We start from the raw sequence: 56,377 nt of genomic DNA on the forward strand, positions 1-56,377 counted from the left end.
TCGCCGGTCATCCCTACGAGTGGAGCTTCTACACCTCGCCCTACGAGGTTGATCTGACCTCAACATACTGGGGAACGAGCGAGGATCTGCACGAGGTTGTTGCCCTGTTCAAGCTGGGCAAGATCAAGTCGCAGTACACGCCGTACAACATGGATCAGGCCATCGACGCCTACACCGCGCTCGTCAACGGCGAGCTTTCCGGCCGAGCCGTCGTCGTACCCCACGCCTAGGGACTGCCCATCGATACCATCCCGCTATCCGCTGTCGCCCGCTCCCATTCGCGGGCGACAGCCCTGCGTCTCGCTTAATTCCGGGCACCGTAGCGCGTGCGATTCACCCGAGGATGCCGTGTTGGCAACCAGCTTCTCCACATCCTTGGCTTTCTCTATCTCACAGTGGTTGCGGGCCCACTAGTTCGAACCGATTACTAGACTGGTGGGGTGCTTATCGCCCTACCACCCTCCGAGGGGAAGACAGCTCCCACTATTGGGCCTGCTCTCGACCTCGATTCGCTCAGCATCCAGCCCTTCACCGACCTCCGTCACGAGCTCGTGAGAGAACTCGAAACGGTGAGCGCGGGCGATAATGCTCTCGACGTCCTCGGTGTTGGGGCAACGGTTCGCGGCGAGGTGGAAGATCAGCAGCACCTATCTTCGCTCCCCTGCGCACCCGCCCACGAGGTTTACACCGGCGTCCTCTACCAGGCCGCAGAATTCTCGAGCCTCAGCGAGGAAGAGTTGGCAAGGGCAGGCGATTCTGTCCTGATCTTCTCGGGACTGTTCGGAGCCACCTCCCCCACGGACCTCATCCCCAGGTATCGGTTGAAGATGGGAGTGAAGCTTCCGGCCGGCACCCCAAAGGCCCGCTGGCGAAAACTCTGGCATCACCTCGATGAGCGGGCCGACGGTCAGCTCGTCATCGACGCTCGATCCTCTGATTACGCGGGATGGTCGATCCCCGATTCCGCCACTCACGTCAAGATTGGTGCAGTTCGAGAGACGGATGGCATCCGTAAGGTCATCACCCATAACGCCAAGTACTACCGGGGTCTTTTTACCAGGCTTGCACTCACCGCACAGGCGGTGCCGACGACGGCCGACGATCTCGCACATCTCGGCAGCGAACAGCCAGAGATCGACGCTATCGAGCTCAGCGGAACCGGCCGCAATCTCACGCTCACGGTCGTTGACCGCGAGCAGGCCGCCTAGTCCGGGCAACAACAAGGCAACGTAGTTCCCGCAACGACAGATCCACCTAGCTTTCGGTAAGAAAGAGGCCTCGACAATCCCCGGTTCGGTTTCTGAATCGGCCACCCAGCGGGGTTGGCAATTGCTGCACGAAACGACAAACAGCTCGTGAAAACAAGTAGCCCGTGACGACATACCGGCAGTGCCATCATTCCGGCACGCCACCTCTACCCACTCCTGCAATAAAACTGCGGGTAGATCGAAGATTGCGGGGCAATCCGGTTAAAGCCGACGCACTCCGACCCGCATTACCCCTGGCGGACCACCACTGCACCGGTGTCTTCGGTCAGGTAGACCTCGTCGGCAGCCATGGCTTTGATTTGTTCAATCTCAATAAGGGATAGGTCGAGCCCACCGTCAACCGTTCCGTCGGTCCGCATGATCACCACGCCGGTTCCGGACAGCATGCGGGATTCTTCGTAGGCCTCAACGAGCGGGGGTGCTATGCGGGAGGTTAGGGCGCTACGGTTTTCCTGCACCCCTGCGATTTCCGACTCAACCCCGGCCACTTCGTCATCCTTGCGCTTTACGAGTGCGAGGCGCGCCCCGTCGAGTCGTTCGTCTTCTGCTTTGTCGGATGCGGTGTCGGCTTCGATTGCTTCCAGCTGTTCCATTGCTTCTAGCTGGCTCATTTCAACGTCGTCGCGGGATTCCTTGAAGCCGTCGATTTCGCCCTGGAGGACCATGAGCTGACGCGAATCCATTCCTTCACCAGAGTCGAGCTGGGATTGCTTCCGCGTGATCGCGGCTGTTAGTTGCTCCACCTTGGTTTCGGCCTCCGCAATGGTGGCCTCGATGGGTTCCTTTCGGGCAGCTCGCGCCGCCGCTGCGCTGCGGTGCTCCTTGAGCGCGTGTTCGGCGTCAGTGAGTTCGGCATAGACCGGGAGGTTGGCAAGCTTGTGACGGAGCCTTTGCAGGTCCCCATCGATTGAGGAGAGGTCGATGAGCAGGTTCTGGTCTTCGGCCGATGCCTTCATAAACGTCCCTCCGTCGCCTGGCCCGCCGTCGTTGGCGAAGCCCCTGGCACGCTTACGAAACTTGGAGCGTCGTGAGGCAGGTGGGGTCCTGCTCTCCCGTGGCAATCTCGGCCGTGCCGGTCTTCCCATCATACTCGACAGTCAGGGTTGCCTCGATGTCCGCGGGGAGCCAGACTCCGACGAAACCGTTGTCGTACATCGTCATCGTTTCATCGACGAGAACCTCACCGTCAGAGCTGACGATCTGGACGTCAACGTCCTCGTTCTGGATCTCACCGACGCAGGTCGTCAGCGAATGGTAGAAGCAGTCGTGCGTCTGTGAAACGTATGGCGCAAAGGACAGATAGAACTGATCATCCGGCAGGTCAACGAGCTTCTCGTCACCGGACTCAGCGTCGGCAAGGAGCACCTCGTTAGCGCGAACGGACGCGATGATGGTCTGCGGCCGATCCGCCTTCGGTAGCCGATCGAGGTAGTCGACCATGTCAACCCCGTCCATGGCCCCCAGCGATTCCATGGAAAGACCTCCGGCCTGTTCGAGAACCTGGGGATCCGACTCCAGCGCGTCATCCTCGGAGGAGCAGCCGACCAACGCAAACGGCACGAGGGCAAGAAGGGCAAGAAGGGCAAACGTTTTCTTCATGAACACATTGTAAATACCGAATTCATTACATCTGGCCCATAAGTCCCGGTTTGGGATATTTGTGGCGGAATTCCGAACGAGGGGCTTGCGGCTTTCTCCTGCCACGCTTATCAATGCAGAGAGCGCGAGAGATCTCGCTGACCGGCGGCCTACTCGACCGCACGTGGACGCACCAAGGCCGTTCGACACCACCCGTTCGAATACGAAACAGGCAGTCAAGGACGCGCAGTTAACCTGGAGTAACACGACCGGGTTGGAGCATGTTCATCCTTTCAACCCATGATTTTAGCCACGATACCCCGCTGAAGAGACCACAAGATGAGATGAGAAGTCCACTTGCTGGACCGATACTGGGAATAGTCGAAGACTGAAGTCATGGACAAGAATGCACAGACATCTGAGGATCGTTCATCGAAGCTCGCGGTGACGGTCTTCCCGATCATTATTATTGCGGGCTTCCTTTTCGCGTTCCTCGCGCCGGAAGCGGCAATGCCGTGGACGGGGCACACGAGCATTGCTCTTGGCATCATCATGTTTGGCATGGGACTCACGCTCACCGTCCCGGACTTTGCGATGGTGTTCCGTCACCCGCTCCCGGTCCTGCTCGGCCTTATTGCCCAGTACGTCATCATGCCGCTGATCGCCGTGACACTGACGTGGGTCTTCAACCTTGATCCCACGATTGCCGTAGGCGTCATTCTTGTCGGATGCGCGCCGGGTGGCACCAGTTCGAATGTCATCACCTACCTATCGAAGGGCGATGTGGCGCTGTCCGTCACAATGACCTCGATCTCGACCCTGCTTGCCCCACTCATCACCCCGGTTCTAACGCTGTGGCTGGCCGATAACTACCTGCCGGTCTCCGCTTCGGACATGGCGATGTCGATCGTCAAGATGGTTCTCGTCCCCGTTATCGGCGGTCTTGTTGTTCGCTGGCTCGCGGGCAGGTGGATCGCAAAGATCCTTCCGATCCTCCCTTGGGTTTCCGTCCTCGGCATCACCTATGTCGTTATCGCAGTCGTGTCACGCTCCGCTGATTCCATTGTTGAGGCGGGCCTGCTGGTTCTCCTTGTCGTTGTTCTCCACAACGGGCTTGGATACTTGCTGGGTTACGGTGCAGGCAAGCTCTTCAAGAGAAGCGAACGCGTCTCCCGCACCATGTCGGTTGAGGTCGGCATGCAGAACTCCGGTCTTGCAGCTACCCTCGCTGGCCAGTACTTCGATCCCGTGTCGGCCCTGCCGGCCGCGGTGTTCTCTGTCTGGCACAACATCTCCGGCGGCCTCCTTTCCCTCTTTTACCGGGCACGCCCCACAAAGGACACGGGAGCCACCGCATCGACCGATGCCGCAATCACGGAAGCGAACTCCCAGGTAGAGCGCTAGCCGCACATTAGCGTCACTGACGTCTTCATCGCTTGAGGCGGGACCGACCGGTCCCGCCTCAATCTTGCCTGCAGTCTTTGTTACCAACAGTCATTCGAATAGCGTCCAATTGCCCAACTCTAATGAGCCAGAACTTTCAGATGCGCCGTTGGTTTTCAGGTCCTTTAATGGGGTGTGGGTCGATCTGCTTGAGGTCAGGCTTTGGCTTCCTGCCTGCTGACGATCCCGTTAATCCAGATCGGGGCGTAGGGAGATGTGCAGTTCGGGGGTGTCGGATAGTCCTTGAGGACTTCAAGGCGTTCGCCTATCTCGACGGCTCTCCCCCTGAAATCAGGATGGTGGATGCCAATCTGGGCGAGGCACGTGTTCATCGTCCACTGGAGCCGCTCGGCCGCCTCTCCCATCTCGCTCTCAATGAGGTCGAGGAGCGTATCGAGATCGAGACCCTCGGGTTTCTTCACCACCCGTTCCGCGGTCAGGTCCCAGTAGGCGGCGGCAACCTCGACGTCGCTATCCTCGAACCAGCGGAGTCGGAGCTCTTCAGCATGCGGGGATTTCTTGATGAGGTAGTTGAGAAGCCAGTCTCGCACCTTCGGGGTTCGAGCATCCCGAAGCATCTCATCGTATTCAGTGGCCGAGTATTCCTTAGGTCGGGTCACGAGAATCGCAACGAGCCGTGCCGCGCTGTCACCCGTGGCCCACAGTTCTCGCGCCAAGTCGGGTTGCTTCTTCAGTCTCTTGGCTATGCCTCTTAGCTTCGTCAGGTTGACCGCATGATTATCACCGTGCCGAGCATTGACTGCGAGGATTTTTGGATCCTCGAGCGCCTTGAGTTCCGCAAGGACCTGACCGACCGTATCTTTACCCATTCGCTCCTCCACTAGCAACACCGATTCTTGTCTTCTCTGGCCAAGCGAGCATAGAGAGGGCGACGCATCTTCCTCGGCCACTCTACTGCCGGGAGATACGCTCGCGAAAGCACCTAAGCTCATATCTTGGGGCGGTGACAGCGACTGCTTCCCACGGATGGCCACTCCTGGGAGGTGCCTACGCCAAGGACGTTCGACTCGCGGCGACATGCTCATCATCAACCAGTTCCAGAGCAACATCGTCTGGTTCCAGCAGGGCGCTCGGATATTCGAAGAAGTGTTCGAGCCCGAACAGTCTCTGGTTAAGAAGGAGGCCGGTGCGCAGGATCACTGTCCTACGCACCGGCCTAACTCCCCCTCGTGACGCAACCACAATCGCCACCAGGAACTTCAGTTAATCATTCTTTCCTCTCAGTGCGCACCTCATTCGCTCCTTATTGACGTAGGAGATAGCCACAAGCGGAATATTGGCAGGACACACCAGCGCACATTCGCCGTGGAGAGAGCACGGACCAAAGTGCTCATCCGCTTCCTCCAGCATGACATCGGCTCTCATTCCTCGCTCGGAGGCGGGAATGGGAAGCATGGACAGATGGGCAAGCTTTGCACCGAGGTACAGGTTCGCAGAACCGTTGGGGCAGGCCGCCACGCAGGCACCGCAACCGATACAGGCGGCGAAATCGAGTGCCAGTTCTGCCGTGTCGTACGTGATTCGGTCCGTATCGGCATCGGGTGCCGTGCCAGCAGCGACCTGGACGTGGCCCCCAGCATACATAACGTCCACGAGCGCGCTACGTTCGACCATGAGGTCCTTGACGACGGGGTAAGCCCCGGAGCGGAACGGTTCAATGGTGACCGTCTCACCGTCGTTAAACGAGGACAGCCGCTGGTGGCAGGCGGGGGTACGCGGGGTCGGGCCATGCGGTCTTCTGTTAACCAGGATTCCGCAGGCACCGCAGATGCCTTCACGACAGTCCGACTCGAAGGTGACGGGATCGCCGCCCTCCTTGACGATGTCGTCGTTCATCTTGTCCAGCATTTCCAGGACGGAAAGAGACGGCTCAAGGTCATTCACCGTGCGCGTTTCGAACCTGCCATCATCGGCCGGGGTGCCTTGGCGCCATACTTTCACTGTCAGTTTCATCGGTAATCCCTCACCTCGAGCGGAACAGCTTCGTATTCGAGCGGCTCCGTATGTCTCGTAAACACCGGCTCATCGGACCATCCGTGGCTTTCCCACGCGGAGATCTTTGCCCAGTTCTCGTCGTCACGCTTCGCCTCGCCGCCACTCGTCTGGTGCTCCACCCTAAAGTGCGCTCCGCACGACTCATCGCGGTCGTAGGCGTCAACGCAGAGCATCTCGGCAAGCTGGAGATAGTCCTCCACCCGACCCGCGTATTCGAGCTCCTGGTTGACCCGGTCGACAGGGCCAGCAATAAGCAGGTCCTCATAAAACTCGGAACGGATCTGACGGATCTTTGCGATAGCCGCGATGAGACCCTCGGCGCTTCTCGTCACCCCGCATCCTTCATAGAGAACCTCACCAAGCCTGCGGTGGTAGTCGCGTGGCGGGGTCTGACCATCGATGGCAAGGAGCCGGTCAAACCGCGAATATGACGACTCCAGTGCCTCGGTGACCGCCGGGCCATCTTCGGAGATGACGGGTTTGCCGAGATGACCTGCCAGATAATCAGGAACCGTGTTCGGAATCGTGAACCAGCCATCGACACAGGCCGACAGGAGGGAGTTCGCTCCCAGCCGGTTAGCGCCGTGGTAACCAAAGCCTGCCTCACCGGCAGCAAACAGCCCGGGGATCGACGTCATGAGCTGGTAGTCGGTCCAGAGCCCTCCCATGGTGAAATGGGCGCCCGGAGCAATCCTCATGGGAACCGTGTACGGGTCCTCACCTGTCGCATCGTCATACATGTGGAAGAGATTCCCGTACCTGGCGGCAATCTCATCCCTACCGAGGCGCGCAATCGCATCCCTAAAGTCCAGGTACACCGAGTTCTTCAACGGACCAACGCCGTGACCGGCGTCAATCACGTCCTTCGCGGCACGTGAAGCAACATCGCGGGGCGTGAGGTTACCGAAGGCCGGATACTTCCGTTCCAAATAGTAGTCGCGCTCCCCTTCCGGAATGTCGTTGGCGGGGCGGGAATCACCCGGTTCCTTCGGAACCCAGATCCGACCATCGTTACGCAGCGACTCAGACATAAGAATTGTCTTTGACTGCCACTCCGTCGAAATCGGCAGAGCAGTCGGATGGAACTGAATAAACGACGGCATCGCCATGTGGGCACCGCGGCGGTGCGCCCGCCACGCGGCCGACGCATTCGAGTTCTTTGCAAGAGTCGACCGGTAATAGATGTTGCCGTAGCCGCCGGTCGCCAAAACAACCGCGTGACCAAGAAGCGTCTTCAGCTCACCCGTGAGCAGGTTCCGGACAATCACGCCCTGAGCCCGACCGTCTTCCACAACGAGGTCAACCATTTCGTGACGCACATACTGCTTCACCCGACCGGCATTCACCTGCCTGGCAAGATCCGACGCCGCAGCCACCTGCAACTGCTGGCCCGTTTGACCGCGAGTGTAATAGGTGCGGGACACCTGCACGCCACCAAACGAACGAGTATTCAGTGAACCGCCGTACTCGCGAGCGAACGGAACGCCAATCGCATTCAAGTGGTCAATCACGCCAGCGGATACTTCGGCAAGTCGGAAGGCCTCGCGCTCGCGGCCCCGGAAGTCACCACCCTTGACTGTGTCTTTAACGAATCTGCTGACGGAGTCGTTATCGACCTTCTTGGCGCGCGCGGCGTTGATACCTCCCTGGGCGGCCACGGAGTGCGCCCGCCGCGGAGCATCGTGGTAGGTCACGGAAATAACGTTGTAGCCCAGGTCGGCGAGCGTCGCCGCGGATCCCGCACCGGCCAGGCCCGTTCCAACAACAATAATCGTGAACTTCCGACGGTTTGAGGTACCGACTAGGCGGTAATCCTTCTTGGCGCGGGACCACGCTTCATCGGCCGGTCCGCCCGGTTCGCGCGAATCGAGGAGCATTCCCTGCCTAACCTTTGGTGCGCCCTTCCTGCGGGATGCAAGGCTTAACCGTTCCTTCCCCACGCCATTTGCTGGAGTTCCTGCGGAGTGTCGTGCCTGACCTGTCGGAGATGCTGCTGGCGTCTTTTTCTTCCATCCGAACTTCATGACACGACTCCCATCAAAACGGCGGCGGGAATGGACAGGTTGACGAGGGCGACCACGAGGGCAAGCAGGTGAGCTACTGCCTTCCATACGGTGCGCGTTCGCAGGGCTGTCACACCCAGGTCGGTTGCAAGAACCCACAGGCCGTGGACGAGATGGAAAGCGAGGGCCACCATCGAAACCATGTAGATGCTGGCAAACAGCGGGTTGCTGAACGAATTGATGAGGTTCTCGTACGCGAAGGACTCGGTGGCAGTTGGCGCCTGGAAATCGCTATTCGCTTGACCGGTTGTCAGGTCAAGGATGTGGAAGACCACAAAAACCATGAGGATCAGCCCGGTGGTCAGCATGAGGCGGGAAATGAAGGAGCCGCCGTGGAGCCTTGCCTTCGATCCGCCTCCCCGGAGTTCGAATCCCCGATACCTCATCAGCAGGGTCGACCAGATGTGAAGGATCAGTGCGGCTCCCATGACGATCCGAACGATCCACAGCAGACCCATCTCCGGCAGGAGCGGATCGCCAACGACACGGAGCCAGTGCGCATAGGCATTGAAGCTCTCCGGACCCGAGTACACCTTGAGGTTGCCGACCATGTGGATCGTGACAAAGAGGGCAAGAAGCACGCCGGTCATTGCAGCGGTTACCTTAAGGCTCCAGTTGCTCGGGCGCACTCTCTCGATACGGCCACCGGCCTTGCCGATACGACCCCTCTCAAGCAAAATGTCATCCGCGCCGGTTACTCTGCCTTCACGCGGCAGGGTTCGCACCGGGGGTTTCTTTACTGTTTCCTGAGCCATCTATGCCTCTCTCACAGCCGTGCCTCACGACGTGAGGACGATCTATCCCCATTGTAAGAAGGGATATTGTCCACACTCTGGGACTTTCGAAGGGAACCGGACACCCTGGATAATCCGACCATTCCACCAAGACCTCGCGAAAGAATGTGCAGTATCCCGGGGAACCTCCACATCGCAACCCACCAACGGTTTCCCGCTCAGGAAGATGACGGGTGAAGGATCTAACACCATCAGTAATTGCACTTAGTGCAAATCACTTCGTACTCTTGTCTGGTGCTTAATAGAAAGATTCGGAATACCGAATCAGTCAAGGAGAGGAACCGGCAGGCAATTATCGATGCTGCCGGCGAGCTCGCGAGCACCCGAGGGATCGGAAACTTCACCGCTGTTGATTTGGCGGAGCGGGCCGGGACTTCGCGTCGCTCGATCTTTAACCACTTTCATTCCGCGGATGATGCTGTCTACGCGTACCTGTCCCAGTGTCTTGAGGGCCTGTTCGAACGCGCTAGCAACATCGGAGAGTCGACCGGTTCGGCCGACGACCTGATCAGCTATCTCCAGCGCACCGTGCTCCTTGACGAGTCGTACGAGATCTTGGAGCACATCTCGGCCGTGATCTCGACCGATGCTCGCAGGTCAGGGACTCTCGCGTGGGCAAGCCAGATTATCGAGCGGGCTGCCAATGTCCTTGCAGACGCGGTCCGCCACGCCGTTCCCAATGTCAGTGACGTGGATGCTCACCTGCTTTCCCACACGATCATCTCGGCAATCCAAACCGCCCAGGCCCTCTGGGTGAATATGTCCGAGGAGCATAAGGGCTCCCGCGAGGAATGGAACTCCCTCCATCATCGCGCTCTTGAACTTGTCCGTATCGGACCCGTTGCTCTGCGGGCCGACTCAGCCATCTAGTCCGAAAGGCCCCCTTCATGGCTAAACTCCTCCAGCGGCTCGGCCGCTCGAGTGCCGCCCACGCCCCGATCGTTGTTGCGATCTGGGTTGTCCTTCTCGTCGGTGCGATCCTGCTTGGAACGTTCGCCGGCGGCCAGTACTCATCTGCCCTGACCATTCCGGGCACCCGGAGCCAGGATCTCGCCGATCGCCTGGCCGAGGAGCTTCCCGAGGCCGCGAAGGGAAGCGGAACAATCACGTTCACGTCATCCGACGGTGAGCCTTTAAACGACGAAGAGATCGCGGAGATCTCATCCGCTCTTGAAGCTGGTGGCAGCGTTGACGGAGTGTCGTCCGTCCTTGATCCGTTCACGGTCCAGGAGGAGATGGCTACCGGAGTCGAGGAGGCAACCGCCGGCTATGACGCACTCGTCGCTGGCCAGGAAGAACTCGATGCTGGGCTTGAAGAGCTCGAGGCCGGTCAGGCACAGCTCGACGCCGCCCAGGAGGAGTTGGATGCTGGTCGGGCACAGCTCGACGAAGCCATGGCCCAGCTTCCCGACGTGCCTGTCGATCAGCTTCCCGCTGACGTCGCCGCACAGGTGGAGGCTCTCGAGGCGCAGGTCGCTGAGCTTGATGCCGCCCAGGCCGAGATCGACACCCAGCAGGCCACGCTTGATACTGCTCGGGCTGAGGCCGCAGCCGGCCAGGAACAGCTCGATGCTGGTTTTGCCGAGCTCGAGAACGCACGAGCTCTCCTTGACATCATGGGTGACTACACGGTGGTGTCGGACGATGGCACGGCCGCAATCGCTACCGTGACGTTTGATGGGTCGGGTATGACCGTCCCGGCGGAAACCACGACCGGTTTGAAGGACGCCATCAGCAACAATCTGTCGGACAATGTTGAGGCCTACTATTCCCAGTCCATTGCGACCGACCTGTCGAACATCGTTGGTGCCGCCGAGATCGTCGGCCTTCTCGTTGCCGCGATCGTCCTGTACGTCATGCTCCGGAGCCTCCTCACGGCAGCGCTACCGCTCATGACCGCACTCATTGGTGTTGGCATCACCGTCATGGTCACCCAGGCCCTTGCTGGCGTCATCGAGATGCACCAGGTGTCCCCAATTCTGGGCGTCATGCTGGGCCTCGCCGTCGGCATCGACTACACCTTGTTCGTCGTCAACCGGCACCGTACGCAACTGCGGCGCGGTTACTCCGTTGACGAGTCGATCGGCCTGGCCGTGGGCACGTCCGGTAACGCCGTTGTGTTCGCCGGCATGACGGTGATCATCGCTCTCGTCGCTCTCAACGTTGTTGGCATTCCGTTCCTTGGCATTCTCGGCAACGTCGCTGCCCTGGCAGTGCTTGTCGCCGTTCTCCTGACGATCACGTTGACCCCGGCGATGCTTCACTTCCTCGGGTACCGGGTGCTTCCCAAGAAGCAGCGTGCGGAAGCCGAGGCCCTGGACCACATCGTTCCGCTCGAGACCTCGAACGGTAAAAAGCAGACCCCGGCACCGGCCCGCCACCCGTGGCTCACCACCGTCGGTTCCATCATTCTCCTTGGCATCCTCGCGATCCCGTTCTTCTCGATGAGGCTCGGCCTTCCCGACGGTTCGAATGAGGATCCGGGAACAGATGCCTACGAAAGCCACATGATCACCTCCGAGGCCTTCGGCCCCGGTCGCAACGGCCCCCACATCGTGGCAGCCGACCTGCCAGACGGCCTCGACGAGGCCGCCTCCCAGGAGATCATCACGACGGTTGGCCAGGAGCTCTACGCCCACGAGGAGATCGTTTCGGTCCTCCCGGGTGGCACTTCGGAGGATGGCACTCTCGCGATCTTCCAGGTCATTGGCACCACCGGCCCGTCGGATGCTGAGACGGAGGACCTGGTCCACGATATTCGCGACATGTCTCCGATCACCGTTGGTGACAGTGAGGTCGCTGTCGAGGTCACGGGCCAGACAGCCATGCAGATCGATGTCTCGGAGAACCTCGGCGAGGCACTGCCGATCTACCTCGGCGTTGTCATCCTCATCTCGTTCATCTTGCTCGTCATCGTGTTTCGTTCGATCCTTGTCCCGCTGCTCGCCACGGTTGGCTTCCTGTTCTCGGTTCTTGCCGCCATGGGTGCCGTTGTTGCGATCTTCCAGTGGGGCTGGTTCGGTGAGATCTTCGGGGTCCACAACCCCGGCCCGGTCCTGTCGTTCCTCCCGACACTCATAGTCGGCATCCTGTTCGGCCTTGCAATGGACTACCAGCTGTTCCTCACCACCGGCATGAGAGAGTCCTGGGCACACGGCAGGCCCGCCAAGAAGGCCGTTGTTGACGGTCTCTACGCCGGACGCGCAGTTGTTGTCGCGGCGGCACTCATCATGTTCTCCGTGTTCGCTGGCTTCATCTTCTCCGGTATGTCGATGATCCGTCCGATCGGCTTCGGCCTTGCCATCGGTATTCTCCTCGACGCCTTTGTCGTCCGCATGGCACTCGTGCCGGCTGCCATGACGATCCTTGGCGAGAGGGCCTGGTGGATCCCGGCCTGGCTCGACAAGATCCTGCCGAGCGTCGACGTGGAGGGTTCCTCTATCCAGGACGAGACGACCTTCGCGGAAGCCCCGCAGGGCTCCGCTTCGGCGGGCTCGGCAACAAACTCCGACACGGTCGCAGTTGCCAATAACGGTTCGGTTCCTGCGGATTCCTCGAACGAACCTGCCGGTCACGGCAAGCACGCTCGGCCCGCTGAGGACCAATAACCACCGCGACTAGCTGAGTCACTCCCCCGCACATGGACCATTGGTTCGTGGCGGGGGAGTTTCTTCTTGCCACAAATTCTCATACGTGGCTTTCTTGTTTGCGTGATAGTCGAGTGTCCATTTTCAGCAGGTGATTGCCGTTTACGATAAGACCATGCCCCACTATGTCGACACGGTAGATGGATCCCGATACAGCCTCGACGAGCCGCGATGGCGATCGGAGACCGGTCGGCCGCTCTGGATTGAACCAGGCTCGGGTCTCACTCCCGAAGACATCGACACGTCCGTACCAACGCTGTGGCGGTACTCGGCCGCATTGCCCGTACCGGTTCAGCACCCAATTACGCTCGGCGAGGGACTCACTCCCCTGATCGATAAGGACTGGGGCGCTCTCCGGCCACTCTTCAAGCTCGATTTCCTGAACCCCACGGGCAGCTTCAAGGACCGTGGCACGAGCGTCATGCTGTCCTACCTTCGGGAGCGCGGCATGACCGAGGTTCTCGAAGACTCTTCCGGCAACGGTGGATCGTCGGTAGCTGGCTACGGGGCTGCCGGTGGCATGGATGTCACGATCTTTGCCCCGTCAAGCACCTCGCCTTCAAAGATCACCCAGATGCGTTCCTACGCCGCAAACGTTGAACTGGTTGACGGACCGAGGGAAGCGTCCCAAGATGCTGCCATCGCCCACTCGGATAAGACGTTCTACGCGAGTCACAACTGGCAGGCCTTCTTCCTGCAAGGAACGAAGACACTGGCCTACGAGATATGGGAGGATCTCGGGTTCTCCGCACCCGATTCGATCATTGTTCCGGTCGGTGCCGGGAGTAGCCTGCTCGGATGCTGGCTGGGGTTCACCGAGCTGTTCCACGCCGGGATGATCTCCCACATTCCGCGGCTATTTGCGGCCCAGCCACTCAACTGCTCCCCCGTCGACGCCTCCTTCACAGCGCATTCGGGCCACGTACCGAACCGGAAGGTGCTTCCTACGATTGCGGAAGGCACGGCAATTAAGAAACCCTTGAGGATGGTCCAGATCTTGGCGGCGCTGCGTGACTCCGGCGGATCCTCGGTCGCTGTTCCCGAACAGGACATTGCGGTGGCTCTCGAAAGGCTCGTATCCGCGGGCCTGTTTGTTGAGCCCACAAGCGCAACAGCAGCCGCGGCCCTCGACATACTCTTGAAGCGCGGCCATATCGCCAAGTCGGAAACCACCGTTGTTCTCCTCACCGGTTCTGGACTCAAGGCCGCAAACAAAGTGAGCGAACTCATTAGCGACGTCCGCGAGCACAACCAACCGGGAGCGGCGTCCTAGCTTCTTGCGCGGTGCAAGTACGTGACGTTCTGCAATGCAACAAGATAACGCTTCCTCCCGGCAGTCGAGCAATCCTTCACCGTAGCTGGGACACGTGTGACGTGAGCGATGGGCTGGGGCCTGCAGTCAGGGTATAGTAGAGACCGCGCATACGCGCCATATCCGACCGTTGAGAGTGAGGTGAGGGCCGTGAACAGTGACAGTTCCCGTCATCGATTAAGGACCACGTCCTCCCTGCCGACTCCCGGTCGACCTTTGTCACCGTATCTTTAGGCACCTGAGGGCGTGGTGAAATTGAGCCGTGCCCCACCGTGGGATGGCTCCGCTTTACCTAAGGACCACCATGAGCCAGATCGTTGACGTCACCACCATTATCGAGGCGATTCAGCCCGAGCTATCCGGAGGTAAATTCGCCTCGGTCGTCGACCGCATCAACCCGGCAAGCCCCGCCCAGACAGCCGATATTCTTGAACGACTTCCCGCTGCTCAGCAGCCCGTGCTATTTCGCCTGCTCCCCAAGGACCGCGCTTCGGCAGTTTTTGACATTCTGAGCCCCAAGCAACAGTCCGGGCTCATTCAAGGATTGCGGAACCGGGATGTCTCCGAGATTTTTGCGGGCCTTGATCCGGATGATCGAGCGCTGCTTCTCGATGAGCTCCCGGCAAGTCTTGCAACACGACTGCTGACAGGGCTGACCGGTGCGCAACGCCGCCTCACCACCGATCTTCTTGGCTACCCGAAAGGATCGATTGGTCGCCGCATGTCCCCGCAGGTGGTCTCGACCCGGGCGACATACACGGCCGCTGACACGCTGTCGAGGATCCAGAAACGTCTTGGGGATGCTGAGACGATCTACACGATCCCCGTCGTCGACAATGCGAGACGTGTTGTCGGGATTATTAGTTTGCGGCAGCTTCTCGCGGCAGATTCCCATGCCGTCATCGGGGACATCATGTCAAAATCTGAGGTTGCGAGCGCCTATGATTCAGCGGAAGACGCAGCCAGAATCTGCATTGAACTACGGCTGCTGGCACTGCCCATTGTGGATCGGGAGTGTCGCCTCCTCGGGATTCTCACGGTCGACGATGCTGGACGAATCATTGAGCACGAAGATTCGGTGGACAGCGCGCGCCAGGGCGGGATGGAACCGCTTGGACGGCCATACCTATCAACACCGGTACTGCAACTTGTTCGCTCAAGGATTGTGTGGCTTCTCGTTCTAGCAATTGGTGCCACGCTGACCGTTCAGGTCCTCTCAGCCTTTGAAGCCACGCTCGAGCAAGTCACCGTCCTCGCCCTGTTCGTTCCGCTTCTGATCGGTACCGGCGGAAACACCGGCAACCAGGCCGCCACAACCGTGACTCGCGCAATCGCACTCGGTGACGTTCGCACCTCGGACCTACTTCGAGTTCTTCTCCGCGAGTGCGCAGCCGGGTTCACGCTTGGGACGCTTCTCGGGCTCATTGGTGCACTCATCACGGGCGCTATCTTTGGGGCACCGATAGGGCTGACAATCGGACTCACGTTGCTCGCCGTGTGTACGGTAGCGGCAAGCATCGGTGGCATCATGCCTCTTATCGCGAAGCGCCTCAACGTCGACCCCGCCGTGTTCTCCAATCCCTTCATCACAACCTTTGTCGACGCGACCGGGCTCATCGTCTATTTCCTGATTGCCAAAGCCGTCCTCGGAATCTAGGAATTCGGAATCTAGGAATAAAGACACGTCGGAACATTAGGACCGCGGCACCGAGATCTCACTTCCCTGGCCGCACCCTGCTCCCACCGTGAGAGAATCGGAGTCAGAAGTTTGCCTCATGGGCCGATCGGAGTCGGTGCAGGAAGGCACCGGTGCCTATCACGAGAGGAGCCACATGATGTTTCTGGCTCGTCGTCTGCGACTGCTCACTATTGCCACGGGCGTGCTTTGCGTGATGGTGGGTGGGTGTTCGGCAGAGAACACCGCCGTGGGCACCTGGAAGGCGACCGATAACGAGAATGCCTTCCTCGTCCTGGAGAGCAATGGTTCCGTGACTGGGAATGACGGTTGCAATCACCTGGGTGGTGAGTGGGCTCAGGACGCCGACACGATTGAGTTCAGCCGCATCTTTTCCACTCTCATGTTCTGCGAAGGCGTCGACACCTGGCTTTCCCACATGACCTCGGCAAGGGTTAACGGGAACGAGATGTCGATTTTCGATGAGTCGGGGGAACCTATCGGCACCCTTCACAAGTAGGACTTGGCGGTTGCTCCGCAGATCTGACGGTGTCTTCCAGCGAGATAGCCGGCGTGGAGAGATAGGCTACGGGCCTCGAGAGTTTAGCTTTCGATCTCTCGGTTCTGTTTGCTGACCCGATAGATCTCCCACGCATATGTCGCTCCGGTGACGGCGTGGAGGATAGCCCCGAGGGCGGTGAGTCCGATTCCGATGGTGCCAATGAAGTCCAGTTCCTGGATCCTGCCAAACACGGTGAGCGGTAACCCCGCCATGAGAACCGCCGTACGGATCTTACCGAGATAGCTGACTTTTGGGCGATGCTTTGCTTTGAAGATGAGGTAGATGGTTGCCAGGGCAAGGTCGGTGACGACAATGCAGTAGGCAATCCAGTCGGGAAGGTGATGACCGACAACGAGGAAGATCGCGATAACAGCGACTCCAAGCCTGTCCGCAATCGGATCGAGCACTTCACCCACCCGACTGACCTGATTGAATCTGCGGGCAATATAGCCGTCGATCCAGTCGGTTGCACCAAAAATGACCAGCAGGATCGCGGTCATGACCGGTGCCATGTCGAACACCAGCAGGTAGGCAATGGGAACCAGCAGGAGCAGTCGAATCACGGTAATGATGTTCGGTACTGTCAGCCAATCATCCCGGGTCAGCTTCGGCTCCATCGTCAGGTCCACTTTCTCGTATCGTTAGCTCATCCTATCGAGAAGGTGTTCCCGGCCCTGCACTCAGAAAGGTGAAATCGGCCCACCCGTGTGTAGTTGCAAGGTGCGCCCTACACAGATCAATACGGCAAAGTATCAGCGGGTCCGTAGGGCCGTATGCCCTACCGCCCGTGCCCTATCGTCCCGCTGGCACGAAATCGATCAGCTTCCCGCTTCCTTCTCTGAGCTCCGCCCACGAGGTATCGATTGTGAGGACCGCGATCCCACTCGTGACGAAACCCCCTTCAATGAGCAGGACCGCGGCTTGCCTCGATTCAAGGGAAGTATCGAGATATTCCACAAGGTCTTCGACCCCTGGGAAATGCCCAATGAAAAGAACACAGTCATTGTCATCGGGAACCGATCTCAGCACGGGAAGAATATCCGCGACATCGGCTTCGTAAATCTCACTATGAAAAGTGACCTCAGCCGGATCTATCCCGACCTCCATGACCCTCTCCAGGGTCTGCCGAGTCCTGGTCGACGTCGAACAGAGAACACGGTCAATCGGGCGATGGTTCTCCAGGAGATACTCCCCCGCTGCGTAACCCTGGCGCATGCCACGGTTGTTGAGCGGCCGCTCATGATCCGCAGCCCCTGTATCCCACGAAGACTTTGCGTGGCGCAAAACAATAAGTGTCCGCATAGCGTGAGAGTACCAGCCGCAAGATTACCCTGATCGGACAACGGTCTAAGAGTTATCACTTAACAACTGCACGACTGTTATCGTCACGAACGACCGATACTCCCTCGTTCAGCCATTGCACACGTGTTACTCTTCCAGCATGCTTCATCATTTCTTCATGTAACGGACGCACCGGTCCTCTCAGCTCGTTGAGTCTGCTCCGAGCATGACGACCACGTTGCCGTGACCGCCTGCGGTCACGGTTCTTGCACACCCTGACAGCGCCTGCCAATCATGCAGGCCGTATTCACGCGTGTGTGAGGTTGAAGGAAGCTTGACATGACTACCGTTTTTCCGGCGCATTCGCGCGCCACAATTACCCTGACAGACGTCGGAGTTGTCCTGGGAGACAAGACTGTTCTCTCCGGTATAAACCTCTCTGTCTCCCCCGGATCCAGGATCGCCCTTGTCGGTGAGAACGGACGCGGCAAAACCACACTCTTACGAGTCCTCGCAGGAGATCTTGCCCCGGACACCGGAACAGTATCCCGGCACGGAAGCATTGGATTATCCGAGCAGGAAATGCACCCCGATGATGGGCAAACAGTCGGCGACCTCGTAAGCCAAATCATTGCCCCATCGATCACAGCACTTGCTGACCTCGATCGGGCCGGTGATGCGATGGCGGGCGGGGATCCATCTGCTTTCGAGGCATACGAACGCGCGCTTGAACGAGCGGAACTGCTCGACGCGTGGGGCGCCGAACGTCGAGTCGATGTCGCTCTTGCCGCACTCGGGGCAGAAACCGATCACAACCGGGCGCTGGCCACCATGTCGGTGGGGCAACGCTACCGCGTCCGCCTCGCCTGCCTCGTGGGCGGGGATTCGGACTTCCTGATCCTCGACGAGCCAACAAATCATCTAGACCGGAGCGGAATCGACTTCCTGACGGAAAAGCTGAAGAGTTGGCGTGGCGGGATCGTTCTCGTCAGCCACGATCGAGCACTTCTCGCGGATGTGGCGACATCGTTTGTTGACCTGGATCCGACAAGCGATGGTAAGCCCCGTGTTTTCGGCGGCTACGACGAGTACCGTCTCGGTCATCGCGCCGAGCTGGCACGGTGGGAGCAGGAATATGCAGTCCAAGAAGTAGAGCGGGAACGCTTAGAAAATGATCTTGCGACAGCTCAGGGACGGCTGGTCGACAATTGGCGGCCGGTGAAGGGAACCGATAAGCATATGAGAGCAACGAGAGCCTCAAGTGCTGTCACCGCGGTGAAACGCAGGCAGGCACTCCTTGAGGCACACGAGCTTTCGATCCCGGAACCACCTGTTCCCCTGGGCTTCCCCCGCCTGCGCTCACCGCGGATCGTTCGAATCTCGGCGCAGGGCGTGAGCGACGCCGGTCGATTGAATGGACCGGCGTCTGTGGAGGCAGCGAGAGGTACTCGCCTGCTCGTCACGGGAACAAACGGGTCTGGAAAGTCCACGCTTGTTTCCGTTCTCGTCGGCCACCTGGATCCCAGCACCGGTTCCGTATCTCGGGTGGGAAGAATCGGATTCCTCCCTCAGGAGACGCGACTACCCGCGGGTAGGAGGGCCGCCGATCTATACGATTCAAATCTGGCTTCCCTCGAGTCCACCGGAAAGCTCAAGTCCGCAATCCCGCTTCGAGGGCTTGGCCTATTGAGCCCCGGTGAAGAAAGCAAGCGAGTCGGGCACCTGTCCGTGGGCCAGCAACGCCGGCTTCATCTAGCGCTCATCCTCTCCGCCGATCTGGGGATTCTCGTTCTCGACGAACCAACGAACCATCTATCGATCGCCCTTGTCGATGAGCTGACCGAGGCCCTTCTCGATACTCCCACCGGACTCGTTCTGTCGAGCCACGACCGGAAGCTGATCCGGGACGTGGCAGGATGGGACACTCTCGACATCGGAGCCGATAACAGTGTCGAGGCTGGGGCTATGGGCAGCGCTCCTGGTGGGGATATGCACAGCACCGATTTGGGAATCAGGGGAACCTAGCGGGCCGTGGCAATCTCCTCCTCGGTAGGGTCCCGAAGTAACGAACAATTTCCGGATCCCACCGCCGGTGCAACAACCAGCAAGCCGGGCTTTTAGGGCGCTCGCGGTCTACAGTGGATAAGTGCTCGCCGGGCGTTCACATCCGGCTGTGATCAATTGTGCGGATTGGAGTGGCGTTGAACAACATCGTGACTGCGATCGTCCCGATCTTCCTCGTTGTCGGTGTGGGCTATGGCTTCGTCCGATTCGGCCCGTTCAGCCGAGACGACATGCCGGTCTTGTCGCGCTTTGTTGTCAAAGTCGCCCTGCCACTCCTCATCTTTCTTAACATCTACGGCAAACCCGCGAGCGACATTTTCCAAGTAACGTATCTGCTCACGTACGCCGGGGCGGTTCTCATCATGTTCGGGATCGCCTTCGGGTACTCGGCCGCCAAAAAACGGACCCCCGCCAGGCGGGCTTTCCTGGGCATGGGCATGTCGAGCACCAACAACGGGTTTATTGGCCTGCCAATTTTTCTCATCCTTCTTCCAGAGTGGGCGGGCGCCGCGGTCGGCATGGACATGCTGGTCGACAACACCTTGACGATCCCACTGACTCTGTTTCTTGCCGAGCAAGCGATCGGCACCGGCACGATCAGGGAACGGCTGATCTCCACGGTCCGCGGGGTCCTGCTCCATCCGCTAGTTCTTGCGATCATCGCAGCCCTCGTACTCAACGCGGTCGGTGTCGTTCTTCCCGGGTTCCTGCACCGTAGCGCGGACCTGATTGCCGGTACGTCAACGGGCGTCGCCCTCTTCACCGTCGGCGGCATGCTGGTCGGCCTACAGATCAAAGGGGCCCTTACCGACATCTTCATGATTGTCGGATCCAAGCTCCTCATCATGCCAACGGTGGCCTTTGGTCTCCTCGTGGGATTCCTTGCCATCGGACTACCGGATGTACCGAACGAACTCCGGGCAGCAGTAATTATCACCTGTGCTCTTCCACCGTTTTCGATCATGCCGTCAATTGCAGAGCCCTACGGAGAAGCGGATGTCACAACCGCATCCATGATGCTGTCAACCCTCCTGTCGTTCTTCACGCTGGCGGGATGGACGGCGGTTCTCGGAGCAATCGGCTGGATCTAGGGGTACTTCCCTGCCGGCTGCTCACTGTGTGTGATGAGGGAATGATCAACTTATCCATTTGGATAAACGGGTCGCTCTTTGAAGTCCTCGGCAGGAAACGCTCATCTACTCTTTGAGGAGCTCATCGATGTCATCGGCGTTTGGAATGATGTAGTCATCTGCGACGGAAAACTTCCTGCTTGGTGAAGGCGGCCTGAGTTGCCTGACCTCGGTATGAATCTCCTCCATCTGCCGATCCAAGCGCGCCGCGGTCTCTGTGGCTTCCAGGAGCCCTTCCCGCAGGAAGTCGGGAATCTCGGTATCGAAGATCTTGTGCTCGAGACTTGCCCAGAAGTCCAAGGCAATCGTTCTGATCTGAACCTCGACCGGGACCTTATCCACCTCGTGAGAAAGGAACACTGGGATCTCTACGATCAGGTGGAGGCTCTGGTATCCATTCGGCTAGCTGTCCTTAATGTAGTCCTTGATCTCAAGGACGTTGACGTCCTGCTGCTTCATGAGAGCCTCGGCCACCTTGTACGTGTCCTGAATGAAACTGCAGACGATCCGAATACCCGCGATATCTCGCACGACTCCCGCACGTTCCCGAGAGTGAGGACATTGCCCTTACGCCGCATCTTCTTCATAATGCTCTTCGGGCTCTTGAGCCGTGTCGTCACGTGTTCGATCGGGCTATATTCATGAAGGTGCTCAAACTCAGCCCTAAGAATATTGATCTTCGTCAGCACCTCATCGAGCCCGGCCTGATACTCCAGTGAAAGCCGAGCAAAAGCTTCTCTCAGCTCGAAGGCTGCACTCACCCTCTCCCTCATAGCGTCATCGCTAAGGGGCACTCCAATGGCTAGCGGTGCGGAATCGGCAGTGTCAGGCTGGTTTTCAGTATTTTCGGGGCGGTCCATAGGACATGGATAGCTCACCGGGCTACAAAAAGACCCAAAGAGTGGAGTTTACGCCCACGCGTCACAGAGCCACAGAAGCGAATATCTGCCATGGGTGGGTAACGGGCCAAGATGATCGACGGAGCGATCCCTAGAAGACAACCCACCCGATCAGTGCGGAGCCGATGACCACGGCCCACGCGGGTGCCTTCCACGAGAGGAGGGCAACGAAGGCAACAGCAGCAAGGGCGAGTTCCTTTGCTCCAGTAATCCCCGAAGTAAACACCGGCATGTAGAGAGCCGCGGCAAGAATACCCACGACGCCCGCGTTGATTCCGGTGAGGGCCTTTCGTGCCAGGCGATTACGGCGCAGGTCCTCCCAGAACGGAAGGGCTCCGATTACCAGCAGAGCGGATGGCAGGAAGATCGCAATCAGGGCAATCATTGCGCCCGTGATCCCGGTGGGTCCCGCTGTGGTGACGGCTCCCAGGTAGGCAGAGTAGGTAAAGAGCGGACCGGGAACAGCCTGCGCGGCACCGTATCCAGCAAGGAACGAGTCGGCCGATACTAGGCCGGCCTGGACTGTTTCTACCTCCAATAGCGGAAGAACAACGTGTCCGCCGCCGAAAACAATGGAACCGGTTCGATAGAAGGTGTCGGCAAGGTCCACCGCTTCATTCTTCGTCGCGGCAGACAGCAACGGCAGACCGATAAGAAGAGCAACAAATACCAGGAGACTTCCGATTGCGACCTTCTTACCAACCCCTACGCGGAACGAATCCTGCTCAACCGGTTCGTTCTTTTCGGACGGCAACCAGAGCAGTCCGATGATGCCGGCGGCAACTATGGCCAGGATCTGAGCGAGCACGCCGGGGACAAGAAGCACGACCGCAAGCGCTCCGACCGCAATCGTCGCTCGCTTAGTATCGGGGGCCAGTTTCGTCGCCATGCCGAGGACCGCATAAGCAACAACAGCAACTGCAGCAGCCTTGAGACCTATCAGCCAGCCATAGCCCAGGGCATCGTCGAGCGACGAAGCTCCATACGCAAAAGCCACGAGAAGAATGGCTGAGGGAAGAGTGAACGCCGCCCACGCGGCTAGCAGCCCCGTATAGCCGGCCCGGTAAAGGCCAATTGACATGCCGACCTGACTGGAGGCCGGTCCCGGGAGGAACTGGCACAGGGCAACAATGTCGGCGTAAACCTTATCTGTCAGCCATTTCCGGCGTTCCACAAAGGCTTCGCGGAAGTATGCGAGATGTGCGACGGGACCACCGAACGAGGTAAGCCCCAGTCGAAGAAATACCCAAAAGACTTCCCAGACGCTCCCGGATCGGGCAGGGGTGGAGCGCGGTGCAGGCTCGTCAACCATCAGTGTTAACTGTGCTGGCCCAATAGCGCCACGTCAAGGACGTCGTCCCTCCATATCGAGACCATGAAGTGTCCCATCGACGAGTTAGCGACAGACTTCTGAGCAGGAACGAAGGGACTCGGAAAGTTTAGATTCGGGTCGAGAGTTTAGCTTCGGAGCGGTGAGCCCACGACGTCAAACCGGAAGCCATCCATGACACCCGACAGTATCGGGCGCGCCTCAGTAATCGCAGCCTGAACACTCTCCAGGCTCAGTGAAGCCTGATGGTCTTCCGCAGATTCCCATATTTCAACCACAAACACCGTGTCCGGTGCGCTCTCATTCACGCCCACTTCGTACAGGAGGCAACCGCTGGCTTTCAGCTCATCATTGCGCCGTGACAGGATCGCAACAAGTTCATCGCGTTTTCCAGGCAGGGCTCCAAGGGTTCCTACATTCGCAAATGTCATATCTCGAGGCTAACGGACACCGGCACGGAGCGCCCGGGGAATTTGAAATTCCTGGAGGCGACACGTTATGGCGTGCCGCAAACGCATGGAGCAATCGTGATTCAGCTTTGACATAGCGTGCACGACGGGCTTGCCCGGTGCTCTGAGCACTAGGCAACACGTCAAGCAAATAGCGGCAATGCAGGTAGCGAAACGCGCTAAAAGAACGATCGTAGGTCGGCAGGCAAGCCGGAAGCCGGGACGTTAGCCCCGCAACCAGGGCTTTTACGAATCAAATTTCGTTGACGAGTGAACGTTCACATGTATGCATGTCTTGCTTCATAACCGGATCGAAGGAGATCTCATGATTTACGAGACACTGCCTGAAGAAGTTGGCACCAGCCTTGCTGACGACCTCAGCTCGACGGTTCCCCTTTCTCTCCTTCGCGTCCGCGAAATTATGTTGGAAACAATCCGTCCGATCCTTTTCGGAGCAGGACAAGCCGAAGCCCAGTGGCGGGTACTCCGCGTTCTTTATGCCGAGCATGCCCCATTGGACTTTGCCGCCTTGGCCAATGCTGCCGTGATCCGGCGAGCAAGCCTCACCCGCGTCATCAAGACCCTCACAGAAGAGGGACTTGTAGTCGCGAACCCAAACCCCAACGACCAGCGCTTGGTGCTGGTTGCGATGACCGATGAAGGCAGAGACCATGTCCGCGAGCTGTCGGTCCAGATTCAGGCCGAGTATCGGAAGCTCTCGGACCGCCTTGGCTCCGAGCGCCTTACTCAGTTACGAACTCTCCTCGGTGAGATTCAGGAACTCGCTGCCGAGTAACCGATCCGCTGTGCCCCGGCACGAGCGCCGGGGAAGAAAAACCACTCAATTCTACATAGGGAACATCAAGATACTCCGATAAGAAGTACCCTCGCTCCCCTATTGGGAGCACTCACACGTGAATACCCCTAGCAAAATCCCCGTGCCAATGACGGCACAACTAGGAGAAACTATGTCCTTACGACGACGCATAGCGCTCAGTTTTGGGGCTGCCGCGATTCTCATCACGGCCGCCTGCGGATCCATGGTGGATGCCGACGCCAAACTGATGCTTGGCTTTCCCGGCGACATAGGCCCAACTGACGTGCCGGCTGTCATGGCTTTGCAGGCCATGGAATATGACGTGAGGAGCACGACCTGTATCGAGTTCGGCTCCCCCGACGTGCAGTCCCAGGCGCTTCTGTCTGGCGACATCAATCTCGCCTCCATGGGTCCCGCCACCGTCATGTCAGCCAATATTGTTGGTGCTGACCTGCGAATGATCGCATCGAATAATAAGAATGATCTCCTTGTTGTCGCGGCCGCCGAAATTACCCAGTGTTCACAGCTCGAAGGTAAGCCGGTCGCCTACCACTCCGACGGATCCACTTCGACTGCTCACCTCATGTCTTGGATCAGCGACGAGTGCGGTGCAAGCCCCGAATGGCTGGTGATCTCCGGTTCGTCAAACAGGACCACGGCACTGATCAACGGACGAATCGACGGCACAATCGTGCGTACCGAGGACTGGGTGCACTGTCTGCGCGGCGTCGATAGCGACGCTCACGTTCTTGCTGAGCTCTCCGAGTCCCAGTCCGAGCTGCTGCCCAAGACAATTGTGATCAACATTCAGTTCCTCGACGACAACGTCGAGTACCACCAGCAGTTCCTTGAGGCACTCGATGAGCAATTCGCTCTCGTGAACGCCGACCCGGAGGCGTATGCGGAAATGGCGCACGAGTACCTCCCGAACATGGATCCGGACGCTCTTGCCGAGATCTACACGTCGCTTTCGCAACAGGGAGTGTTCCCCGAAACGGGACTCCTGGGGCCTGACAGCGTCACCCAGACCATCGACTTCTATGAAGAGTCCGACACGATCGAATCCGGTCTCATCGGCCCAGAAGACGTTGCCATCTACGACATTTTGGAGCGATGATGACGACATAAAACAGGTCCCAGATCTTGATTGAGCTTCGAGGCGATTCTAAAATGGCTTGGATGTAGCAACGCGCAATGATTTAGTGCCGCGATCAATTCGATGTCGATTCTTTTGGGGCCATATGACAAGAAAACCCCACGTGACCAGTAGTTTTGTTTACCTAAGGAGATCATCATGAAGGCGCTTGTCTACAATGGGCCCCACGACGTTCACGTCGCCGATGTGTCCGATGCGCGTATCGAGGACTCCAACGACGTTCTCGCCAAAATCACTGCGACCAACATCTTCGGACCTACACATGTATGAAGGTCGCACCAGTTTCGAACAGGGCAGAGTCTTCGGCCATGAGAATGTCGGCGAGGTGGTCGAGGTCGGTGCCGCGATCCAGAAGGTTGCCGTCGGCGATATGGTGTCGGTTCCGTTCAACGCCTCCTGCGGACACTGCCGCAACTGCGAGCACGGACTGACCAATTATTGCCTGACCAGCAACGTGGAGGGCATGGCTGGTGGAACCTATGGGTTCGCCTATATGGGCGGCTGGGTCGGAGGTCAAGCTGAGTACCTGCGGGCGCCCTGGGGTGACTTCCAGTGCCTGCGGCTCCCCGAGGACGCCCATGAGAAGCAGAACGACTACGTGATGCTCTCCGATATCTTCCCCACAGGTTGGCACGCCGTGGAGATGTCAGGCCTCACGCCCGGAGAAAGCATCGTCATCTATGGAGCCGGCCCGGTGGGGCTGATGGCGGCTCTCTCGGCGACCGTCAAGGGAGCCCGGAAGGTGATGGTCGTTGATCGTCATCCCGATCGGCTGCGCCTGGCCGAACAGATCGGGGCCATCGCGATCGATGATTCCAAGGGTGACCCTGTCGAACAGGTGATGGAGCACACCAAGGGTGTGGGGGCTGACCGAGGGGCTGAGTGTGTCTGCTACCAGGCCCACGATGTCCAGGGCAATGAGGACAACGCGGCGACCTTGAATGCCCTGGTCTCCTCCGTGCGGTTCACAGGAGGAATCGGCACCGTCGGGGTGTTTATCCCGGAGGATCCAGGAGCCCCAGATGAGCTTGCTCAGGAGGGGAAAGCGCGGTTCGAGTTCGGCAATTTCTGGTTCAAAGGCCAGCAGATGGGATGTGGGCAGGCCCCGGCCAAGCGTTATAAGCGGCACCTTCGCGATCTCATCGCCGCCGATAAGGTCACCCCCTTGTGGATCGTGTCCCACAATCTCCCGCTCGACGACGCCCCGGACGCCTACGCACACTTCGACGCCCGCGATGACGGGTGGACGAAAGTGGTGCTCGACCCCACCTCCTCCTTAGACTGACACGGGACGTGGAGGCTCGAGTGTTCACTCGAGGAGTGGGGCAGCAAGAGAACTTCAAGGCCGCCGGTCTGCTTGTGCTCTCGCCTGACATGAACCGGGGTTGCTTCCCTGGTGCCTGAAATCAGCTGAAGCACTCTGGGGTGAGGAATCGGGACTCTGAGAAGCCGGTAGGAGCACGCGAACTGACAACACGGAAGGAGTCGACTTTTGACGACTCACAAGAGTGAACCCATCGGGACGACGCAAAGCCCGACGGGGGAGATAGTGGTCGGGGTGGTGGCCGATCCGGTCGCCACCACCCTGACAGTCGCGAAGTATCTCGAACGGGAACTGCCTGGCCTACTCGCCGAGCAGCTCTCTGACGGTCACTGGAGAGTGGAGGTGCACCGAGAGAGGCTGCCTCCCAGTGACGGGAAGCGGTTTGAGATGATGGACCTGGCAGCCGAGCGTATGCGGGAACATGGCTGGGACCTCGCGGTATGCGTGACCGACCTCCCACTGATGATCGACCGGCGCCCCGTCGTCGCTGACGCCAACCACAGTCGGAATGTGGCGGTGGTTTCACTGCCGGCCTTCGGGGCCATGAGCCTACGAAGACGAGTTCCAGAGGTGGTGACACAGCTCATTAGGGACATGCGCGGCGGGACCACTCCGAAGGACGGGTCCCAGGCGCATCGTCGGTCACGGGTCCCGGCTCTGGGCGGCGCCTTCAAGCTGACAACCCCAGACCAAGACGGCGTCGACTTCCGTATCTTCGCGAACTGCGGGCGTCTGCGGCTGCTCGTGGGAATGGTCCGGGATAATCGTCCGTGGCGGCTGGTCTCCGGTCTCCGAGGGGCGTTGGTGGGAGCGTTCGCGTTCAGCGCGTTCTATCTGTTGAACACCACGCTGTGGGAACTCGCACTCACCATGGCAGCGTGGCAGCTGGTCGCCGTCGTCGTTGCCTCAATTACGGTGATGATCACTTGGCTCATCGTCTATCACCACCTCTGGGAACGAGCCAAAGATCTGCCGCCGCAGGAACGTGAGCGAACGGTGCTGTTCAACGCGTCGACTGTCTTGACCCTCGCTATTGGGGTGACGTGCGGCTATGCGGGGCTGTTCGTCCTGAACCTGACTGCCGCGCTGATCGTTTTCACTCCGGAGGTGTTCAGCCAGTACGCCGGAGACGAATACGGACTGGGCGAGTATCTCCTGGTGACCCTGTTCGCGACCGCCGCTGCGAAGATCGCGGGTGCGATTGGGTCTGGCTTCGAAAGTGAAGAGTCGGTGCTCGAGGCCGCCTATAGCTATCGGGAGCGCGCACGGCGCGAGGCGCGGCGCCGCTCACGCAGCGCAGAGAACAATGACAGCGCGGTCCGCGACGCGGCGCAGAACGACGACGCATCTCGTGCAGAGGACTCCGATGCAGGCCCGGACCACTGAGGAGGCAATAGGTCGGCGGTGGATGGCGAGGTTCAAGTTCTTGGCGTACGTAAGCCCTTCCCGAAAGAATGCCCACTGAGGGATCCCTCAACGAGCTATTACGTTCGTTTTTGGTACGACATAGAAGCGATCACCATAGCCATACCCGCAACGCTGATGAGGGACTGCCGCACGGATAGGTGACAGTTGGGGTGTCAGGCCGCGAGGGCCGCGGTGGGGTTCATGATGGTCTCGTATTCGATGGGGGGCAATCGGCTCAGGCGGGCCTGTCGGCGGCGTCGGTGGTAGGTCCTCTCGATCCAGATGATGATGGCGATTCGCAGCTCTTCTCTGGTCCTCCAGCGCTTGCGATCCAGGACGTTCTACTGGAGAAGCGCGACGAAGGACTCCATCGAGGCGTTGTCGTCGGCGGCACCGACTTTTCCCATCGAACCGATGAGGTGATGACGGTTCAAGGCGTGCACGAATTTCCATGACCGGAATTGGCTCCCGCGGTCCGAGTGCACTATGCATCCGGCAGCATCGCGACGAGACACCGCGTTGTCCAGGGCGTTCACTGCGAGACGGGCTCTCATCCGCTAGCTGATCGAGTAGCCCACGATCCGGCGGGAGAACACGTCCTTGATGGCGCAGAGGTAGAGCTTGCCCTCGTCGGCTTGAATTCAAGCGGTCCAGTGCTCGGTCATGTCGGTCAGCCACAGCTCGTTGACGTCATCGGTGGAGAAGTCCCGCTTCACGAGATCATCGTGGACTGGTAGCCCGGGCCGTTTCCCGTTCTTGGCCCGCTTCTTCCCAAACGCGGACCACCACTGGTTGTCCCGGCAGATCTTCCACGCGTTCCGCTCGCACATCACCTTGCCAGCATTCGCGGACTCGCCACCGCCTTCGGCCGCACCTCCGACTACGTCGGTATCTGGGGCATCTCCCTATTCATCATGATCCTCGCCGTCTTCATCAACTCCGTCGTCTCATGGCTGGAACGCAGGATCACCGGCTGGGTCGACTAAGCAAACCGACTCAATCGAGTTCCAATAATGAAAGTGACCGGGCAAACGCAACGCAATGTCTGGCCACTTTCATGCTTCACCGCCAGTCACGAACCGCGTTATAACGTAGGTTCTGCGCCGCCTTCGGCTGCTTCTGTTTCCGACCGGCAGGGGTGGCCCGCTACGTGCTTCACTTCGAATGGATTTCTGTACCGATGGCTACCGCGTACTCACGAAGTGTCGTTCTACGTAGATTTTTCCGCCCAGGTTCCAGCCGCGAAACACTCGCCTGATCCGTGCCCATAATCCGCGCGACAGCTTTCTGGGTTAGTCCAGCCGGCTCTCTTGAACGACGAATCTCGACAAGAGCTTCCAAGAGCTCTTCGTCTCGCTGGGCCTGATCCAGCGACCACCCAAACACCTGGTCTTCCGTCAATCTAATTGTCACGACCATTGCTTACCCCAACGTAACTACGACGCGGTGCAACGAACAAAAACGCACGCATTGCGTTTTCGCCATAGTGTTTTGAGTTAGTTTGCTGCCCAAACTGACCGAACCAAATCCACCCACGGCCGCAAGCTATAGGTATCCGACGACCCTACTCCCTCTTTGCGAATGGCCACACTGCCACTTCTCCTCGCCCCTTTACTTGCTTACGTTGTGAACCAAAACTGACAATTCGCTTCGAGTTGTTGGGCTCCGCGTCATAGATTCGGCATACCCACTACTTTCCGTTAAACTCAAGCGGCTCAGGGACCCTGAGTTCTAGGACATCGGAGTGATTTCGGAGTCGTGCCGCATCACTTTTCACGCACCAATAGCTCTCATCGTCCCGCACAAGTTTCCCCCTTGGCCGCCCTTCGAAGTGCCATGTCAACTTCGGTTCGCAGAACCCCTCGGCGCTCGTCTGAAATTGACTCTTTGGCGCAATCACCACGAAGATCCGCACTCAAGTGACACGGCATGTCTTACCACGCCCGGTTCGACTGATCTCCATCAATAAGTTTCCCGACGTGACTCCCCGGGTACAGCAAAAAGGACGGGGTGCACGTACACAGTCTGCTGTCCTGATGTGAATAGCGCTCACGGCGGGTGTGGTCATGCGGTTCTCTCACTGCTGACCTGCCATTACCTTCTTGGTTCGAGCCCAATCGCCGATCACGAATAGGACTCGATACAATCCCTGCTCAATTCTGAATCGGTTATGTCGATCACCACAAGCAATCTGAGAACAGGTTCCACGCATCGCGGAGTGACACCTGCCAAAGTTACCGGGCCGGTCAAGGCTGACGGAATACCGCTTAGCCCTCTGGAAGTGAGCCCCTACGGGCGATCTGCCCTTGTTTGACATGCCGTTTACAGACACACACGTAGCGTTGGCATCTTAATTTTGATTTAATAAGTGCACATTCTCGCTCGACATCGACCTGTTGACACAGTGGGTGCTAATAGTCTTGATCAGCTACCCGAGCAAAACTATACGTCCAGTGTCCCAGCACTCCATATCCGGGTTGTAGACAGTGCACGATCTACACCATGGACGAGTCCGTCAATTCCCTCGCTTCATATGGGTAATTCAGTTACTTTGCGCTTCCCTCTGTCGTGTGGCGGACTTTGTACCAGCAAAAATATGAGGACCGCACCCGCTCCTCAAAGCGAAAGAGTCGGGACACAGATCCGTCACCTATGTCCCGACTCATTTGTGGGCCCGGAGGGACTCGAACCCCCGACATCCACGGTGTAAACGTGGCGCTCTAACCAACTGAGCTACAGGCCCAGCCCCGCTTGACACTCGCCTGCGAGAGCTGATCACGCGGTGCTGATCGATTAGTGACTTTACACGGATTACTTGGCGAGGACCAATCTTTGAAGTGTAAAGAAGCACACACAATCCGGGACCAGAGTTAGCGTCGAGTAGGCGGGAGTGATTGGCGCCTCTCGCGCCTTCTGGCGCGCAGGCCTCGCATCCGGCAGTTCGTTTTGGCGTTGAGAATATTTCCAAGACTTGTAGAACGCACATTGGTTCCGTAAACGCGTGGTCTAGAGGCCAGCATCAACGATCGATGTTTTAAGACGCGCCAAGTTCTAGATCGGGCAAGATTTTATACCTGCCATACGTCCCCTCTGCTACTCCAGTGGCGGCCAGGAGCGCATCAGTGCTGAAAGCATCCGCGCGGGTACAGGGCTCAGATTTTTCCCTAATTCTGAAATTTCTTGGTCCCCGTGCACTCATTTGTGCGCTAGCCTCTCGTTGCGCAGTCGAGGGTCGGTGTCTGACAGATAGCGGAGTTTCGGGACCCAGGCATCAGTCTTTTGGATGATTTAACTTTCAGCATCCGGTCCGATGTTTCCCGGTGCCGAAGCGACTGGAATTGTCACTATGGCAACTTCTTCGCTTTCTTTACGGTTCTCCAAGAAACTGGTCTCGCGCCGAGGCGCATGGATGACACTAGGGATCTCCCTCATTGTTCTCGTCCTCCTTTTCGGGCTGTTCGGCTCCGCACAGTCACCTTCCTCACCTACGCAGGCACCCGAAAATTCTGAATCAACTCGTGTCAGCAACCTCATGGCTGATTTCCCGGACGCTGATCAGCAATCACTCCTAGTCGTCGCCGCACGCGAGGATGGTGAGCCCTTAACCATCTCCGATCTTGACGATTTTCAGTCGCTCGTGACCGTAACGGCGGCTAGTAGCTCAGAGCCGATCGTGAGCGAGGATCGTCATGCGGCTGTCATCTCTACGCCGATTACTGTCGGTGACAACAACTCGCAGACCGCGGAGACAATTGATGCCCTGCGTGCCGATATCGGCAATGAAGTTCCCGACGGTCTCGATGTGTGGGTCACGGGTGGTCCGGCATTTGGTGCCGATATTGCGGCATCGTTCGACGGTGCAGATTTCACCCTGCTTGCTGTCACGATCGCGATCGTCGCGATTCTTCTCATCGTCACCTACCGGTCCCCAGTCCTCTGGCTCGTTCCGCTCACGGTCGTGGCGCTGTCTGACGGGCTGGCCGGGCGAGTCACTGCAGCCGCCGGCGAGGCGTGGAACCTGGAGTTTGATGCCGGAATCATCAGTGTTCTCGTCTTCGGCGCTGGAACAAACTACGCTCTACTTCTGATCTCGCGCTATCGCGAAGAACTGCTGAAACACGAGGATCACCGCGTAGCACTCGCGACCGCATGGCAAAAGTCGATGCCTGCCATCCTCGCCTCGAACGTTACAGTCGTTTTTTCTCTCCTCACACTCGTTCTGTCGGTCATCCCCGGCACTAGGGGCCTTGGGATCTCGTCAGCACTCGGGCTACTCATCGCGCTGGCGGGCATCATGTTCGTCCTTCCGCCGTTCTTGGCGGTGTGCGGGCGACGCATCTTCTGGCCCTTTATTCCCCATCCGGGTTCGGAGCAGAAGATCGGCGGCACGTGGCGCACGATCGCGACCAGAGTGGTCAGCAAACCTCGCAGAGCTCTCGCTGGCGGCACCCTGCTACTGGCAGTCATGGCAACGGGCCTGGTCGGGACAACTGTCGGCCTGGATCAGCTGGAGAAATTCCGGGTTCAGTCAGAGTCCGCGGCGGGCCTGGAAGTTTTCGCGGAGCATTTCCCGGCAGGCGAGGCACAGCCCATATTCATTCTTACAAACTCAGAGTATGCCGAGGAGGTTGTAGCCGAAGTTGCCGGCAGCGACGGCGTAGTTAGGGCACACCCGATTGCGGAGCATGAGGGGCTGACCAACATCATGGTGACGAGTGAGTTTGCACCCAGCACAGATGAGTCTCTCTCCCAGATCAGCGATCTCAGAGAAGCAGTATCTGCCATTGACGGTGCCGATGCGATGGTAGGCGGGTCCGTTGCCTCGGACGTTGATATGCGCGAGGGTAGTCAGCGCGATCTCACCATCATCACCCCGCTCATCCTCGCCGCGAGCTTTATCGTTCTCCTACTGCTTCTGCGTTCGCTGATCGCTCCCGCAATCCTTATCGTGGTCAATCTGGCGAGCTCGCTGGCAGCGATAGGCGCGGGCGCCTGGCTTGGCCGGCTCCTGTTCGAGCAGGATGCTCTCGACATTCAGGTGCCACTCCTTGCGTTCCTGTTCCTCGTTGCCCTCGGGATTGACTACACGATTTTCCTTGTGCACAGGGCTCGGACGGAGGCCATCGCCTACGGCACCCGTACGGGGATCCTTGAATCCGTCGCCCACACGGGTAGTGTGATCACCAGTGCGGGTATCGTCCTCGCTGGAGTTTTCGCGGCGCTCGGCGTGCTTCCGCTCGTGACGCTCGGCCAGTTGGGCCTCATTGTCGGGATCGGCATCATCGTCGATACGCTGGTGGTCCGCACGATTATCGTGCCCGCCCTCTTCACGCTCGTCGGGGATCGGATCTGGTGGCCGGGCTCAATCACATCCCCCGCTGTCGAAGGATCCCATGAGTCTCGTGAGCACGCCCCTGAGGCAGTCTAGTAAATCGCCAGCATCCCGTAGCACCGTGCGTGCGATGGAGGTGGGCCAGTACGTCATCGCGGTCGCCCTCACCCTCGTCGGCATCATCCGTGCCACCGGCGAGGGGGTGGCGCCGACCGTCGCTACCATCTCGGGATTGGCGATCATCGGCGCTCACACCGTCGGCACGCTGATCCCCAGGCGCACAAACTCCACCACCGTGATCGTCTTATGGCTTCTCGGCTTCACAGCAATCTGGATTGCCACGGTGGCGGTCTCATCAGCTTTCATCTGGCTCGCCTTCCTCCTCTGGCTCCTTGCTGGCCATCTCCTGCCGGTCACATGGGGGATCGTCTATTCGCTCATCGTCTTTGTCGTGGCGACAGCGGCCCCCATCCTTCACCACGGCTCAACGACATACGCGAATGTCTTTGGCCCTCTCATTGGCGGCATCTTTGCCTTCGGGATCTCACGCGGATACCTGCAGCTCTTAAAAGATGCCCAGGAGCGAGAAAGATTCGTCCACTCACTCACGCAGGCACAGCAGGAGATGGCGGAGCTTCAGGACGAGCTCGCCCTTGCCCACCGGCACTCGGGCGCAATATCTGAGCGCACTCGGCTATCGCGGGAGATCCATGACACCGTCGCGCAGGGACTCTCTTCGATCCGGCTGCTTGCCCACGCTGCGGCTACCCCAACCTCCGACCCCGAGTCCGCCCGGGCCTTCGAACAGATCGGAGCACTTGCGAGGGAGAGCCTTGCCGACGTCCGCAGGATCGTTGCGGCGCTCGCGCCTGCCGAGCTCGAGCACAGTGCACTGAGCACGGCACTGGACCAGCTACTTGTGAAGTTGGCGAAAGAAACCGGTATCGAGACCGCTCTTCACATTGATCCCTCGCTACCTGCACTGTCATCCGATGCCGACGTCGCACTGCTACGCTCTGCACAATCTGCTCTGGCCAATGTGCGCCTCCACTCCGGCGCTCAACATGTGACCGTTAGTCTGAGCGATGCTGGAGACGCGATACGCCTTGACATCATGGATGACGGTCGGGGTTTTGATGCTGCCGCCTGGGAACAGGAATCAAACGTGGCATCCGCGAGTTTCGGCATCCGGTTCATGAGGTCACGCCTGCGCGAGCTCGGCGGAGGAATAGACATCGAGTCCGCCCCGGGCGAGGGCACAGCCATCTCCATCCACATCCCACACGCCTTTGAGGAGCAGTCATGACAACCACGGTCCTTCTCGTGGATGACCATCCGGTGGTACGTAGCGGCCTGCGTGCCGTCCTCGACCAAGACCCCGATATCACCATCGTCGGCGAGTCCGCCACCGGCGAAGAAGCATTACAGCTCGCCCGCCACCTCGCGCCCAGCGTGGTCCTCTGCGATCTCCGCCTCGGAGACGGCATTGACGGCATTGAGACAACCACTGAGCTACGGAAGCTCAATCCCCCTCCAGCCGTCATCATCCTCACGACTTTCGATCGAGATGCTGAAATTGTTGGGGCAATCGAGGCCGGCGCCGCTGGCTACCTGCTCAAAGACGCAGACCCGGAGACGATTATCGACGCTATTGGCCGCGCACGTGATGGCGAGCTCGTTCTCACTCCCGATGTTGCCTCCCGAGTACTCCGCGGAGTTCGAAACCCGTTGCCGAAACTCACGGGCCGCGAGATCGAAGTTCTCTCACTACTCGCAACCGGAGCTACCAATAGAGAGATTTCCAAAGCCCTCTTCATTGCAGAAGCTACGGTCAAGAGCCACATCTCTCACATCTTCACCAAGCTCGATGTCGACGGTCGCTCAAAAGCAATTCACCTCGCCCAAAGTACCGGGTTGATCTAGGAGTATCGGCTCTTTGCCGGTGTAGAGTCGAGTGCAGATGGTCGTAGGCCGCGTGGCCCGCCAATCGGATCTTTATCGAGACTTATTACCATGGACGATCTGCACATCCTTCCCGGCCCCGGCGCACCCAATGGTTTGACCATTCCAGCGGCGGAACTTGTCGAGCAGTTTTCCCGCTCTTCAGGCCCTGGCGGACAAAGCGTCAACACGACCGATTCACGCGTCCAGTTGAGCTTCGATGTCGGGCAGACATCGGCGCTCACTGAAGTCCAGAAGCGTCGTGCAATAACGCACCTCGAGGAACGTCTGAATGGCACGGTACTGACGATCAGTGCCTCCGAACAGCGCTCACAGCACCGCAATCGGGTTGCCGCCCGCGAACGCCTTGCGGCTCTGCTAAGAGATGCGATCATCCCGCCGATCCCTCGCCGGCCAACCAGGCCAAGCAGGGCCGCTAAGCGCCGCCGGCTCGAGGCTAAGCGCCGCCGCTCCGAGATTAAGCAGAACCGCAGACCGCCAGAATCGCATTGATTTCGGTAACCAGTGCCGATGAGCTGGTCGCTGCCCGGTATCTCGCAATGGCTGTTCGTCCGGCCGTGAAGTTGCCGGTCCACGCTATGCACGTCATTTAACAGAGAACGATCCGTTCCCGCTCACGAGTACCAACCATGAGCAGGCTCTTACCAACATGAGCGGGCTCGCACCAAACAGGCTGCGATCCGAGCCCGCCGGTCGTGGCGTCCTCCAGTTTGGCTTCAGTCGAGATCACGCTACGCGGGCTAGACCAGACCATGGGTGCTCGGCGCGTTCATCGTTGCACTGGTGGCCGTATCGTTGTTCGCGCGCCGGTCGCGTACCTCAGGGTGTCGATAAGCCCCCGCAGTAAGCCCCCACATCACGCGAAAACAGAGGAATCCACCGGTCATGGGTCTCATCACCGTATGTGGCAACGTGGGTTCGGGGCACTATCTGGTTGGCAGTTGCTCCCACGAGACCAAGAGATCCGTATTCCGAATAACCTGTTCGTAGGCTTCCGCTGTTGCGGCTTCGATGCCATCAAGAACATCCTCGCCTCCGGAGGACAGGTCGAGACAAACACGATTCGCGCAGTTATCCCCAGGGCGCTTCTCTGTCACACCGTCGCTCATTTCTTCTTCGGAAGGTGTGCGGACCAGCCGAACGGTCCAGCCACCCCTTCCATAGGTGTTTTCGCCGAGCTTTGGGAGCGAGGCTAACCATGCTTCGACAGCGGCTGCCGCTTTAATCCGTTTCCCGTCAGCCACGACGAGCCGCACGGTCGCGGGGGTCCCGTCGTTATGGGGCGGGTCCGTCCAGAGCCGGTCGTAGTCGAGTCGATATCGGCGATGCGTCATACCCTGACAGTAGATGATGTTTGGGCAATCGAGGAGGCGGAGGTATTGAACCCCCGCCTCCTGTTAAAGCGTTTGCTTAGCAGTCCCTATTTTCGGGGAAAGCCACCGGCTACTTCTGGGGCAGGCCAGCCTCGCCCTCAGCCCAGATCTTGCCGGTGTACCTGGGGGTCATGAAGGCTTCATTGGTCAGGTAGCTGTCGACTTCTGCTGGGGTCAGCAGTCCCATTTCAACAACGACCTGCTTAACGGACTTGCCGGTGCGCGCGCATTCCTTACCGACGAGATCACCGTTGTGGTGACCGATGATCGGGTTCAGGTAGGTGACAATACCGATCGAGTTCTCAACGTAGGCGCGTGCCCGCTCTTCGTTGGCGGTGATGCCGTCGATGCACTTGGTGCGGAGGGTGTCGCAGGCGTTCATGAGGAGATTGAGGGACTCGAAGGTTGCTTCGGCAAGTGCCGGCTCCATGACGTTGAGCTGGAGCTGCCCTGCTTCCGCTGCCATGGTGACGGTGACATCGTTGCCGATGACCTTGAAGCAGACCTGGTTAACAACTTCGGGGATAACGGGGTTGACCTTCGCGGGCATGATCGACGATCCCGCCTGCCTCTCCGGCAGGTTGATCTCGTTGAGACCGGCGCGCGGGCCGGACGACAGGAGACGAAGATCGTTACAGATCTTCGAGAGCTTGGATGCAACGCGCTTAAGTGCTGCGTGTGCAAGCACGTAGTCACCGGTGTCGGAGGTAGCTTCGACAAGGTCCGGCGAGGACGAGATATCCAGGCTAGCGACACTGCCGAGCTTACGCGCGGCGACTTCCGCGTAGCCTTCGGGGGTGTTGAGGCGGGTGCCGATTGCGGTCGCACCCAGGTTCACGTGGAGGAGGTAGTGTGTGGCGCGGGAGAGGATGACAACTTCCTCTTCGAGCGTGGTTGCCCATCCACCGAACTCTGCTCCGAGCGTCATCGGAACCGCGTCCTGAAGCTGGGTTCTGCCCATCTTCAGCAATCCCGAGAACTCCTCGCTCTTGGAACGGAGGGACTCCACGAGAGTCTTGAGCTTCGTGACGAGCTGGGCAGAGATGGTGTAGATGGCGAGGCGCAGGGCCGTCGGGTAAGCGTCGTTGGTCGACTGCGACTTGTTGACGTGATCGTTCGGATTGATGACGTCGTAGCGGCCCTTCTCGTAACCGAGCAGTTCAAGTGCCAGGTTCGCAACGACCTCGTTGGAGTTCATGTTGACCGAGGTGCCAGCGCCACCCTGGAACAGGTCGATCGGGAACTGGTCCATACAGCGGCTCTTTTCCAAGACCTCATCGCAGCCAGCAACAATCGCATCCGCGATATCGGCAGGCAGGGAGCCGAGCTCCTTGTTGGCAAGAGCTGAGGCCTTCTTCACCTGGACAATGGCACGGACGAACTCCGGCACGTCCCGGACCAGCCTGCCCGACATGGGGAAGTTTTCGACCGCACGGAGCGTATGCACTCCGTAGTAGGCCTCTGCCGGGATTTCCTTCGTTCCAAGGAGATCCTCTTCAATGCGATATGTGCTCAAAACAGCTACCTTTCAGTGCGCCTGCGCGATTTATTAATACTCACAGTAACTTCGCCTGCCAAGTCGATACACGGCTCTTGTCTCCAAGCTCTTGGGCACACGGCGTCGTCGCAACCGCGCGCTCCAACTTGTTGACGATGAGCAATTCATCGATTCAGCAGGTCAACCACTCACCAGATTAGCCCTCAGCCAGAAGAAGTCAAAGTAAAACGGATGTTTTCTCATCAAGTCTTTCGCACGGCGAGAAATGGGCACAAAAAATTCGGAACCGCAATTAGCAATATTTCATGACAAAAAGGACGCCCACTTGTTAAGAATTATTTTTGCGAAGCCCAGGATTCAGCACGCTTTCGGAACAAGCAAGTGAAGGACTGAGAAATCAAACGTGCAATGTGGCGTGTCGACGGCAACGCTCACGACCGTGGCGGCCACGTGGGGTGATAAAAACTCCGCTCACTGACGCGGACACGAACGGGAGTACATGGCGAGAGCTATCTCCCTGGATGGTAGCGACCTTGACCCTGTTATCGAGGTCTCCCAAGAGACCGGCGTATTCATCGTCACGGGCCTGATCGAGCGCCTCGGTGACACGCTCTACTGCACGACAATCATGGTTGACCCCAACGACGGCCTTGTCGGTAAGCACCGGAAGCTCATGCCGACGGCAAGCAAGCGACTGATCTGGGGATTCGGCGACGGTTCCACGCTTGACGTTGTCGAGTCCCGGCGGGACGCCTCGGCACCGCCATCTGCTGGGAAAACTACATGCCGCTCTTCCGCCAAGCCATGTACTCCCAGGGGGTCGAGATCCACTGCGCTCCAACGGTTGACGATCGTGATGCTTGGCAGTCCACGATGCAGCACATTGTGGTTGAGGGCCGGACCTTCGTTCTCTCCTCCTGCCAGCTGGTACGAGTCGAGGACTATCCGGAAGGCACCGAGTTCCCGAACGGAATCGGGGCAAACGGCCTCGTCATCCGTGGCGGCTCCGTTATCTACAGTCCGCTCGGGGAGGTCCTCGCCGGTCCGGTGTACGGAGAAGAGACAATCCGTTATGCCGACATTGACCTGTCGGAAAAGGACCGGAGCCATCTCGACCTTGACGCTGTCGGGCACTATGCTCGGCCCGATGTCTTCCAACTCCACGTGAACACGGCACCGCAAAGCAGCGTCGTATTCGAGTAGGCACGGAACAACCTTCAAACAGTTACCCAACAAGCCGCACCGAAACGCCGGTTCAGGTAACTGAGCCACGCGGCTAAGCGACGATGGGAGGGCGATCGCACGATGGTCTCTCTCCCATCCATTCCTGCCGAATACGGTAAATCAGCACGGCTCGGAGGCTCGAGAACTCACGGCCCGGAAGGGTAAATCTGATGAGGTACTGGTAGTTTCGCCGCGGCTGGGTCAGCACACCAGGCTAGTAACTGCGCTGCTTCTGGTCCCCTGATTACGGAGCTCCCGGCGAGTTTGAACAGGGTAGCCGCTCATCCAAGAGGCGAGAGCAGTGCCTGCCGGACGTGTAAGAGTGGGTGGCCGGTTTCCCGTCCACCCACTCGCGGTTACGGCTTACTTATTTTTTGTCGCTGTTGTCTCGCTAGCTGGTGATGCTAGCGCCGCGGTCCTCGCGCCGTGAGCCGGACTCCTGTCCATTCTGGGGAGAGTGCGGCCGCCGTTGTTGCGGCGAGGCCAGCCGTTTGTGCGGCTTCTTCAACAACGATGTGTTCGACATATCCATCGGTTCCCAGTGCGGGAATCATGACCCAGATGACTCCGGACCCGTCGTCGAGATTGCCTTTGGCGTCGACAAGCAGGTCGGCAAGATCATCTTCATCGCCGTCGTCGTCACGCCACCAGATCAGGGCGCCGTCGCAGACGTCCCCGTAGTATTCATCAACGAGCTCCTCGCCCGTTGCGTCTTCGATTCTGGCGCGGAATGCGTCGTCAACGTCGTCATCCCAGCCAAATTCTTGGATCACCTGCCCGTTCAACAGTCCGAGCTCGACTGATCCGTTCGAAGAACCGGTCCTTTCCTGTGTAGACCGCGAGGAAGCGGTCGCTTGATTTTCCACACCACTAGTTGACCAAATCTTCCAGCAAATTTCCACGTCAACCCACCAATTGAGGCCGAACTGAGAGAAATCGGTGACAAAGCCCACCGCGTGAGGGAACTTTCACAGCCAGAGAACAGCCAGAGGCGGGACGTTCGGCCCGGAAAGCGGTAGATTTGACTGTAACCCGGGCTTGTCGGCCAGCGTCGGCCCGCCCCGCGCCCTCTAGTGCACTGCAAGGAGATGCTGTGAGTTCACAAGACAATACATCACCGCTGATTAACGGGCTACTGAGCCAGGTACCGGACATTGACTCCGAGGAGACACAGGAGTGGATCGACTCAATTGACGATCTGATCAACCACCGCGGTGGCCCGCGGGCGCGTTACATCCTCCTGTCGATGTTGCGTCGCGCACGCGAGCGCAACATCCAGGTCCCAACCAACCTGAACACCCCGTACGTCAACACGATCGCCGTGCAGGACGAACCGTACTTCCCCGGCGATGAGAGGCTCGAGCGCGAGATCCGCCGCTGGGTCCGTTGGAATGCTGCCGTTCAGGTCACCCGCGCACAGCGCCCCGGCGTCCAGGTAGGCGGACACATTTCGTCCTACGCTTCCGTCTCATCCCTCTACGAAGTTGGCTTCAACCACTTCTTCCGCGGCAAGTCCCATCCGGGCGGCGGCGACCAGGTGTTCTTCCAGGGCCACGCGGCCCCCGGTAACTACGCCCGCGCTTTCGTTGAGGGCCGCCTCACCGAGGCCGACATGGATGGCTACCGCCAGGAGCATTCCCGCCCCGCTGCCGGACGTGGTCTCCCCTCCTACCCGCACCCGCGCCGCATGGAGGACTTCTGGGAGTTCCCCACGGTCTCCATGGGTCTCGGTCCGGCCCAGGCAATTCACCAGGCCTGGTTCAACAAGTACATGCATGACCGTGGCATCAAGGACACGAACGAGCAGCAGGTTTGGGCATTCCTCGGTGACGGCGAGATGGACGAACCAGAGTCGCGCGGCATGCTCCAGCTGGCCTCACAGCAGGGTCTGGACAACCTGAACTTCGTCATCAACTGCAACCTGCAGCGCCTCGACGGCCCGGTTCGCGGTAACGGCAAGATCATTCAGGAGCTCGAGGCGTTCTTCCGCGGTGCCGGCTGGAACGTCATCAAGGTCATTTGGGGCCGCGAATGGGATCCGCTGCTTGAGGCCGATCACGACCGCGCCCTCGTCAACATCATGAACACAACCCTCGATGGTGACTACCAGGGCTTCAAGGCCAACGACGGTGCGTTCGTCCGCGAGAACTTCTTCGGCCGCGATCCCCGCACCAAGGCCATGGTCAAGGACTGGTCGGATGAAAAGATCTGGTCGCTCAAGCGCGGTGGCCACGACTACCGCAAGGTTTACGCCGCCTACAAGTCGGCAACCGAGCACACCGGCCAGCCCACCGTTATTCTCGCCCACACCATTAAGGGCTACCTGCTCGGTACCAACTTCGCTGGCCGTAACTCGACCCACCAGATGAAGAAGCTGAACGAGCAGGACCTCATGGGTCTGCGCGATGTGCTCAGCCTCGACATTGACGATTCGCAGCTCGAGGATCCGTACAGCGCCCCGTACTACCGTCCCTCGCCAAGCAACGAGGCATACCAGTACATGCAGGACCGCCGGAAGGCCCTCGGTGGCTACCTGCCGGAGCGCCGCACCACCTGGAACGGCATCAAGCTCCCCGAGGAGAAGCGTTTCGACGTTCTCAAGAAGGGCTCCGGCCAGCAGAAGGTCGCAACCACCATGGCCCTCGTGCGTCTCCTCAAGGAGCTCATGAAGGACAAGGAGTTTGGCAAGCGCGTTGTCCCGATCATTCCGGACGAGGCCCGTACGTTCGGTCTCGATGCGATCTTCCCAACCGCGAAGATCTACAACACGCACGGCCAGAACTACACCTCGGTGGACGCCGACCTGCTCCTTTCCTACAAGGAAGCCCAGACCGGCCAGATCCTCCACATGGGTATCAACGAGGCCGGCTCCGCCGCCACGCTTGCAACGGTCGGAACCTCGCACGCTGTCCACGGCGAGATGATGATGCCGTTCTACATCTTCTACTCGATGTTCGGCTTCCAGCGCACCGGCGACCAGTTCTGGGCCGCCGCCGACCAGCTGGCACGCGGCTTCATCATCGGTGCCACCGCTGGCCGCACCACGCTGACCGGTGAGGGTACGCAGCACATGGATGGGCACTCCCCCGTCCTTGCGTCAACCAACCCGGCGATGATCATTTACGATCCGGCGTACTCCTACGAGATCACCCACATCGTCAAGGATGGCATCAAGCGCATGTACGGCGATGGTAGCGATGGTCGCGACCAGGACGTCATGTACTACATGACCGTCTACAACGAGCCGATGGTTCAGCCTGCTGAGCCGGAGAACGTTGACGTCGACGGCATCATTCGCGGTATCCACAAGATCGCGGATGCACCCGAGGGTGACGGCAACCGTGTCGGCCTGCTTTCCTCCGGTGTTGGTGTGCCGTGGGCGCTCCACGCCAAGGAGATCCTCGAGTCCGAGTGGGGCGTTAAGGCAAACGTCTACTCAGTCACCTCCTGGTACGAGCTCCGCAAGGATGCCCTCGCAGCAGAAGAGCACAACTACCTCTACCCGAACGAGGAGCGCAAGACTCCGTACGTGACCGAGAAGCTCCAGCACGACGCCGATGTTTTCGTCGCCACGTCGGACTTCGAGCACCAGGTCCAGGATTCGATCCGCGCTTGGGTTCCCGGTACCTACTCGACGCTCGGTGCGGATGGTTTCGGCTACTCCGACACCCGCGCAGCGGCACGTCGCCAGTTCAAGATCGACGCTCACACGTTGGTGGTTCGCGCCCTCTCAACGCTCGCCGATCTGGGCCGCATCGACCGTTCGGTCGTGGCCGAGGCAATCGACCGCTATGACATCTTCAACGTCAACGCCGGACAGTCCGGCGAGGCTGGCGGAGATGCGTAAACAGTGACAAAGTAGAGGGGCGCCAATTATTGGCGCCCCTCTTCATTGTTTAGAAAGTCATTGATGCTCGTACGTTTATCCTGGGAATATCTGCGTGTCAGGAAGCGGAAAGTCCTTGCCGTCATAGCCCTTCAGCTTGTTCAATCAATGGCGGCCCTGATGCTCCCGGCTCTCAATGCCGCCATCATCAACGATGGCGTGCTCCAATCCGATATCGGAAAGATCTGGGCCCTCGGCGCCGTCATGCTGGGCGTGACAATCCTGCAGGTCATAGCCATTGCATCCGCCATCTATGTTGGTGCGGGGCTTGCCATGGGGCTCGGTGCCCACCTGCGTGCCCGGATGTTCACGAAAGTCCAAAAGTTTGGACGAGCCGAACTCCACTCGTTTGGCCCAGCCTCACTCATCACTCGCTCCACGAACGACGTGCAGCAGGTGCAGATGGTGATCCACATGACCTTCACGGTCATTGTCATGGCACCCATCATGGGTATCGGCGGTGTTGTCATGGCGGCGGCTCAGGACATTGTCCTATCCGAACTCTTCGTTATCATCATCCCGGTTCTCGGTATCTTCGTCGCCGTCATGATGATCCAGCTCGGCCCCCTCTACGAGGTGCAGCAGAAGCGCGTCGACACAATCAACCGGATCCTGCGCGAGCAGCTCACCGGTGTCCGCGTGATCCGCGCCTTCCTGCGTCAGCGGGCCGAGAAGAAGCGCTTCCGCGAAGCAAATAACAACATGCGGAAAGTTTGGCTCCAGATCGGTACCCGGTGGGCTTTTATGATGCCGGTCATTCAAATGCTCATTGGCATCTCCTCCGTCGCCATCGTCTGGTTCGGTGGTCACCGCATCGAAGACGGCGGCATGCAGGTCGGCTCCCTCATTGCCTTTATCAACTACCTCATGCAGATCCTCATGGCCGTCATGATGGCATCTATGATGTTCATGATCGTGCCCCGCGCACGCGTCTCCGCGGGACGTATCGGTGCTGTTCTTGACACCGATATTTCCATCATCTCCTCAGCCGCACCGACCGATCTTCCGCCGTCTCCCGCAACATTTGCGCTGGAGAATGCCACGGTCCAGTTTGAGGATGCGGACCGTCCGGTTCTTGACTCAATCAACCTGTCGATGCCAAGCGGAACAACGACCGCCATTGTCGGTGGCACCGGCTCCGGTAAGACCACCCTTGTCCACCTGCTTTCCCGCATGGTCGACCCCTCCCCGGGACACGTTAGCCTCGGCGGTATTGATCTACGGGATTTCGATCCATCGCAGCTTCGCAAGCGGATCGCTCTCGTCCCACAGAAAGCCTACCTGTTCGCCGGCACAATCGCCTCGACAGTTACTGGGAAAAGAGGCGCCGACACATTTGATGAGGAAAGAATTTGGCGGGCATTGGATGCTGCTCAGGCAACCGAGTTTGTTGAGAAGCTCGACAAGAAACTGCTTTCCCCCATTGACCCGGGCGGACGCAATCTTTCCGGTGGTCAGCGCCAGCGGCTCACGATTGCACGTGCCCTCTACCGTGCCATGGCCGAAGATGTTGACCTCATTATTTTTGATGACTCGTTCTCGGCCCTGGACTTTGCAACCGACAAGAAGCTGAGAGCAGCTCTTCCCGACGCAATTCCTAACGTTGCCGTCCTGATTGTCGCTCAGCGAATCTCGACAATCCGCGGCGCCGACCAGATCCTCGTCCTCGACGGGGGCCGCGACGTTGGCCAGGGCACTCACGAGGAGCTCATGGAAACCTGCTCCACCTATCGGGAGATCGTCGCATCCCAGCTATCGGCGGAGGAGACAGCATGAGACAGGGCGTAGCACCGGGCGAGAAATCACAGAACTTCGGCCCCACAATCAGGCGCATCCTCTCCATGCTGAAGCCAGCGCGGGGCAAGATCGCACTCATCATTCTCCTCACCGCGATGGCGGTTGTCATGCAGGTGGCGGGGCCAGCCCTTCTCGGGCAGGCGACCGACATCATCTACGTTGGCGTTCTCGGCGGGGTCCTGGCAGACATGCCGTCCGGCCTCTCCCCCGAAGAAACCGTTGCCCGCCTTGAAGCAGACGGGCGTAACGAGCTTGCCAACATGGTGGGCAGAGCCGACGTCGTTCCCGGTCAAGGAATCGACTTCGGCGACCTCGGCAGGATTCTCATCTTTGTCGCCATCATTTACGTGATCGCTGCCGTCCTCCAGTTCATTGCGGGCTGGATCATCCGGGTGGTCGTGCAGAACCTTGGCTGGGAGTTGCGTGACAAGGCCCAGGCCAAGATTGACCGTATCCCGCTGTCCTACATCGATCAGCGTTCCCGCGGTGACCTGCTGTCGCGCGTCACGAACGACGTTGACAACATCACGCAGACTCTTATGCAGACCCTGAACTCGGTCTTCCAGAACCTGCTGACCATGGCTGGCATTACCGCCATGATGTTTGTCATCAGCTGGCAGCTCGCTCTCCTGACCTTCCTGGTGGTTCCCGGAGGCATCTGGTTAGCAACCAAGATCATGAAGCTGGCACAGCCCCACTTCCGCGACCAGTGGTCCACCACCGGTAAGGTCTCCGACACCGTTGAAGAAGCCTTCACGGGCCACGAGGTTGTGACGGCATTCGGTCTCGAAGAGGTCTTCACCACCGAGTTCGGCGAACGCAACGAGAAGCTCCGTCACTCATCATTCATGGCCCAGTTCATCTCAGGCCTCATGCAGCCCGCCATGAACCTCGTTTCCAACGTCGGCTACGTCATTGTCGCCGTCGTCGGCGGCATCCAGGTCGCCTCCGGAACGATCACCCTCGGTGCAGTCCAGGCCTTCGTCCAGTACTCCCGCCAGTTCACCCAGCCACTCGGGCAGCTCGCCTCCATGGCCAACCTCCTCCAGTCCGGCGCAGCCAGCGCCGAACGCATCTTTGTCTTCCTGGATGCGGACGAGATGGAAGAGGACGCCCATGGCACCCTTCCCGAAAAGCGCCGCGGTGAGGTCGAGTTCAAGGACGTCAGGTTCTCCTACGATGAAGGCACCCCGGTTATTACGGGCCTCTCCCTCCACGCAAAGCCCGGACAGACGGTTGCCATTGTCGGCCCCACCGGCGCGGGCAAGACAACCCTGGTGAATCTACTTCTGCGCTTCTACGAAATCGACTCCGGCCAGATCCTCGTTGACGGCGATGACGCGAAGACCATCTCCAAGGAATCCCTTCGGGAGAACATGGGCATGGTCCTTCAGGACACGTGGCTGTTCGAGGGAACAATTGCCGAGAACATTGCCTTCGCGAAAGACAATGCAACCCCGGAAGAGATCCTCGAAGCCGCCAAGGCAGCCTCGGTGGACCGCCTGGCCAATCAGCTACCGAAGGGGCTCGACACGGTTGTGGACGACGATGGTGAAACCATCTCTGTCGGCGAGAAGCAGCTCATCACGATCGCCAGGGCCTACCTGGCGGACCCCGAGATCCTTATTCTCGACGAGGCCACATCGTCGGTCGACACGAGAACGGAAATGATGGTCCAGGAAGCCATGGGCCGCCTCAAGTCCGGCAGGACCTCCTTCGTCATCGCCCACCGTCTCTCCACGATTCGGGAGGCCGATCTCATCGTCTACATGGAGAACGGCGACGTTGTCGAGCAGGGTACCCATCACGAACTCATCGAGAAGGGCGCAGCCTACGCCAACCTCTACCAGGCCCAGTTCGAGAACCGCGAAGAGGATCAGCACGTGCAGTAGTCAACGACACAACTGGCCAGAACATTCTGGCAACGGTATTGCCCGGCTCGTGGCGGGCAATACCTTTCGCGGGTTCCCCCTGCCGAAGTTTTTGTGCTTTCTGCGGCAGTCTGCTTTCCTGCAGTGGAGTGCTTTGTTCTCCGGCAGACGCGGGCTTTTCTGCGGTAGCGTCCCTTGCACTTTCCTACGACAGTTTCCGCCACCGGGACCGCTTGCTACCCGAGGTCCGACTGCTAGCCGAATTGCACGAGCTAGCCGAAGAGTAGCTCCCTCAACTCATCCATCGTATCCGCGGTCTTCCAGGCCCGTTCGCGCTCTTCCGCACCACCTGCGCCCCAGCTGACAATGATGGTCTTCAGGCCGTTTGCATCAGCGCCGTCAATGTCGAAGATCCTGTCACCAACCATGACGACCTCACCATCGACCGGGCCGATACCTTCGAGTGCTCGGGCGATAATCTCTGCCTTGTCGGCAGTCAATCCGTCTTCGCTACCTCCGCAGACGGTCGTGAACGTGTCGTAGAGGCCCTTCACCTTAAGCGTGAGTTCGGCTCCCGAGAGCTTCTTTGAAGTGGCAAGCCCAACGGGCATAACCTCCGCCAGATCACGAATCAGATCGTCCATGCCGGCAAAAACCGGGGAATCGACCATGACCTTGTCGTAGTGCGACCGGTAGAACTTGATGTAGTGCGGGATGTCTTCCTCGACCGCACCCATGTCCCCCATCGACCACACGAGAGGCGGGCCGACATACTTGATCATGTCGGCTGGGTCCCGTTCAACGCCGGTAATTTCCTTTGCTGTCAGGGCAAGTAGTCGGGTAATGATGGGGGCCGAGTCAATGACGGTCCCGTCGAGGTCGAAAAGAACGGCCCCAAATTTCATTCAAACATCTCCGTGCTACCAGCACCCTCACGGGCGACATCGGCGAAGCCTTCCGACATGTCGACAACAGTCGTTGCACCTTCGAGGCCCACAGGGCCATCGATAACGATGTCGAGCGCGTTGCCAAGTGCCTCGTTGACTTCCCACCCATCAGTCATCGGCTCTTCCTCCCCGGGAAGGATCAGAGTCGAGGACAGGATCGGCTCGCCGAGTGCACTGACGAGAGCCTGGGTGATCTTATGGTCGGGTATCCGGGCACCGATCGTGTGCTTCTTCGGATTCAACGTCATCCTCGGGACTTCCTTCGTGCCTTTGAGGATAAACGTGTAGGGGCCGGGGGTCAGCTGTTTAATGAGACGGAACTGAGAGTTGTCGACAATGACAAACTGCCCGAGCTGGGCGAAGTCGCTACAGAGAACCGTGAAGTGGTGCTTTGCGCCCACCTTGCGGATCGTACGGATCCGCTCGAGGGAATCCTTGTTCCCCAACTGACATCCAATCGCATAGCCCGAATCCGTCGGGAAGGCGACAACCGCACCCTCGCGGATGTGGTCGACAACCTTGTCGATCAACCGGGTCTGCGGATCTTCGGGATGGATCTCTACATAGCGTGCCATATCAACTCAATTCTCGCGCTTCTCGCGCTCCTTATACTTTGCCTCCGCCGCGGCCTGCGACTCTTCGATCAGCCTGGCAAGGAATGCCAGACGGTCCTCGTGTTCACCGCGAATGGCGTGCTGCTGAAGAATATCGAAATTCCGGGATGCAATATCGGGACGTTCAGCATCAATAGCCGCAAGAATCAGTTGCTCGCCAGCCGCGAACTTCTGATTTTCCGGGTCCCAGTGGCCGATGCCGAGGGAGATGCCGCTTTCGGCGTAGCCCGCCTCGCGGAGCACCTTGATCGATTCACCCAGCGCACGCCCAGTTTCGTCACGTTCGACGGCCGTTTGGAGGCGGCGGGTGGCTCCCTCGATATCGGAATCCACCGACAGTCGGGCGAGTTCAATGAGCGGGTACCAGGCGTTCGGTCGCCCGCTCAGTTCTTCGGCAAGGGACCACATTGCCAGATTGGCCTGTTCCTGGGGCCCTGCTTCCTCCTGATCAGCGGTCAGGGGATCCTCGAGTGTAGTGGAGCTACTAGCAGCGTGGTCGACAAGTTCGGCCAGACCTTGGAATGCGGCGATGTCGTTGGGATTCTCGGACAGCGTTTCGCGGAGCTCAATGGCCCGTGCAACGTCTGCGGACGCGGCCTCGTCGGCCGAACCGCTACCCTGCATGAGCTGTCTCAGTAAATCGATGAATGCCATAGCATCAGGATACCGAACGTGGGAACTCTTCGGGCAAGTCAACCGCAACTTTTCGTATTTGGGGTAATAATGGACCATGAGCTCCACCCTTGATAAGGCCCGAGAAATCCTCGCATCACTGGCACCCGAGATCCCCGAAGACGAGATCACTAAGGATGCTGACCTGAAAGAAGTCCTCCGCCTTGATCCCGTCACCATCTACGCACTAGCCGTCAATCTCGAGCGCGCCCTCAAGATCCAGATCCCGGACTCCCAAATCGAGTCCGCCTGCACCATCGCGGACCTTGTCGCAGACGAAACCGTGGGGAGCTAGCAATTCACAGGCCGAGGGGTCACGAGACAGAACGAGAGAAACCGAAGAGCCAATAGTCCGGCCGGACAAAACGAGCCTCTGGAACCCGCTTCTATTCGGGGGGGGGGGGGATAATTGCGGCAGCTTCGCCCCGCTCTCGTTGCCGATTCTGCTCGATCGGTTTCCTTTTCCGCACCCCACATCCCAAGAAAGCTGGCACGACAACAGCGCACTCCCCCACTAGCGCATAAACCATCACTTTTTCTTCATTTTCCACCATAAAGCGCCCGACACGCTCGATACTCTTGCTATATAGCAAACGAAATTATCGGACAAGCACTGCGATGAGAAAGAGTGATGACGCATGAAAGGCGCCAACGAGGGCCAACCGGCACGACAACCTGAAGGGATGGTGGGCCATTCTCAATTCCAGCCTCCGGGCGATAATCAATATTTAGGACATACTCCCGACGCCGGAAACCTCGTGTCGCCCGCTCACATCCGCTCGTCCGAGAGCTTTCCAACCCAGCGGAGCATCCCCGAATCGGAACGTATCGCAACTCCTGGAAATTTCTCTGTTTCAGGGCATGAGCCTGTTCCACCCTCGCAACCCTCCGCCCAGTTCCCACACCGGCAATACGGGCAGCCGGGGTACGCCCATGCCCCTGGCTACGGCCAGCCGGCCCCGATGCCTCCCTCATACCCAAAGCCCCGGAGGGTCATGAGCATGTGGGCCGCCATTATGGGCATGGTTGCCGCCCTGGCCGTTGGTTTGGTCGCTGGACTTTTCATACCGGTAGAACTTGGCGGTGGTTCTTCTGCTCAAGCACAGGCAGCCTTCGAGGAAGCCGTCGACGAGTGCGCCGTGACATCGTCGCGGTACATACAGATTCTTGATGATGGGTCTGCGCTGTCGATTGACACCGAGGGCGAAGAATCAGCCGGGGCAACTTTCATCGAAGCAGCATGCGTTCTTAGTTCTCTTGAGGTCCCCGATTCGATCGTTGCTCGAGTCGACACAACACGTGCTCTTGACGGTCGACAGACGGGCTCATGGGATAGCTACGAAGCCTCGTGGATCTATCATCCAGACGATGGGCTAAGCATGGTCATCGAGGTCGTCGACGAATAAGGCCGAGGACTCGCCGCCGGGTGAGGCATGAGTTTCTTTTGACTGCACAGCAAAGCCCCGGTTTCACCGGGGCAGAACTGTTTATACCAGCGTTCGGTGGCCTTTTCGCTGGCGCTTTAACCGACTCGGTGTAGCCAGCGGACGGGTGCTCCTGCTCCCGCATAGCGGAAGGGCTCGAGTTCGTCGTCCCAGGCCTGGCCGAGAGCCAGGTCAAGGAGGCGTCTCATCTCAACCGGATCGGAGTCGGCGAATTCGAGGGCTGCACGGATGCGGTTCTCGGGTACGACGACGTTACCGACGAGGTCGGTTTGGGCGTAGAAGATGCCGAGCTCGGGCGTGTGCGACCACCGGCCACCTTCCGACGTCGGGGTGGCATCCTCGGTGATTTCGTAGCGCAGGTGCTCCCAGCCGTTGAGTGCGGACGCCAGCATGGCTCCCATGCCGATCTCGCCAGTCCACGAGAACTCTCCACGGTGGTAGAGAGGGTTGGCGGGCTGGTCTGTCCACTCGATATGCACCTGATATCCCAGGACACCAGAAAGCGCCCACTCCACATGCGGTTGGAGGGCGGGCGTTACAGAATGTATGAAGACAACGCCACGGGTGGCGCGCTGTGTTGTCATCGGAACCTCCTTAGGTGAGATTCCCCGTCACACCCATTCGGCTTCCGATACAACTAACTGTGCCACAATCCGCAACAACACGCCAGTTCCCCTTTGAGCATGCAAAGGTACCTGGAATAGGTAAGTGTCCGCTCGCCCGAGCCCGGTTAGGTCCTCCCGCGCCACGCATGGTCCTTGAGCGCGGGATGTGGGTCAAAGCAGGAGCCGGGCCCTACTTCTTTGGCGGAAGCGCCTGATCAAAGATTTCGAGAACCGTTGGCGCACTGAATTCGAAGCCGGCGTCCTCAAGGTAGCGGGGCATGACTCGTTGCGAGGCGAGGGCCGCCTGTTCGGCAAAGTCACCGAGGGCTAATTTCATGACGGGCGCGGGGGCCGTGAGGAAGGCGGGCCGATGAACGTAGGCGGCAAGCAACCTGTGCCAGTCAGCATTCCGAAGCGGTTCCGGAGACGACAGGTTGATTGGGCCCTCCAGCTGGTTTTCGATGGCGTAAAGGGTTGCTCGGACGTGATCGTCGAGCGAAATGGTCGACATCCATTGCTCGCCGCTACCGAGTTTGGTGCCGAGGCCCGCACGGTAGAGGTGCTTGAGTAGGCCCAGCATGCCTCCCCCGCTATCCATGACCAGGCCGGTTCGGAGCGCGCTGTGACGAATGCCGAGGTCGGTGGCTACGTGGCCAGCCCGTTCCCATTGGACGCAGAGGTCCGCAAGGAAGTCACTTCCGGGACCGGATTCTTCGGTGAGGATTTCGTCGCCACGGCCCGCACCGTAGTAGCCGATGGCGGAGCCGGTCAAGAAATGTGTTGGACGGTCCGGTACGTCAAGGCGCGCAAACGCTTCGGTGAGGGTGTTGACCGAGGTGAGCCTCGATTCGAGGAGGGTCTTCTTATAGGAATCCGTCCAGGGCCGCGAAAACAGGCCCGCGCCATTCAAACATACGACGGCATCGGCCCCAGCAAGCTGGCGTTCATCAATAGTCCCGCTCTGTGGGTCGAAGGTGATGTCTCCGGGGGCGGGGTTGCTTCGGACAATTTTCGTAACATCCCAGCCCTTTGTTTCGGCCCGCTTGGTAAGCGCGGTACCGATAAAGCCGGTTGCTCCGGAGACGATCAGTTTCATGACATCACAGGTCCCTAATGGCTCTCAGCGCCTTCTTGCGTGCGGCGCGGTCGAGCCGGTCAATGTAGAGGTGGCCGTCGAGGTGGTCAACCTCGTGCTGGATGCAGCGGGCCATAATTTCTTCGCCCTCGACGACCACGTCGTTGCCTTCGATATCGGTTCCGATGGCTTTCGCGTACCAGGCGCGCTTCGTTGGGAAGAAGTGGCCGGGAATGGAGAGGCATCCCTCTTCATCATCCTGGTACTCATCGTCGGACAGGTCAACGATTTTCGGGTTGAGAATGTATCCGATCTGCCCGTCGATGTTCCAGGAGAAGGCGCGGAGGGAAACACCGATCTGGTTCGCTGCCAGTCCTGCCCGCCCTTCATCGTCAACTGTTTCGAGGAGGTCCTCGACAAGGGATTCAACCTGGGGCGTGATCTTCTTGATCTCGTCGCACACGGTACGCAGAACGGGGTCGCCGATCACTCGGATATCGCGGTAAGCCATGGAGCCATTATTCCATAGCCCGCACGAGTGGCGGCGACCCCGTTCGGGATCTAACAGTTGTTGGTTGCTAGAGGGTTGTTCGGTTCGGTTAGCGGCGGACGGCGAGGGTATCGACGTCGTCACCATCCCAGTCACCGACGAAGACTTCGTCGGTGTCCTTACCGTAGGAAACCACGTGCTCGGCGTCTCCGCCGACGAGGGTGTTGTTCAGGTAGACGACGTTGCCGCGGCGCACGGCGAAGGTATCTTCACCATCTCCGTTCCAGTCACCCACGAGCGGGAGGTCGGGTTCGCGTCCGTACTTGAACTCGAAGTCGGCGTTGCCACCCGCGATCTCGTTCTTTACGAAGTAGGTCTTGCCGCGCTTGGCGGCCAGGGTGTCTTCACCGTCTCCGTCCCAGTCGCCCACGAGGATCTCGTCGGCGGCCTTGCCGTAGTAGAAGACCTCATCAGCAGCACCGGACTTGAGGGAGTTGGCGACAAAGAACTGGTCGCCGCGGCGAACCGCGAACGTATCCTTGCCGTCGTTGTTCCAGTCGCCGACGAGAACCTTGTCGCTGTCGCGCCCGTACTTGAACTCGTCGTCGGCCTCTCCGCCGCGCAGGGTGTCGTTGAGGTAGACGGTGTGGCCGCGGTGCACGGCGAAGGTATCTTCACCGTCTCCGTCCCAGTCGCCCACGAGAACTTCATCGCCGGGCCGCCCATAGGCGAAGACTGCGTCAGCAACGGACGAGTCCCAGCTGTTGGTGACGTAAAAGCCGATGCCGGGGGCGGGCTCAGCGGGTTCCTCGGTTTCCTTCAGCTCAACTTCGAAGAACGTGGTGGTGCCGGATACTTCGTTGCCAACAATGAGGAGGTCCTTGCCGTTGGGCGAGATAGCAGCGGGAACAAACTCGAGGCCCTCCGGACCGAGGTCGCCTGCCTTCGACAGGTCTTCCTCACCGGTGCCAGCATCGACCGAGTCTTCCATCGAGATGGAGAAGTCGCGGTTGTTGACGTAGCCAGCGTAGGTGGACTTCGCGGGATCGGTGACGTCGTAGACGATGATGCCGCCGACGCGCTCGAAACCAACGAAGGCGTAGGTGCGGTCGTCAATGACGCCAACGGTCAGGCCCTCGGGCTCGGGCCCCTTATCGTCCGAACGTCCTTCCATGTTGGACTCGGAGTGGTTCGAGTTGAAGAAGTCCGGAAGTAGCTCGCCTGTTACTTCTTCAAACTCGGATCCGGAATCGTAGACGATCTCGCCGGTGTCACCGTCGAGGATGCTCAGTGAGCGGCTACCGTAGTGGTACAGCTCCTCGTAGCAGGTGCCGTCCTCGTTCAGGCCCATCTCCAACGTGATGTTGAGTCGGCCCAGGTTCGCATCGTCCAGCTGGTCAGCAAACGGGGCATCATCACAGGCCGGCGGAATGCCGTCGTCGCCAAGGTCCTTGGCACGTGCCTCTTCGGTGTAGTTGTCGTAGTCGCGAGCATCGCCTTCGTTGGCGGTAACGATGTAGTCCTTGCCGTTCACGGTGAAGGCCTCAACCGTGTCGGGCTGGGGAATACCGTAGACACCTTCGTAGGTGCGGAGCGAGAACTCGGGAGCATCCTCCGGGTCACGGTCGGACGGGTCGAACGGAACAACGTTGCGGTCGATGAAGCCCATTGGCCACACGTCGGTAACCTCCGCGGTTGCCAGGTCGACAACGGCAATCGCATTGGCTTCCTGCAGGGAAACGTAGGCGTGCGTATCGGTGACGCCGGCATACTCGGGCTCCAGGTTCCGGGAGATCCGGCGCTCCGGCTCACCGTCGACGTTCGGTGCCTGGGGGCCGTAGATACGAACGTCTTCGTGGAGTGTCTTTGTTTCGTCGTCGTAGGCATGGAAGTCAGCGATCGAGACGTCGTCCTGACTCGGGGCAGCAATACCGCCGGGAGCGGAGACAACGGCGACGGTGCCCTCGGGGTCAATTCCGGTACCTTCGCCGTATTCGTCGGAGGGCTCGCCTTCGTTCGCAGAAACAACGTAGGATCCGTCGGGCGAGAAGCCAACCATGTCAGGCAGAGCGGTGACGGTAACGCCGCCCAACATCTCAAGGTTCCGCGCGTCGAAGAACACGAGGTAGCCGGGGTCGGTCTTCTCGGGTGCCTCAACGGCAACAACACCGAGGCCGTCGGCGCGGACGTCGACCGAGTTCGCGGTAGAACCGTCAGGGACCGTGCCACCATTGGCAAGCTCAACGCCAGCAACCGGGAGGGTGCCTGTCTTCTCGGGATTCGTGGGGTCTGAGGAGTCAAGGACATCAATGGTACCTTCGGCAGCGTTGACGACAACGGTCGCCTTCAGGTCGGGCAGGTACGCAACGATCTCGGCGGCGCTGTCATCAAAAACACCGGAGTCGTAGGAACCAACGGGGGTCAGGGCGATGGGAGAAGACTCCGGGGAGTCAACAATGGGATCGGAAACAATCGCAGCCGGGAACATCGCTCCAACAAGAGCGACTGTCGACGCGAGCGCGATTGGTGATAAAGCCATGTACATTCCTTTTCAGCATCAAACAGAGCCAATTAGAAACTAGCCACCCGATATAAACGGGAGCCGTGCACGAGGCGAACCTGGACAAGACACCAGGTAAATTTCCCGTGACTCAGAGCACAGGGCACCCGTGGCGCCTGCGAGAATGGGCCCGGGCCACATCTGCCCGAACCACTATCCAACGCCCCAACAAGGTGGCCACCACGCGCCGAAAGCGTGGCGACGAGGCAACCACGCGTAGCAGTCAGGGAGCCTTTGCAACGCCACGCCGGGCCATCCAGGCGCATGCAGGACCCGCGAAGCCAACTCCCAGCGCGACGGGAAAACACCGCAATTGACTGTGCGAAGGATCACAGCGTGGGATGCGGTCCATTTGTTTGGCACGTGACTGCGAGATATTTATTGACAGTTCAATGATTTTCGCGCGAGATTCCGACGCTTTTCTCGATTTCTTCGGAATATCTGCCAGCCCGATTTGTTTGGTTTGACCGTCTCACGATGCGTCTCATTTGCTCGAGGTGTCTTGCTATTCCAATTTTATTGGTTACTGTTTCAACCATGACAACGACTCTTCAGTCAAAGCCCCTGGGATGCACAATGCTGGCACAGTTGCCCGGCATGATGTGTTCCTGTTGTTGTCGCTAAATTCGCAACAGGTCTTCGATCAGTAGACGTCAGGCACTTTGCCACTCTGATCACTCAGAACCGGGTCGAGCTTTAGCTCACCTCTTCTTCTGAGTTTTTCCCTGGATTGCACCACAAGCTCGGCCAGAAGTGTAGCCACATCCGCTGTACCCAATCCGGTCCACTTCATCAGCCAACGCTCACCCGC

The 56,377-nt window shown here is 59.2% G+C and carries 47 protein-coding genes, 1 tRNA gene and 3 pseudogenes; 25 read left to right on the forward strand and 26 right to left on the reverse strand.

What is annotated here, in order from left to right; all coding sequences use genetic code 11:
• Together ACTHUY_RS03140 and ACTHUY_RS03145 are read left to right on the forward strand one after the other, a co-directional pair.
• A partial coding sequence (locus ACTHUY_RS03140) for a hypothetical protein (protein WP_441655587.1) occupies positions 1-230 on the forward strand: 230 nt, incomplete at its 5' end.
• 210 nt (positions 231-440) lie between these two features.
• A complete protein-coding gene (locus ACTHUY_RS03145) occupies positions 441-1,208 on the forward strand; it encodes a YaaA family protein (protein WP_441655586.1) in 768 nt (255 codons plus the stop codon).
• 287 nt (positions 1,209-1,495) lie between these two features.
• Here ACTHUY_RS03145 and ACTHUY_RS03150 read toward each other — a convergent pair whose 3' ends face one another.
• Together ACTHUY_RS03150 and ACTHUY_RS03155 are read right to left on the reverse strand one after the other, a co-directional pair.
• Complete coding sequence (locus ACTHUY_RS03150) at positions 1,496-2,224, reverse strand: zinc ribbon domain-containing protein (RefSeq protein WP_441655585.1); 729 nt, start codon at positions 2,222-2,224, stop codon at positions 1,496-1,498.
• Positions 2,225-2,276: 52 nt separating this feature from the next.
• A complete protein-coding gene (locus tag ACTHUY_RS03155; protein ID WP_441655584.1) occupies positions 2,277-2,867 on the reverse strand; it encodes a CueP family metal-binding protein in 591 nt (196 codons plus the stop codon).
• A gap of 375 nt (positions 2,868-3,242) precedes the next feature.
• On the opposite strand from ACTHUY_RS03155, the gene ACTHUY_RS03160 reads away from it, so the two are divergent.
• Positions 3,243-4,250: a bile acid:sodium symporter family protein gene (locus ACTHUY_RS03160; protein WP_441655583.1), complete on the forward strand. Its 1,008-nt coding sequence runs from the start codon at positions 3,243-3,245 to the stop codon at positions 4,248-4,250.
• Positions 4,251-4,444: 194 nt separating this feature from the next.
• Here the strand turns inward: ACTHUY_RS03160 and ACTHUY_RS03165 are convergent, their stop codons facing one another.
• From ACTHUY_RS03165 to ACTHUY_RS03185, 5 genes are all read right to left on the reverse strand, one after another.
• Positions 4,445-5,119, reverse strand: coding sequence for a DNA alkylation repair protein (locus ACTHUY_RS03165; protein ID WP_441677646.1), 675 nt, complete (start codon positions 5,117-5,119; stop codon positions 4,445-4,447).
• Between the two features lie 178 nt (positions 5,120-5,297).
• On the reverse strand, positions 5,298-5,462 hold the full coding sequence (locus ACTHUY_RS03170; RefSeq protein WP_441677648.1) for a hypothetical protein: 165 nt from the start codon (positions 5,460-5,462) through the stop codon (positions 5,298-5,300).
• A 51-nt stretch (positions 5,463-5,513) separates the two neighbouring features.
• A complete protein-coding gene (locus tag ACTHUY_RS03175) occupies positions 5,514-6,263 on the reverse strand; it encodes a succinate dehydrogenase/fumarate reductase iron-sulfur subunit (RefSeq protein ID WP_441655580.1) in 750 nt (249 codons plus the stop codon).
• The gene (locus ACTHUY_RS03180; protein ID WP_441675981.1) at positions 6,260-8,182 is read right to left on the reverse strand and encodes a fumarate reductase/succinate dehydrogenase flavoprotein subunit; all 1,923 of its coding nucleotides are present in this window, start codon (positions 8,180-8,182) and stop codon (positions 6,260-6,262) included. The genes ACTHUY_RS03175 and ACTHUY_RS03180 overlap by 4 nt, the downstream gene beginning before the upstream one ends.
• Positions 8,183-8,325: 143 nt before the next feature.
• On the reverse strand, positions 8,326-9,093 hold the full coding sequence (locus ACTHUY_RS03185) for a succinate dehydrogenase cytochrome b subunit (protein WP_441655579.1): 768 nt from the start codon (positions 9,091-9,093) through the stop codon (positions 8,326-8,328).
• A 303-nt stretch (positions 9,094-9,396) separates the two neighbouring features.
• Here ACTHUY_RS03185 and ACTHUY_RS03190 point away from each other — a divergent pair, with 303 nt between their 5' ends.
• The 5 genes from ACTHUY_RS03190 to ACTHUY_RS03210 all read left to right on the forward strand — a co-directional run bounded on the left by ACTHUY_RS03190 (position 9,397) and on the right by ACTHUY_RS03210 (position 16,316).
• Positions 9,397-10,032, forward strand: a complete 636-nt coding sequence (locus tag ACTHUY_RS03190) for a TetR/AcrR family transcriptional regulator (RefSeq protein WP_441655578.1) — start codon at positions 9,397-9,399, stop codon at positions 10,030-10,032.
• A 17-nt stretch (positions 10,033-10,049) separates the two neighbouring features.
• The gene (locus ACTHUY_RS03195; protein WP_441655577.1) at positions 10,050-12,770 is read left to right on the forward strand and encodes an MMPL family transporter; all 2,721 of its coding nucleotides are present in this window, start codon (positions 10,050-10,052) and stop codon (positions 12,768-12,770) included.
• 154 nt (positions 12,771-12,924) lie between these two features.
• Entirely contained in the window at positions 12,925-14,082 is a 1,158-nt protein-coding gene (locus tag ACTHUY_RS03200) for a threonine synthase (RefSeq protein WP_441655576.1), read from the forward strand.
• 343 nt (positions 14,083-14,425) lie between these two features.
• Positions 14,426-15,778 carry a magnesium transporter gene (gene mgtE / locus ACTHUY_RS03205; RefSeq protein ID WP_441655575.1) on the forward strand — a complete coding sequence of 451 codons (1,353 nt, stop codon included), beginning with the start codon at positions 14,426-14,428 and terminating at the stop codon, positions 15,776-15,778.
• 175 nt (positions 15,779-15,953) lie between these two features.
• Positions 15,954-16,316: an META domain-containing protein gene (locus ACTHUY_RS03210; protein ID WP_441675973.1), complete on the forward strand. Its 363-nt coding sequence runs from the start codon at positions 15,954-15,956 to the stop codon at positions 16,314-16,316.
• A gap of 83 nt (positions 16,317-16,399) precedes the next feature.
• Here ACTHUY_RS03210 and ACTHUY_RS03215 read toward each other — a convergent pair whose 3' ends face one another.
• Positions 16,400-16,987, reverse strand: a complete 588-nt coding sequence (locus tag ACTHUY_RS03215; RefSeq protein ID WP_441655573.1) for a CDP-alcohol phosphatidyltransferase family protein — start codon at positions 16,985-16,987, stop codon at positions 16,400-16,402.
• Positions 16,988-17,150: 163 nt separating this feature from the next.
• Positions 17,151-17,660, reverse strand: coding sequence for a SixA phosphatase family protein (locus ACTHUY_RS03220; RefSeq protein ID WP_441655572.1), 510 nt, complete (start codon positions 17,658-17,660; stop codon positions 17,151-17,153).
• Between the two features lie 318 nt (positions 17,661-17,978).
• Here ACTHUY_RS03220 and ACTHUY_RS03225 point away from each other — a divergent pair, with 318 nt between their 5' ends.
• Together ACTHUY_RS03225 and ACTHUY_RS03230 are read left to right on the forward strand one after the other, a co-directional pair.
• On the forward strand, positions 17,979-19,664 hold the full coding sequence (locus tag ACTHUY_RS03225) for an ABC-F family ATP-binding cassette domain-containing protein (RefSeq protein ID WP_441675975.1): 1,686 nt from the start codon (positions 17,979-17,981) through the stop codon (positions 19,662-19,664).
• 176 nt (positions 19,665-19,840) lie between these two features.
• Positions 19,841-20,794: an AEC family transporter gene (locus ACTHUY_RS03230; RefSeq protein WP_441655570.1), complete on the forward strand. Its 954-nt coding sequence runs from the start codon at positions 19,841-19,843 to the stop codon at positions 20,792-20,794.
• Positions 20,795-20,899: 105 nt separating this feature from the next.
• Here ACTHUY_RS03230 and ACTHUY_RS03235 read toward each other — a convergent pair.
• The 4 genes and pseudogenes from ACTHUY_RS03235 to ACTHUY_RS03250 all read right to left on the reverse strand — a co-directional run bounded on the left by ACTHUY_RS03235 (position 20,900) and on the right by ACTHUY_RS03250 (position 23,493).
• A pseudogene (locus ACTHUY_RS03235) lies at positions 20,900-21,364 on the reverse strand (GTP pyrophosphokinase).
• Complete coding sequence (locus ACTHUY_RS03240) at positions 21,289-21,693, reverse strand: hypothetical protein (protein ID WP_441655569.1); 405 nt, start codon at positions 21,691-21,693, stop codon at positions 21,289-21,291. Before ACTHUY_RS03240 ends, ACTHUY_RS03235 begins: the two are co-directional and overlap by 76 nt.
• Before the next feature lie 130 nt (positions 21,694-21,823).
• Positions 21,824-23,044, reverse strand: a complete 1,221-nt coding sequence (gene chrA, locus ACTHUY_RS03245; RefSeq protein ID WP_441655568.1) for a chromate efflux transporter — start codon at positions 23,042-23,044, stop codon at positions 21,824-21,826.
• A 146-nt stretch (positions 23,045-23,190) separates the two neighbouring features.
• Positions 23,191-23,493, reverse strand: coding sequence for a putative quinol monooxygenase (locus tag ACTHUY_RS03250; protein WP_441655567.1), 303 nt, complete (start codon positions 23,491-23,493; stop codon positions 23,191-23,193).
• A gap of 343 nt (positions 23,494-23,836) precedes the next feature.
• Here ACTHUY_RS03250 and ACTHUY_RS03255 point away from each other — a divergent pair, with 343 nt between their 5' ends.
• The 5 genes from ACTHUY_RS03255 (at position 23,837) to ACTHUY_RS03275 (ending at position 28,194) form a co-directional block, all read left to right on the forward strand.
• Complete coding sequence (locus ACTHUY_RS03255; protein WP_441655566.1) at positions 23,837-24,307, forward strand: MarR family transcriptional regulator; 471 nt, start codon at positions 23,837-23,839, stop codon at positions 24,305-24,307.
• A 172-nt stretch (positions 24,308-24,479) separates the two neighbouring features.
• Positions 24,480-25,445 (forward strand): ABC transporter substrate-binding protein, encoded by a 966-nt coding sequence (locus ACTHUY_RS03260; RefSeq protein WP_441655565.1) that lies wholly within the window; start codon positions 24,480-24,482, stop codon positions 25,443-25,445.
• Positions 25,446-25,622: 177 nt separating this feature from the next.
• Positions 25,623-25,754 carry a hypothetical protein gene (locus ACTHUY_RS03265; RefSeq protein WP_441655564.1) on the forward strand — a complete coding sequence of 44 codons (132 nt, stop codon included), beginning with the start codon at positions 25,623-25,625 and terminating at the stop codon, positions 25,752-25,754.
• Positions 25,747-26,769, forward strand: coding sequence for a glutathione-independent formaldehyde dehydrogenase (locus ACTHUY_RS03270; RefSeq protein ID WP_441655563.1), 1,023 nt, complete (start codon positions 25,747-25,749; stop codon positions 26,767-26,769). The genes ACTHUY_RS03265 and ACTHUY_RS03270 overlap by 8 nt, the downstream gene beginning before the upstream one ends.
• Before the next feature lie 207 nt (positions 26,770-26,976).
• On the forward strand, positions 26,977-28,194 hold the full coding sequence (locus tag ACTHUY_RS03275; protein WP_441677650.1) for a hypothetical protein: 1,218 nt from the start codon (positions 26,977-26,979) through the stop codon (positions 28,192-28,194).
• 194 nt (positions 28,195-28,388) lie between these two features.
• Here the strand turns inward: ACTHUY_RS03275 and ACTHUY_RS03280 are convergent.
• The 3 genes and pseudogenes from ACTHUY_RS03280 to ACTHUY_RS03290 form a co-directional block, all read right to left on the reverse strand.
• Positions 28,389-29,021: pseudogene (locus ACTHUY_RS03280) on the reverse strand (IS3 family transposase); the annotation flags it as partial.
• Positions 29,022-29,370: 349 nt separating this feature from the next.
• Positions 29,371-29,634 (reverse strand): helix-turn-helix domain-containing protein, encoded by a 264-nt coding sequence (locus tag ACTHUY_RS03285; RefSeq protein WP_441655408.1) that lies wholly within the window; start codon positions 29,632-29,634, stop codon positions 29,371-29,373.
• 1,250 nt (positions 29,635-30,884) lie between these two features.
• Positions 30,885-30,958 (reverse strand) — tRNA-Val (locus ACTHUY_RS03290).
• 666 nt (positions 30,959-31,624) lie between these two features.
• On the opposite strand from ACTHUY_RS03290, the gene ACTHUY_RS03295 reads away from it, so the two are divergent.
• From ACTHUY_RS03295 to arfB, 4 genes are all read left to right on the forward strand, one after another.
• The gene (locus ACTHUY_RS03295) at positions 31,625-33,643 is read left to right on the forward strand and encodes an MMPL family transporter (protein WP_441655407.1); all 2,019 of its coding nucleotides are present in this window, start codon (positions 31,625-31,627) and stop codon (positions 33,641-33,643) included.
• 34 nt (positions 33,644-33,677) lie between these two features.
• Positions 33,678-34,853 (forward strand): sensor histidine kinase, encoded by a 1,176-nt coding sequence (locus ACTHUY_RS03300; RefSeq protein WP_441677707.1) that lies wholly within the window; start codon positions 33,678-33,680, stop codon positions 34,851-34,853.
• Positions 34,850-35,470, forward strand: a complete 621-nt coding sequence (locus ACTHUY_RS03305; RefSeq protein WP_441655406.1) for a response regulator — start codon at positions 34,850-34,852, stop codon at positions 35,468-35,470. The genes ACTHUY_RS03300 and ACTHUY_RS03305 overlap by 4 nt, the downstream gene beginning before the upstream one ends.
• Before the next feature lie 90 nt (positions 35,471-35,560).
• Positions 35,561-36,001 (forward strand): alternative ribosome rescue aminoacyl-tRNA hydrolase ArfB, encoded by a 441-nt coding sequence (arfB, locus tag ACTHUY_RS03310; RefSeq protein WP_441655405.1) that lies wholly within the window; start codon positions 35,561-35,563, stop codon positions 35,999-36,001.
• 434 nt (positions 36,002-36,435) lie between these two features.
• Here the strand turns inward: arfB and ACTHUY_RS03315 are convergent, their stop codons facing one another.
• Together ACTHUY_RS03315 and aspA are read right to left on the reverse strand one after the other, a co-directional pair.
• Positions 36,436-36,843 (reverse strand): hypothetical protein, encoded by a 408-nt coding sequence (locus ACTHUY_RS03315; protein WP_441677652.1) that lies wholly within the window; start codon positions 36,841-36,843, stop codon positions 36,436-36,438.
• A 109-nt stretch (positions 36,844-36,952) separates the two neighbouring features.
• On the reverse strand, positions 36,953-38,398 hold the full coding sequence (gene aspA / locus ACTHUY_RS03320; RefSeq protein WP_441655402.1) for an aspartate ammonia-lyase: 1,446 nt from the start codon (positions 38,396-38,398) through the stop codon (positions 36,953-36,955).
• A 481-nt stretch (positions 38,399-38,879) separates the two neighbouring features.
• Between aspA and ACTHUY_RS03325 the strand changes: the two are divergent.
• Positions 38,880-39,583: pseudogene (locus tag ACTHUY_RS03325) on the forward strand (carbon-nitrogen hydrolase family protein).
• 425 nt (positions 39,584-40,008) lie between these two features.
• Here the strand turns inward: ACTHUY_RS03325 and ACTHUY_RS03330 are convergent.
• On the reverse strand, positions 40,009-40,392 hold the full coding sequence (locus ACTHUY_RS03330; protein WP_228201659.1) for a DUF3052 family protein: 384 nt from the start codon (positions 40,390-40,392) through the stop codon (positions 40,009-40,011).
• A 305-nt stretch (positions 40,393-40,697) separates the two neighbouring features.
• Here ACTHUY_RS03330 and aceE point away from each other — a divergent pair, with 305 nt between their 5' ends.
• The 3 genes from aceE to ACTHUY_RS03345 all read left to right on the forward strand — a co-directional run bounded on the left by aceE (position 40,698) and on the right by ACTHUY_RS03345 (position 47,179).
• Positions 40,698-43,451 carry a pyruvate dehydrogenase (acetyl-transferring), homodimeric type gene (aceE, locus tag ACTHUY_RS03335; RefSeq protein ID WP_441655401.1) on the forward strand — a complete coding sequence of 918 codons (2,754 nt, stop codon included), beginning with the start codon at positions 40,698-40,700 and terminating at the stop codon, positions 43,449-43,451.
• Positions 43,452-43,514: 63 nt separating this feature from the next.
• Positions 43,515-45,266: an ABC transporter ATP-binding protein gene (locus ACTHUY_RS03340; protein ID WP_441655400.1), complete on the forward strand. Its 1,752-nt coding sequence runs from the start codon at positions 43,515-43,517 to the stop codon at positions 45,264-45,266.
• A complete protein-coding gene (locus ACTHUY_RS03345) occupies positions 45,263-47,179 on the forward strand; it encodes an ABC transporter ATP-binding protein (RefSeq protein ID WP_441655399.1) in 1,917 nt (638 codons plus the stop codon). The genes ACTHUY_RS03340 and ACTHUY_RS03345 overlap by 4 nt, the downstream gene beginning before the upstream one ends.
• A gap of 251 nt (positions 47,180-47,430) precedes the next feature.
• On the opposite strand, the gene ACTHUY_RS03350 is transcribed toward ACTHUY_RS03345, so the two are convergent.
• Genes ACTHUY_RS03350 through ACTHUY_RS03360 form a run of 3 tightly spaced genes read right to left on the reverse strand, consistent with a single transcriptional unit; the run spans position 47,431 to position 49,373 of the window.
• Positions 47,431-48,063, reverse strand: a complete 633-nt coding sequence (locus ACTHUY_RS03350; protein WP_441655398.1) for an HAD hydrolase-like protein — start codon at positions 48,061-48,063, stop codon at positions 47,431-47,433.
• Positions 48,060-48,680, reverse strand: a complete 621-nt coding sequence (locus ACTHUY_RS03355) for an L-threonylcarbamoyladenylate synthase (RefSeq protein ID WP_441655397.1) — start codon at positions 48,678-48,680, stop codon at positions 48,060-48,062. Before ACTHUY_RS03355 ends, ACTHUY_RS03350 begins: the two co-directional genes overlap by 4 nt.
• Positions 48,681-48,686: 6 nt before the next feature.
• Entirely contained in the window at positions 48,687-49,373 is a 687-nt protein-coding gene (locus tag ACTHUY_RS03360) for a hypothetical protein (protein ID WP_441655396.1), read from the reverse strand.
• Between the two features lie 76 nt (positions 49,374-49,449).
• On the opposite strand from ACTHUY_RS03360, the gene ACTHUY_RS03365 reads away from it, so the two are divergent.
• Together ACTHUY_RS03365 and ACTHUY_RS03370 are read left to right on the forward strand one after the other, a co-directional pair.
• Positions 49,450-49,686 carry an acyl carrier protein gene (locus ACTHUY_RS03365; RefSeq protein ID WP_441655395.1) on the forward strand — a complete coding sequence of 79 codons (237 nt, stop codon included), beginning with the start codon at positions 49,450-49,452 and terminating at the stop codon, positions 49,684-49,686.
• 700 nt (positions 49,687-50,386) lie between these two features.
• Positions 50,387-50,797 carry a hypothetical protein gene (locus tag ACTHUY_RS03370; protein WP_441655394.1) on the forward strand — a complete coding sequence of 137 codons (411 nt, stop codon included), beginning with the start codon at positions 50,387-50,389 and terminating at the stop codon, positions 50,795-50,797.
• A 116-nt stretch (positions 50,798-50,913) separates the two neighbouring features.
• On the opposite strand, the gene ACTHUY_RS03375 is transcribed toward ACTHUY_RS03370, so the two are convergent.
• The 4 genes from ACTHUY_RS03375 to ACTHUY_RS03390 form a co-directional block, all read right to left on the reverse strand.
• Positions 50,914-51,420 carry a DUF3145 domain-containing protein gene (locus tag ACTHUY_RS03375; RefSeq protein ID WP_126703091.1) on the reverse strand — a complete coding sequence of 169 codons (507 nt, stop codon included), beginning with the start codon at positions 51,418-51,420 and terminating at the stop codon, positions 50,914-50,916.
• Between the two features lie 211 nt (positions 51,421-51,631).
• On the reverse strand, positions 51,632-52,537 hold the full coding sequence (locus ACTHUY_RS03380) for a TIGR01777 family oxidoreductase (RefSeq protein WP_441655393.1): 906 nt from the start codon (positions 52,535-52,537) through the stop codon (positions 51,632-51,634).
• 4 nt (positions 52,538-52,541) lie between these two features.
• Positions 52,542-53,027, reverse strand: a complete 486-nt coding sequence (gene def / locus ACTHUY_RS03385; protein ID WP_126703089.1) for a peptide deformylase — start codon at positions 53,025-53,027, stop codon at positions 52,542-52,544.
• A gap of 88 nt (positions 53,028-53,115) precedes the next feature.
• A complete protein-coding gene (locus ACTHUY_RS03390; protein WP_441655392.1) occupies positions 53,116-55,545 on the reverse strand; it encodes a choice-of-anchor I family protein in 2,430 nt (809 codons plus the stop codon).
• Positions 55,546-56,377 lie beyond the last annotated feature (832 nt).

Origin of the sequence: Flaviflexus sp., assembly GCF_052087705.1 — a bacterium.
In the GTDB taxonomy this organism is placed as follows: domain Bacteria; phylum Actinomycetota; class Actinomycetes; order Actinomycetales; family Actinomycetaceae; genus Flaviflexus; species Flaviflexus ciconiae.

Bases quoted from the DNA above. Each gene is read 5' to 3' on its own strand.
- ACTHUY_RS03150 (WP_441655585.1), bottom strand. From the start codon at position 2,224: ATGAAGGCATCGGCCGAAGACCAGAACCTGCTCATCGACCTCTCCTCA.
- ACTHUY_RS03155 (WP_441655584.1), bottom strand. From the start codon at position 2,867: ATGAAGAAAACGTTTGCCCTTCTTGCCCTTCTTGCCCTCGTGCCGTTT.
- ACTHUY_RS03160 (WP_441655583.1), top strand. From the start codon at position 3,243: ATGGACAAGAATGCACAGACATCTGAGGATCGTTCATCGAAGCTCGCG.
- ACTHUY_RS03165 (WP_441677646.1), bottom strand. From the start codon at position 5,119: ATGGGTAAAGATACGGTCGGTCAGGTCCTTGCGGAACTCAAGGCGCTC.
- ACTHUY_RS03175 (WP_441655580.1), bottom strand. From the start codon at position 6,263: ATGAAACTGACAGTGAAAGTATGGCGCCAAGGCACCCCGGCCGATGAT.
- ACTHUY_RS03180 (WP_441675981.1), bottom strand. From the start codon at position 8,182: ATGCTCCTCGATTCGCGCGAACCGGGCGGACCGGCCGATGAAGCGTGG.
- ACTHUY_RS03195 (WP_441655577.1), top strand. From the start codon at position 10,050: ATGGCTAAACTCCTCCAGCGGCTCGGCCGCTCGAGTGCCGCCCACGCC.
- ACTHUY_RS03200 (WP_441655576.1), top strand. From the start codon at position 12,925: ATGCCCCACTATGTCGACACGGTAGATGGATCCCGATACAGCCTCGAC.
- mgtE (WP_441655575.1), top strand. From the start codon at position 14,426: ATGAGCCAGATCGTTGACGTCACCACCATTATCGAGGCGATTCAGCCC.
- ACTHUY_RS03210 (WP_441675973.1), top strand. From the start codon at position 15,954: ATGATGTTTCTGGCTCGTCGTCTGCGACTGCTCACTATTGCCACGGGC.
- ACTHUY_RS03220 (WP_441655572.1), bottom strand. From the start codon at position 17,660: ATGCGGACACTTATTGTTTTGCGCCACGCAAAGTCTTCGTGGGATACA.
- ACTHUY_RS03225 (WP_441675975.1), top strand. From the start codon at position 17,979: ATGACTACCGTTTTTCCGGCGCATTCGCGCGCCACAATTACCCTGACA.
- ACTHUY_RS03240 (WP_441655569.1), bottom strand. From the start codon at position 21,693: ATGGACCGCCCCGAAAATACTGAAAACCAGCCTGACACTGCCGATTCC.
- chrA (WP_441655568.1), bottom strand. From the start codon at position 23,044: ATGGTTGACGAGCCTGCACCGCGCTCCACCCCTGCCCGATCCGGGAGC.
- ACTHUY_RS03250 (WP_441655567.1), bottom strand. From the start codon at position 23,493: ATGACATTTGCGAATGTAGGAACCCTTGGAGCCCTGCCTGGAAAACGC.
- ACTHUY_RS03255 (WP_441655566.1), top strand. From the start codon at position 23,837: ATGATTTACGAGACACTGCCTGAAGAAGTTGGCACCAGCCTTGCTGAC.
- ACTHUY_RS03260 (WP_441655565.1), top strand. From the start codon at position 24,480: ATGTCCTTACGACGACGCATAGCGCTCAGTTTTGGGGCTGCCGCGATT.
- ACTHUY_RS03265 (WP_441655564.1), top strand. From the start codon at position 25,623: ATGAAGGCGCTTGTCTACAATGGGCCCCACGACGTTCACGTCGCCGAT.
- ACTHUY_RS03270 (WP_441655563.1), top strand. From the start codon at position 25,747: ATGTATGAAGGTCGCACCAGTTTCGAACAGGGCAGAGTCTTCGGCCAT.
- ACTHUY_RS03285 (WP_441655408.1), bottom strand. From the start codon at position 29,634: ATGGTCGTGACAATTAGATTGACGGAAGACCAGGTGTTTGGGTGGTCG.
- ACTHUY_RS03295 (WP_441655407.1), top strand. From the start codon at position 31,625: ATGACACTAGGGATCTCCCTCATTGTTCTCGTCCTCCTTTTCGGGCTG.
- ACTHUY_RS03300 (WP_441677707.1), top strand. From the start codon at position 33,678: ATGGAGGTGGGCCAGTACGTCATCGCGGTCGCCCTCACCCTCGTCGGC.
- ACTHUY_RS03305 (WP_441655406.1), top strand. From the start codon at position 34,850: ATGACAACCACGGTCCTTCTCGTGGATGACCATCCGGTGGTACGTAGC.
- arfB (WP_441655405.1), top strand. From the start codon at position 35,561: ATGGACGATCTGCACATCCTTCCCGGCCCCGGCGCACCCAATGGTTTG.
- ACTHUY_RS03315 (WP_441677652.1), bottom strand. From the start codon at position 36,843: ATGACGCATCGCCGATATCGACTCGACTACGACCGGCTCTGGACGGAC.
- ACTHUY_RS03340 (WP_441655400.1), top strand. From the start codon at position 43,515: ATGCTCGTACGTTTATCCTGGGAATATCTGCGTGTCAGGAAGCGGAAA.
- ACTHUY_RS03345 (WP_441655399.1), top strand. From the start codon at position 45,263: ATGAGACAGGGCGTAGCACCGGGCGAGAAATCACAGAACTTCGGCCCC.
- ACTHUY_RS03350 (WP_441655398.1), bottom strand. From the start codon at position 48,063: ATGAAATTTGGGGCCGTTCTTTTCGACCTCGACGGGACCGTCATTGAC.
- ACTHUY_RS03355 (WP_441655397.1), bottom strand. From the start codon at position 48,680: ATGGCACGCTATGTAGAGATCCATCCCGAAGATCCGCAGACCCGGTTG.
- ACTHUY_RS03360 (WP_441655396.1), bottom strand. From the start codon at position 49,373: ATGGCATTCATCGATTTACTGAGACAGCTCATGCAGGGTAGCGGTTCG.
- ACTHUY_RS03365 (WP_441655395.1), top strand. From the start codon at position 49,450: ATGAGCTCCACCCTTGATAAGGCCCGAGAAATCCTCGCATCACTGGCA.
- ACTHUY_RS03370 (WP_441655394.1), top strand. From the start codon at position 50,387: ATGAGCATGTGGGCCGCCATTATGGGCATGGTTGCCGCCCTGGCCGTT.
- ACTHUY_RS03375 (WP_126703091.1), bottom strand. From the start codon at position 51,420: ATGACAACACAGCGCGCCACCCGTGGCGTTGTCTTCATACATTCTGTA.
- ACTHUY_RS03380 (WP_441655393.1), bottom strand. From the start codon at position 52,537: ATGAAACTGATCGTCTCCGGAGCAACCGGCTTTATCGGTACCGCGCTT.
- def (WP_126703089.1), bottom strand. From the start codon at position 53,027: ATGGCTTACCGCGATATCCGAGTGATCGGCGACCCCGTTCTGCGTACC.
- ACTHUY_RS03390 (WP_441655392.1), bottom strand. From the start codon at position 55,545: ATGGCTTTATCACCAATCGCGCTCGCGTCGACAGTCGCTCTTGTTGGA.